Origin of the sequence: Streptococcus suis, from assembly GCF_029616525.1 — a bacterium.
GTDB classification, from domain to species: domain Bacteria; phylum Bacillota; class Bacilli; order Lactobacillales; family Streptococcaceae; genus Streptococcus; species Streptococcus suis_AF.
On record NZ_JANFME010000015.1, the window covers coordinates 1 to 46,608 of the forward strand.

The following is a 46,608-nucleotide window of genomic DNA, read 5'->3' on the forward strand; positions in this document are numbered from 1 at the left end:
CGATGACTAACATCAGTAACTCGTCAACCACAAAGCCCTCACTAAGATTATACACCTAGTGAGGGCTTTGTGTTCGTTTTCATTATTCTGTGGGTGAGGGCGGAGCCTTCATGGATGTCTTTCCCACTCCCTTTCATTTTCTTAGGTAGACGATAAGTAGTATAAAAAGAGTTTGTACTGGTAAACTGTACAAACTCTTTCTATATAAAACGGAAGTAAATCGCTGCTTATCGTCAATATCCTATCCTAGCAGGCTAACTACAATTGGAATGACGACTACAAAGAGGATGGTGGAAGTTGTGACTACATTTGTCGCATACTGTACGTCACCTTTACCTTCATTGGCCAAAATGGGTAAGACAGCCAGTCCAGGAACTGCAGCCTGTACCATGAAAGTATTGTATTCAATACGAGGCAACTGACTTCCCCACAAGGCTAAAATGAGATACATTAAAATAGGGGATAGGAGGAAACGTCCTATGAGTGCTAGTACTGTGTCTCTATCAAAGCGAATAGAGGATAGACCTGCTTTCGATAGGACGATACCGATATAAATAAGAGAAAGTGGGGTTACAATATTACCAATATAGCTGAGAGTACTGTCTACAAAGGTAGGGACAGGAATCTTAAAGAACAAAAAGAACAAGGAGATGAGAAAGCCAACAAGAGGAGCTGGCAGTAACTTTCTCCAATTGAAGTTTCCTTTTTGTTTATCTTCGGGATTTTTAGCATCTTGTGCGATTAACAAAGCACCAAATGCCCAAGTAGAAATGGTATTGGTAATATAATACACTAAGAAATAGGAAATCGAGTTGTCGCCAAAGAGGGCGATATTCAAAGGAAGTCCGATAAATATGGTGTTGGCATTGGCAAACATATTGAGCAGGACTCCCCGTCGTCCTGCAGGAACCTTAAAAATCTTGATGACAAGGTATCCAGCCAGATAGGCTAGAATAACTCCGCCAAATGTGAAGAGTAGACCTGGAGCTACTTCTATCAGCTTATCCAAGGTCAGATATTTTAAAACGGAGATAAAGATAGATGCTGGAAGTGCTACGTTCATGACGAGACGAGAAATATTTGCTCCAAATTCCTTACCGAACCACCCCTTTTCATTGAGATAGAAGCCAAGGGCTATGATAAAGATAATAGGGAAAATATTTTCAATTGAAGTGAGAATCTGTACCATTTTTACCCCTAGATTAATATTTTGGATACCATTTAAGATTTTGTACAGCTTCTTCCATATCTCCTTCGACTTGTGCTAAACCTTGTTCTTGAGCTTTTTTGGCAACAGCGTTTGCTACGTTGATAGAGAATTCAGTCAAGCGAGAAACAGGAGGAAGCACTGGAGCTCCGGGCTTGCCATTATCTACCAAACCACTGAGTGAGCGTGCTGCAGCGCCAATCATTTGGTCGGTCAATAGTTTTGCCTTAGAAGCCATGACACCAAGACCAAGACCTGGATAGATTAAAGCATTATTGGCTTGACCAATTTGATAGGTGACTCCATTGTAGTTGATGTCATCTGACGGGATACCGGTTGCCACAAAGGCCTTTCCGTCTGACCACTTAATTAAGTCCTCAGCAGTTGCCTCGGCCAGCTTAGTCGGATTGCTGAGAGGGAAAATAATAGGATGCTCGGTAAACTTACACATGTCCTCAACAATTTCTTGAGTAAAGGTATTTGGTTGTGTCGAAGTCCCTACTAAGATAGTTGGTTTGACAGTCTTGACAACAGCAGTGAGGTTTGTGAGTTCCTCACTATTTTCAAATTCAGAGCGTTTGCGAGCAAATGGTCGTTGCTCCGGAGTCAAATCATCCATGTCATCGAATAACAGACCTTGTTTATCAACCATATAGAAACGGTCGTAGGCCTCTTCTTCTGATAAACCTTCGTTGATCATTTCAAGGAGGACACGGTGGGCAATGCCAGCACCAGCAGTACCTCCACCAAAGCAGAGGTAACGTTGATCGGTTAATGATTCACCAGAAATATCAAGTGCTCCGTAGATACCTGCTAAGGTAATAATCCCTGTACCTTGAATATCGTCGTTAAACGTAGGGATTTTGTCTTTGTATTTATTTAAGATATTTGCTGCATTACCGCGACCGAAATCTTCCCAATGCAAATAGAGGTCAGGGAAGAGCTCCAAAGCAGTTTCAACAAATTGATCAATAAAGCTATAGTAGGCCTCTCCACGAATGCGCTCATGTCGATTGCCAAGATAGAATGGATGTTCCAAAAGCTCAGGGCGATTGGTACCAGCATCAATGACAACTGGAAGAACACTAGTAGGATCGATTCCTGCAGCAGCAGTATAAATCATCAATTTGCCGATGGCAATGTCAACACCTTGTGTGCCCCAATCGCCAATACCTAGAATTCCTTCTGCGTCAGTGACAACAATCAGACGGACTTTACGGTCTCCTGCAGCATTTTTTAAACTATCTCGAATATCATCAGGATGTTCAACAGACAAAAAGGCTGCATATTGAGGGTCTACAAAGAGATCACTGTATTGTTCGATGGACTCAGCAATGACAGGGTCATAAACCACTGGATTGAATTCTACAATGTGTTGGTTGAAAAGGTAGTAGAAAAGTGTTCGATTGGTATTGAAAATTTCCATCAAGAAATGTCTTTTCTCAATATTAGAATCTTTTCGTTGGTAGTGTGCATAAGCCTGTGCAGCTTGTTCTTCAATAGTTTGTACATGAGGAGGTAGTAGCCCGACTAGTCCAAGCTCCTTACGTTCTTCAAGAGAAAATGCGGTTCCTTTATTCAAAAAAGGGTCGTTTAAAATATGATGTCCGTCCATAGAGACCTCCAAATCAATAAGTTGTAGTCACTGAGTGACTGGTGAAAGTACAATCTAAGCCAATATGTATTAGCTCGATTTGCTCTCTATTATAGCATGAAACGGTATCGAAAACAATACTAAGTATCATTCAAGAGGTTACTCTGTATCATAAAAAACAGTATGATATAGGTACTATGACAGAAACAAATTATCTCCAAAAATACGTTGCTAAAAAAGTCAAACATCACAGGACCCAACAAGGATTGAGCCAAGAAAAATTGTCTGAGAAAGCTGGTTTGGGACTCAAGTATGTCAATAATATTGAAAATAAAAATTATAATCTCAGATTGAAGACTTTGGAAAAAGTGATTGAGGCTTTAGGGATGACCCCAGAGGAGTTTTTTGATTTCTCTAGCCTGGAGGGTAAAACTGAGCCAGATACAAAATTGAGTATCCGACGATTGACAATGAAGCTAAAACAATTACCGAAGGAAAAGCAGGAATCCTTTTTAATGGTTTTTGAAACGATTTTGGATAATTTGGATTAAATAGAATAGATAGTATAAAAGGAATTGAATTCTATATGAGGAGGATTCAATTTTTTTTGTTCCTTATTAGGAAATAGATGGTATACTTGTTTATCAAGATAGCACTCTATTTTAAAGAAGAGGGTAAAGATTATTTTGATATTGGTATGGCCCCTTTGTCGAATGTAGGAACTCGTGACCATTCATTTTGGCAAGAAAAAGTGGGGTACCTCATTTATCAGTTTACGAGTCGCTTTTATTCCTTTAGTGGCCTAAGGAAATATAAAGAAAAGTTTAGACCGGACTGGGAAGCGAAATACATTTCCTATCCACGGTCGACATGGTTAGTTTTTACTATGCTGGTGCTGTTACAGATTGATAATAGGAAGGTAAAGCCGAAGTAGGCTGAGAATGAAATGGTATAGTAGTAAGCCAACTCAATAGATTTCGGCTTCCTGTCACAAATGATTTACAGTTCAGATGGTAGGGGATTGGCTCTAACTCAGGAGTTAGGGCTTTTCTTTTGCCAAAAATGTGATATAATAAGTCAGTATGCTTATTCAAGCACAAAAGAGGAATCCTATGACAAAAGAACAAGAATTTTTAAAAGAATTTGAGGCTTGGGTCAACACTCAGGTCATGGTAAACGAGATGGCGGTTGAAGAAAGTCGTCGTGTCTTGGAAGAAGACAAGGATGAGCGTGCAGCGGATGCATATATTCGTTATGAGAGCAAGCTGGATGCCTATCGATTCATTCAAGGGAAATTTGCTAACTACCATGCTGGTAAAGGTTTTCATGATTTACCAGATGAGTTGTTTGGTCAAAGGCATTATTAATCAGACGGGAGAGATGAAAAATGGGAAAAAAGAAAGTAAATCGTAAAAAAGTTTTGAAAAAACAATTAGCAGACTTGAAACGTGCAGGCCGTGTAGGTCTTGAAAGAGCTGCAGAGGTAGTAGAGACAGTTGCTCACAAGGCTGAGGCTGTAGTAGAGCATGCTGTGGAACAAGTGAAAGAAGTTGTAGCAGAAGTGACTTTTTCAGCGACTTCATTGGAAGACTTTTTGGCGCTTCCTGAGTTGGAAGGCATTGCGGCAGCACGTTTGGAAACCTTCTACGAAGCAGGTATTCAATCTGTGTCTGATTTTGCAAACTATACCGAGAAAGAGCTATTGGCACTTAAAGGTATCGGGCCTGCAACTATCAAGCAGTTGAAAGAAAAAGGGATTGAGTTGAAAGCTTAAATCCCTTGCTTTTCAAGGTACAATTTGTTACAATAAAGCCATTCAGAGGTGTTTTGAGCCCCATTTGTCACAGGAAGCGGTGGTACTGAGAAATCCGCACAAATGTCAAAACTGGTTGCTGATGATGTGAATCGAATAAGCAAAGTGCAGATAATCTATCTGAACAAGGGTGGTACCGCGGAATAACTTCGTCCCTGTCTAGCAAGTCTAGGCGGGGATTTTCATTTGGAAAGGAGAAATATGCTACATCATGTTGAAATTTACGTTTCTGACTTGGAAACTTCGCGTGCATTTTACGACTTTCTCCTGACCAAGCTGGGCTACTCGCTCTATCAGGAGTGGGAGGAAGGGCTATCTTACAAAAAAGCAGAGCAGTACCTGGTCTTTGTCCAAACGCCACAGGATTTCCTAGAGGTAGGTTATCACCGTTGCCGCACTGGTCTCAATCATCTAGCCTTTCATGCGGGAACACCTGATGATGTTGACCAATGGCGGAAGGAATTTTTGACCAGACGAGTCAAACTTCTCTACGACGACCGCTATCCCCACGCAGGAGGACCAGACCACTATGCCCTCTATTTAGAAGATCCAGATGGGATTAAGATTGAGTTGGTGGGGGAGGGAGTATGAATCTAATTATTATTGGAGCACAAGCTTCTGGCAAGATGACCATTGGGCAGGAAGTTGCGAAATTGACAGGGATGACCCTTTTTCATAATCACGATTCGATTGATTTTAGCCTACGTTTTATTCCTGAATTTTCTGAGGATATGTTTGACCTCAATACACGTATTACATTTGCTGTTTATGATGTGTTTGCTAGGTCAGGCCGCCCACTAATTGGAACTGCCTTGATTAATTTTAAAAATCTCATAGAGGTTCAATTCCTTACAACTGTTCAGACGATTTTTCATCATCATGGTCAGGAAATTTTATTTGTTGAGTTGGAGACTGCTTTGGAAGAACGTCTGCGGCGTAATCGGACAGAAAATCGACTTACCCATAAACCTTTGAAACGACACATTGAAGTTTCAGAGGCTGAGATTCTCTCTACAGCTGGTACATGTCAATATACCTCATTAGGCATTCCAGAGGGCATTCAGCATTATCTCAAAATTAATAATACTCATCTTTCTGTCAATGACGTAGCTCAACTGATTATCCAAAAAATGGAGGAGCTTGGGGAAGAACAAACGAAATAGTCAGCCCAAAGGACTGACTATTTCTAGGAGATTATATGAAAAAGAATTGGGCTATTTCTAGCTTGAGGATAGTATAAGCCAATTTTCTTAAAAAATACTAAAGGAGAAAAATAAATGTCAAAAGAATTATCACCAAAATACAATCCAGTCGAGGTTGAGGCTGGTCGTTACCAAACTTGGTTGGACCAAGATGTCTTTAAGCCGTCAGGCGATACGGAAGCCAAGCCTTATTCTATCGTCATTCCGCCGCCAAACGTAACAGGTAAGTTGCACTTGGGACACGCTTGGGATACCACCCTTCAAGATATCATTATCCGTCAAAAACGCATGCAGGGCTTTGACACCCTCTGGCTTCCAGGTATGGACCACGCGGGGATTGCCACACAGGCTAAGGTTGAGGAACGCTTGCGGGAGCAAGGCGTGACCCGTTATGATCTCGGTCGTGAAAAATTCCTCGATAAAGTCTGGGAATGGAAGGATGAGTACGCAGCGACCATTCGTGAGCAATGGGGCAAGTTGGGTCTATCTTTGGACTACCAACGTGACCGCTTTACGCTGGACGAAGGCTTGTCAAAAGCTGTTCGCAAGGTCTTTGTAGAACTCTACAAAAAAGGCTGGATCTACCGTGGCGAATTTATCATCAACTGGGACCCAGCAGCTCGCACAGCCCTTTCTGACATCGAGGTTATTCACAAGGACGTCGAAGGTGCCTTCTACCACATGAATTATATGTTGGAAGATGGTTCACGTGCCCTTCAAGTTGCGACAACCCGTCCTGAAACCATGTTCGGTGACGTTGCGGTTGCGGTTAATCCAGAAGACCCACGTTACAAGGACTTGATTGGCAAAAACGTTATCCTGCCAATCGTGAACAAACCTATCCCAATCATTGCGGATGAACACGCAGACCCAGAATTTGGTACGGGGGTTGTGAAAATCACACCTGCCCACGATCCGAATGACTTCCTTGTCGGTCAACGCCACAATCTGCCACAAGTCAATGTTATGAACGACGACGGTACCATGAACGAGTTGGCAGGTGAATTTGCAGGTATGGACCGCTTTGAAGCTCGTAAGGCAACGGTTGCTAAGTTGCAAGAACTTGGAGCTCTTGTGGAAATCGAAAACCGTGTGCATTCCGTTGGACACTCTGAGCGTACAGGTGTGGTAGTCGAGCCACGTTTGTCAACTCAATGGTTTGTTAAAATGGACCAATTGGCTAAGAATGCCATTGCCAACCAAGACACAGCTGATAAGGTAGAATTTTACCCACCACGTTTCAACGATACCTTCCTACAATGGATGGAAAATGTACACGATTGGGTTATCTCGCGTCAGCTTTGGTGGGGTCATCAGATTCCAGCATGGTATAACGAATCTGGCGAAATGTACGTCGGAGAAGAGGCTCCAGCAGGTGACGGATGGGTACAGGATGAGGATGTCCTAGATACCTGGTTCAGCTCTGCCCTTTGGCCATTCTCAACCATGGGCTGGCCTGACGAAAACGCGGCGGACTTCCAGCGTTACTTCCCAACCTCAACCTTGGTAACGGGCTACGACATCATCTTTTTCTGGGTGTCACGCATGATTTTCCAATCGCTTGAGTTCACCGGCCGTCAGCCATTCAAGAACGTGCTGATCCACGGTTTGATCCGTGACGAAGAAGGGCGCAAGATGTCTAAGTCGCTCGGAAACGGGATTGACCCCATGGATGTCATCGAGAAATACGGTGCGGACGCTTTGCGTTGGTTCTTGTCAAACGGCTCTGCCCCTGGTCAGGATGTCCGCTTCTCTTATGAGAAGATGGACGCTTCTTGGAACTTCATCAACAAGATTTGGAACATTTCCCGCTACATCCTCATGAACAATGAAGGCTTGACCTTGGATGCGGCGCGTGAGAATGTAGCGAAAGTTGCAGCTAGCGAGGCTGGCAATGTGACGGACCGCTGGATTCTCCACAACCTCAACGAAACCATTGCCAAGGTCACTGAAAACTTCGACAAGTTCGAGTTTGGTGTGGCTGGTCACATCCTCTACAACTTCATCTGGGAAGAGTTCGCCAACTGGTATGTGGAGCTGACCAAGGAGGTGCTTTACAGCGACAATGAGGCCGAGAAAGTCATGACTCGCTCTGTCCTTCTCTACACGCTGGACCAAATCCTTCGCCTCCTCCACCCAATCATGCCGTTTGTGACGGAAGAAATCTTCGCCCAGTACGCAGAGGGCTCTATCGTGGTGGCGGCTTACCCTGTTGTCAACCCAGCCTTTGAAAACGCTGAAGCTCACAAGGGAGTGGAAAGCCTCAAGGACTTGATCCGTTCGGTGCGAAATAGCAGAGCAGAGGTCAATGTTGCGCCATCTAAGCCGATTACCATTTTGATTAAGACGGCAGATAGCGAGCTTGAAACCTTCTTCAAGGCAAATGAAAACTACATCCGCCGCTTTACCAATCCAGAACAGTTGGAAATCAGCTCAAGCATTGCTGCACCAGAACTAGCCATGTCAGCCGTTATCACCGGTGCTGAAATCTTCTTACCACTAGCCGACCTCCTCAACGTAGAAGAAGAGTTGGCTCGTCTAGACAAAGAGCTTGCCAAATGGCAAAAAGAACTAGACATGGTCGGCAAAAAACTCAGCAACGAACGCTTCATCGCCAACGCCAAACCAGAAGTCGTTGAAAAAGAAAAAGAAAAACAAGCCGACTACCAAGCAAAATACGATGCGACAGTAGGACGGATTGAAGAGATGAAGAAACTGGTCTAGTGGTCTAAAACCACTTGATACTTCGTCAACTCACCTTGCCGTACTCAAGTACTGTCTGCGGTGTCGTTTCCTAGTCTCAAGCTGATTTTAGCCACACTAGATTAAACAAATGCCCAGCCTTAAAAGGCTGGGTTTTGTGGTATAATAAGGCTAGAAATTCAAACAGGAGGAGTCTATGCAACCAACCTACAATATTGATAATCCCAATCTTTCCTACGAAGCCAAGCAAGAACTCTGGGAAACGGGTTTTGGTCTTCAAAAAGTGGATGGGCTGACTCCGTCTGTTTATATGGAGGAGTTGGCGGATAGGCAAGCTCGTGGAGAGTACACCTATGAGCAGGTGTATCAGGAAATTACGAAATACCACCAGTCAACTGACGCCAGTACGCAAGAGGCAGATATTGTCTCTCTCCGAATTGTTGAAATGCTCTCCCAAAATGGCTTTAGCTTGCGACCAACTATTCTCTTACATATCCACAAAGAGCTCTTTCAAGGTGTTTTTGGCAGCAGTATTCCAGTTGGTGAGTATCGAACGGTTAACATTACAAAAAATGAACCAGTCTTAAAGGGGGATACTGTGATTTATTCAGATTTTCCTTTGATTGTTGCCACTTTGGATTATGATTTTCAGCAAGAAAGAGATTTTTCTTATGCTGGATTAGATAAAAAAGCCATTGTTGCCCATATCCAATCCTTTATCTCAGGCATCTGGCAAATACATCCATTCCGAGAAGGAAACACGCGAACAATCACCGTATTTCTCATCAAATACCTTCGCTCACTTGGTTTCGATATTGATAACGAGCCTTTTCAAAAACATGCAAAATATTTCCGAGATGCCCTTGTGCTTGACAATGCTAAGTTAGTCAATAAACGGTCGGATTTTTTAACTGCCTTCTTTGAAAATCTCCTCTTGAATGGTCAGAATGATTTATCAAGTGAGAGGATGTATGAGGAGTTGGGAGTAAAAGTGGAATGATGTAATAAAGTATTTTCAGAAAGATTTATTTTCAAATTTCTAGAGATAGATTGACTACTGATAATTGAATTTTATACTGGTACTTTTGAAATCCCCAATTAGATTCAAGTTATTTATTGCAAAAAACGAACACAGGAAAATATCATGTCCAACAACAACTTATTCCAAGACCATCTTCTTCACTCTTTGCAATATGGTTTTATTGATAGAGAGATTTTTCAAGAAGGAGTCTATTCGCCTAAAATTTTAATTAATGATACAGAAACTCATCGTTATGTATTAAATGATATTCAAGAAGAGTTAAGTAAAGCTAAATCATTTGCTTTCAGTGTGGCTTTTATTACTCAGTCTGGACTCGCCCTAATTAAAAGTCAATTATCAGATTTGGCAGATGAGGGAGTTCAGGGGAGAATTTTGATTTCTCCCTATCTAGATTTTAACGATCCCATAGCGATGAAGGAATTGCTTAAACTGAAAAATGTCCAAGTACGGATAACACCAGTCAATTTGCAAATGCATGCAAAATTTTATCTGTTTGAGCAAAAAGATAAACAAGTTATCATTTCTGGTAGTTCCAATTTAACTCATACGGCTTTGAAAATTAACTATGAGTGGAATGTGAAATTGACTTCAACACATAACGGTGATTTTATCCAGAATGCAAAAGAAGAGTTTGAACGTATTTGGAAAAAATCAATCGTTTTAGATATAGAAGCAATCAATGCTTATTCGGCACGTCGAAAGACGGTGATACAAACAGCGACGATTCAGGACGAGTCAATAGCATCTTACCAAGAAACCATTCGTCCCAACAAGATGCAAGAGCAGGCTTTGGAAGGCCTCGCAACTGTTAGGGAAAATGGTGCTCACAAAGCTCTGGTCATTAGTGCAACCGGAACAGGTAAAACCTATCTTTCTGCCTTTGATGTCAAACAATATAATCCAGATAGAATGTTGTTTATTGTCCATCGAGAACAAATTCTTCAAAAATCATTAAAAGACTTTCAAAAGGTGTTAGGATTTGAGGATGATGAGGGCTGTATTTATAAGAGTGGGATGGATATATCACAGAAGAGGTATATCTTTGCGACCATTCAGACCATTTCGAGAGCAGATAACCTTCAAGCTTTTGAGCCAACTTTCTTTAACTATATTTTGATTGATGAGGTTCATAAAGCTGGTGCAGACTCCTATAAAAAAGTGATGAATTATTTTCAGCCAGATTTTTATTTAGGGATGACAGCAACACCTGAGCGAACAGATGGACAAAATATTTATGAGCTTTTTGACTATAATATTGCTTATGAAATTCGCTTGCAAGAGGCACTTGATAATGATATGCTCTGTCCATTTATATACTACGGTGTTTCAGACATTAAGATTGATGGCCAGTTAATTGATGAAAAAGCCACTTTTTCAAATTTAGTTTCTGAACAACGTGTCAATCATATTTTAGAAAAAATTGCTTACTACGGAGTAAGTGGTGAGGCGGTAAAAGGATTGATTTTCTGTTCGTCTGTTAAAGAGGCGAAGGAATTAGAAAGTCAATTTAATAATAGAGGACTCCGTACACGCGCTCTTTCAGGGGAACATAGCCAAGAGGAACGACAGAGAGTTGTTCAAGACTTAGAAAATGGCCACTTAGACTATATTCTGACGGTTGATATTTTTAATGAGGGAATTGATATTCCGAGTGTCAATCAGGTTGTCATGCTTCGCAATACCCAATCGAGTATCATTTTTATTCAACAATTAGGTCGAGGTTTGCGAAAGCACGATTCGAAAGAATATGTTACCATAATTGATTTTATTGGAAACTATCAAAACAACTATCTAATTCCAGTTGCACTCTTTGGCGATCAGTCTATGAACAAAGACAATTATCGTCGTGAAGTCAGAGAGCCAAATATTTTAAGAGGACTAACGACAATCAACTTTGAGAAGATTGCCAAAGAACAAATTTTTTCTTCCATCACAAATACGACACTCTCATCAATTAAAATTTTACGAGATGCTTTTAAAGACTTAGAGAATAAGTTGGGTAGAGTTCCGTATCTATCAGATTTCGTAAAATTCAATAGCATTGATCCACTTGTCTTTTTTGAAAATTCCAGTTTTCAAAATTATGGAGATGTCATCAATAAGTTTTCAGAAGAAACAATCCTTCTATCAGAAGTTGAAAAGCGATTTTTGAATTTTATTACATTTGAAATCTTGAATGGCAAACGAAAACATGAACTGTATTTGTTGAACTTGCTTGTCGAAAATGAGGGACTAGTTTCGTCAGATAAATGGTTTGAATGCATTATTAAGCATGATTTGGATTTTAGAACAGAAGTTTTAGAATCTGTTACAAGGGTATTAAATCTATCCTTTTTAAAAGCCCAGGAGCAAAAGAAATATGGTGACGAATCTCTCGTTTCTTTTGAAGGTGATGTATATAGTTTGAATAAAACAGTCTATCAATCGCTGATGAAAAACAATAAATTTGCTAGACTATTTTTTGATGTTATCGAAACTGGTATTTTAAAATCAAAAGAGTATCCTGAAATTTTCACACTGGGTCAGAAATACTCTCGACGTGACGTGCTTAAATTAATGAATGTCGCAAAAGATGAACCACCTTTAAATATTGGTGGATACAAAATTGATAAGGACACTAATTCTTGTCCGATTTTCATCACTTACCATAAAAGTGAAGACATTAGTGATACCATAAAGTACGAGGACGAACTTCTGAATGAGTCAACTTTGAAGTGGTTTTCAAAGAACAAACGTACATTAGATTCTAATGATGTATCGACTATTATTCATTCTAATAAAAATGGATTGAGGCTAGAACTTTTTGTCATTAAAGATGATTCAGAAGGTGGAGAATTTTATTATCTTGGTCCACTAAAATACGTTGAAAATAGTGCAAGTGAAGTAATGAAAAATGGAGATTCAGTTGTCCAAATGTTATTTAAGTTGGATTCACCAGTGGAGACAAACTTGTATAAGTACTTGACAGATAAATAAAAAATAGAGATTCGCTGGAATCTCTATTTTTGTTGCAAACATTTGACGGCAGGAATATCTACTGGAGCCCATTCTAATGTCTCTAAATCTTCGATGGGGAGCCATTTAGAATCTTGGTGTTCTAATAAAGTTAAATCACCCGTGACTAATTTTGAACGGTAAGTTTTCATTGTAACAATACCGAAGTCATATTCATAAGATGCTTCATTGAGAAAGGAGATTATTTCGATTTCAGAATCAAATTCCTCTTTAATTTCGCGAACTAAGGCTTCCTCTGGTGTCTCGCCTGCTTCAAGTTTTCCTCCTGGAAATTCCCAATAGCCCCCTAGGCTCTTTCCTTCAGGACGCTGGGCACAAAAGATTTTTCCATCTTTTTCGATTGCCGCTGCTACAACATTAATGATTTTTTTTGACAAGATTTGACCTCCACAATAAACTCTTTAACAGATTTTGTTATACTTTGTATATATATTACTTTAAAGGATTCAAAATGTCTAGACAAATTGCACACCTCCCCTCCCTCATCCCTTTCGGTTTCATCCTCTCCAACAATCGCTACACCTACCGTGAGGTCTTCATGGAGGGGCAGTTTGAGGCGGTGGTGGAAGTCGATGAGGCTGGTCAGCTGTCGTCCTATGTTTGGGATTGTGAGATGGAGGAGGTCTATACTGCCCATCTGGTGACTGCGCCAGCTGGGGCTTTTGTGGGGCAGGTGCGTGAGGCTTACCAGACCATTTTGGCTCGGATAGAGGAAGCCTGCTGTATCGTTCTGCCATTTACCAAAGACCAAAGCAACCGCCTAGCCCAGCTCATCAAGGAGCAGTGGGGGGACCTGCCTGACTATCCCTTTGCCAAGTTGCCGACCTATGGGGCTTTTCGCCATCCTTCTAATAATAAGTGGTATGCCCTGGTCAGTCAGATTCCGAGGGACAAGCTGGATGGGAGCGGTTCCCAAGAAGAGGTGGAGATTGTCAATCTCAAGGTTGACGGTCGGGAAATAGCAGAGCTGCTGAGTCAGTCAGGCATCTTCCCTGCCTACCATATGTCAAAGAAGAGCTGGGTATCAGTCTTACTCGATGATACGGTGGAGGACCAGACGGTGTTTGCCCTCCTTGAGAAAAGTCGTTATTTGGTGGGACCGAAATCCTACAAGGCAGAGCAAGGGCCTGATTACTGGGTTATTCCAGCCAATCCCAAGGTCTATGATATCGATAGCGAATTTGCGGAAAATAAGGTAGTCTATTGGCCACAAAAATCAACTATTCAAGCCGGGGACATCGTAGCCATCTATGTTACAGCGCCGGTACAGGCCATTCGTTATGTTTGTCGTGTCTTAGGAGCAAACTTGGAAAATCATGGAGAATCAGATATTCCGACAGAAAAGAAACTCATGCAGGTGGAATTGCTTGCTCAGTTTTTCGATGATGTTTTGCCGAGAGCGCGCATGATGGACTTGGGAGTCAAGGCGGTGCGTGGTCCTAGACGCTTGACAGAGGGCGTGATAGAAGTGCTATCAGCTGAAGTCAAACTCCTCTATTAAATTATCAGAATATTTAATAAAAAGACTTTACAAGTGGGTAAAAAAGAGTATAATAAGGTGTATAAATTTACGAGGAGGTAAGGTATGAAGAAAAGCTTCATTCATCAGCAAGAGGAGATTTCTTTCGTCAAAAATACATTCACTCAGTATTTGAAAGACAAGCTAGAAATCGTAGAAGTGCAAGGACCGATTTTGAGTCGTGTCGGGGATGGTATGCAGGATAATTTGTCCGGTGTGGAGAATGCGGTTACTGTTAATGTGAAGTTAATTCCAGATGCGACTTATGAAGTGGTTCACTCACTTGCTAAGTGGAAGCGCCATACCTTGGCTCGATTCGGTTTTAATGAGGGAGAAGGGCTCTTTGTTCACATGAAGGCTCTTCGTCCTGACGAGGATTCCTTGGATCCCATTCACTCGGTGTATGTGGATCAGTGGGATTGGGAAAAGGTCATCCCTGATGGTCGTCGGAATTTAGCTTACTTGAAAGAAACAGTGGAGCAGATTTACAAGGCTATCCGTCTGACCGAATTGGCAGTGGAGGCGCGTTATGATATTGAGTCTGTTTTGCCTAAGAAAATCACCTTTATCCACACGGAGGATTTGGTGAAGAACTTCCCAGACTTGACACCAAAAGAGCGTGAGAATGTGGTTGCCAAAGAATACGGTGCGGTCTTCCTAATTGGTATCGGCGGTGAACTGGCAGATGGTAAACCACATGACGGACGTGCACCAGACTATGATGACTGGACAAGCCCATCAGAAGCAGGCTACAAGGGTCTCAATGGGGACATCTTGGTTTGGAACGAAGCACTTGGTTCAGCCTTTGAGTTGTCCTCAATGGGGATTCGTGTGGATGAAGAAGCGCTTAAGCGCCAGGTTGCTATCACAGGCGACGAGGACCGTTTGGAATTTGATTGGCATCGTGCCCTTTTGAATGGTCTCTTCCCGCTTTCAATCGGTGGCGGTATCGGTCAATCCCGTTTGGCCATGTTCTTGCTTCGTAAGAAACATATCGGTGAAGTGCAATCTAGTGTTTGGCCACAAGAAGTGCGTGATAATTTTGAGAATATTTTATAAGAGATTGGTTTTCAATCTCTTTTCTACTGTTTTCAATCTGAGGTCTGAAAACATTTACAACAAGATTATCTGTGATTTTTGCGCCAATCTATGATATACTTTTTTAGTTAAATTAAAATATACAGAGGATATTATGACAAAACTTAGAGAAGACATCCGTAACGTTGCTATTATTGCCCACGTTGACCACGGAAAAACAACCCTCGTTGATGAATTATTGAAACAATCCCAAACCCTTGATGAGCGTACGCAATTGGATGAGCGTGCCATGGACTCAAATGACATCGAAAAAGAGCGTGGTATCACAATCCTGGCTAAAAACACTGCCGTAGCTTACAACGGTACACGTATCAACATCATGGACACACCGGGACACGCGGACTTCGGTGGTGAGGTTGAGCGTATCATGAAAATGGTTGACGGTGTTGTCCTTGTCGTAGATGCTTACGAAGGGACCATGCCACAGACTCGTTTCGTATTGAAAAAAGCCCTTGAACAAAACTTGACACCAATCGTCGTTGTCAACAAAATCGACAAGCCATCTGCTCGTCCAGAAGAAGTTGTTGATGAGGTGCTTGAACTCTTCATCGAACTCGGTGCAGATGATGACCAGTTGGAATTCCCTGTTGTTTACGCGTCAGCTATCAACGGTACTTCATCTTTGTCTGACAATCCAGCAGACCAAGAGGAAACAATGGCACCAATTTTCGATACCATTATCGAGCATATTCCAGCGCCAGTGGATAACTCAGATGAGCCTTTGCAGTTCCAAGTATCCCTTTTGGACTATAATGACTTTGTAGGTCGAATCGGTATCGGTCGTGTCTTCCGTGGAACTGTTAAAGTTGGTGACCAAGTTACCCTTTCTAAACTAGACGGTACAACGAAAAACTTCCGCGTTACAAAACTCTTCGGTTTCTTTGGACTTGAGCGTAAAGAAATCCAAGAAGCAAAAGCAGGTGACTTGATTGCTGTTTCTGGTATGGAAGACATCTTTGTTGGTGAAACTGTAACACCAACTGATGCGGTTGAGCCACTTCCAGTTCTTCGTATCGATGAGCCAACTCTTCAAATGACTTTCTTGGTCAACAACTCACCATTTGCAGGTCGTGAAGGTAAGTGGGTAACTTCTCGTAAAATCGAAGAGCGTCTTTTGGCAGAGTTGCAGACAGACGTTTCTCTCCGTGTAGAAGCTACAGACTCGCCAGACAAATGGACTGTTTCAGGTCGTGGTGAATTGCACTTGTCTATCTTGATTGAAACTATGCGTCGTGAAGGCTACGAGCTTCAAGTATCACGTCCAGAAGTTATCATCAAGGAAATCGACGGCGTGAAGATGGAGCCATTCGAGCGCGTGCAAATCGATACTCCAGAAGAATACCAAGGTTCTGTTATCCAATCTCTCTCAGAGCGTAAGGGTGACATGCTAGATATGGTTGCGACAGGTAATGGACAAACTCGTCTTGTTTTCCTTGTACCTGCGCGTGGTTTGATTGGATATTCAACAGAATTCCTTTCAATGACTCGTGGTTACGGTATCATGAACCATACCTTCGATCAGTATTTGCCAGTTGTTCAAGGTGAGATCGGTGGTCGTCACCGTGGTGCCCTTGTTTCTATCGACCAAGGTAAGGCAACTACTTACTCAATCATGCGTATCGAAGAGCGTGGTACAATCTTTGTCAACCCAGGTACTGAAGTGTACGAAGGAATGATTATCGGTGAAAACTCACGTGAAAATGACTTGACCGTTAACATCACGACTGCTAAACAAATGACCAACGTTCGTTCAGCTACCAAAGACCAAACGTCTGTAATTAAGACACCACGTATCTTGACTCTTGAAGAATCACTAGAATTCTTGAACGATGATGAATACATGGAAGTAACGCCAGAATCTATCCGTCTTCGTAAGCAAATCTTGAACAAGGCAGAGCGTGATAAGGCTGCGAAGAAGAAAAAATTAGCGACTGAGGAATAATTTCTAGGAGAAGAAGCATGTTTTATTTAATCCTCGCCATCATGTTAGTACTTTTTTATATTTTTATTGCACCTCGCAATATTAAGGGGACTATGAATTTGATTGCGGCAGTATTTTTACTGGTAGCATTAGCGATTGCCTTGGTACTTGGATTTTTAAGAATCATGCAATTTTCAAAGGAAATTTGGGTTGGTCTACTAATGATTCTGATTGGTTTTTGGGCGATGCGGGATATTTATTATCTCGATAAAGAACCGAAAGACAGGCAGAGGAGAACAGAGCAACCTGGTCCTTATAGATATAGATGAAATTAACCGACGCTTTGCGTCGGTTTTTCTGTCCTCTGGCTTGAAAAAGGTCTTCGTAAAGGGTAAAATAAGGTGTTAGAAAGTAAAGGTATTTGAGATGAAGATGATTGATATTGTAAAAAATAAGAAAGTGTTAGTGCTAGGTTTAGCTAAATCAGGGGAATCTGCAGCCCGTCTACTAGATAAATTGGGTGCTATCGTCACTGTTAACGATGGAAAGCCTTTTGAAGAAAATCCGACTGCTCAATCTTTGTTGGAAGATGGTATCCGTGTAATTTGCGGGAGCCATCCCTTGGAATTATTGGATGAAGATTTCGCTTTGATGGTAAAAAATCCAGGAATTCGCTATGATAATCCTATGGTTGAAAAAGCAATTGGCAAAGGAATTCCAGTATGGACAGAGGTTGAATTGGCCTACTTGGTATCAGATGCTCCAATCGTGGGGATTACAGGTTCGAACGGCAAGACAACGACAACGACCATGATTGCGGAAGTCTTGAATGCTGGAAATAAACCTGCAAAATTATGTGGAAATATTGGTTACCCAGCATCTTCGGTCGCTCAAACTGCGACTGCAGAGGATACCTTGGTCATGGAATTATCGTCTTTCCAGTTAATGGGAACAGAATCTTTCCGTCCGCATATCGCCGTTGTGACCAATCTCATTGCCAGTCATATTGATTATCATGGGACTTTTGAAGACTATGTAGCAGCCAAATGGATGATTCAGCGTCAGATGACGGCTGAGGATTTTGTGGTGCTCAACTTCAACCAGAAAGAAGCTAAGGAATTGGCTGGACAGACCAAGGCAACGGTTGTTCCATTTTCAACACAGGAAGTGGTTGATGGAGCTTACTTGGCAGATGGAAAACTCTATTTCAAGGGTGAATACATCATGGATGCTGACCAAATTGGTGTTCCAGGTTCACACAATGTTGAAAATGCCTTGGCAACAATTGTGGTTGCAAAATTGTTGGGAGTAGATCACCAAGCGATTCAGGAAAGTTTGTCTGCCTTTGGAGGTGTCAAACACCGCTTGCAATTTGTAGGTGAAATCAACGGTGTTTCCTTCTACAATGATAGTAAGTCTACCAATATCTTGGCGACTCAAAAAGCTCTTTCAGGGTTTGACAATAGCAAGGTCATTTTGATTGCAGGTGGCTTGGACCGTGGCAATGAATTTGATGAATTAGTCCCAGATTTGGTCGGACTAAAGAAAATGGTGATCCTTGGTCAATCAGCTCCCCGTGTTCAACGCGCAGCAGATAAGGCAGAAGTGGAAACGATAGAAGCTCTCGATATTGAGGATGCGACTAGAAAAGCCTTTGCCATTGCGGAAAAAGGAGATATTGTCCTTTTAAGTCCAGCCAATGCAAGCTGGGATATGTATGCCAATTTTGAAGTGCGTGGCGACGTCTTCTTACAGACCTTTGAGGAGTTGAAATGATCATGAAAAAAATTGTTTTTACAGGCGGAGGGACTGTTGGGCACGTGACGCTTAATCTCCTCTTGATTCCGCGATTTTTGGAAGAAGGCTGGGAAGTCCACTATATTGGTGATGGGAACGGTATTGAGCATGAGCAGGTTGTGAAATCAGGTTTAGATGTCCATTTTCATTCTATTTCGACTGGGAAATTGCGCCGTTATTTCTCTTTCCAAAATATGTTGGACGTGTTTAAAGTCGGTTTCGGTGTACTTCAATCCTTGGCCATTATTGCTAAAATTCGTCCGCAAGCTCTTTTTTCAAAAGGTGGGTTTGTATCGGTTCCGCCAGTTATTGCAGCTAAATTCTTGCGAGTTCCGGTCTTTATCCATGAATCAGACTTAACAATGGGACTGGCAAATAAAATAGCCTATAAATTTGCGACAACCATGTATAGTACTTTTGAGCAACCTGCCAGCTTGACTAAAGTAAAACATGTTGGTGCGGTTACAAAAGTGGGGCAAACGAATGACAAAGTTACACCAATCCAGTTGCCAGAAATTCTCAGTCACTTCGATAAAAGTCTACCGACCCTACTGTTTGTAGGTGGTTCGGGCGGTGCTAAGGTCTTTAATGATTTAATCAGTCAGAATAGTGCTGCTCTGACCGAACGATTCAATATTATCAACTTGACAGGGGATAGTAGTCTCAACCAATTAGATAAAAACCTATATAGAGTTGACTATGTGACAGAACTTTATCAACCGTTGATGGATTTAGCGGATGTCGTTATTACCCGTGGTGGTTCCAATACTCTGTTTGAGTTGATTGCCATGCAACAACTCCATTTGATTGTGCCTCTAGGACGACAGGCCAGTCGAGGGGATCAGATTGAAAATGCGCAATATGCAGAGAAAAAGGGATATTCTAAGCAGATTGATGAAAGTCAATTGACATTTGCCAGCTTGTTAGTAGAAGTCGATGAGCTATTGAAACATAAGGAATTTTATGTCCAAAACATGGCAAATTCTAATGAAATTCAGTCAGTAGATAGTTTTTACAATTTGCTTAGAGAAGATATGGGAAGGTAGGTTCTATGACGGAAAAAGATTCAAATGTAGAAGAATCAGTGCTAGAAGTGGAACAGGCATCCCAAGTAGAATTGGATTCAGAGCAAATTTCACCAGCAGAGAAAGAATCTGTAGTAGCCGAAGAAAAAGGACTTTCTACGGATGTAGACATACCTGATATGACTGCTCCGGATGATGAAAAAAGTGCCTTTTTCGAACAATGGAAAGCACGCCACCAAGCCTACCTTGCTCATAAAGATGACGCAGATATTCAGGCAGTTGACGAGGGGCAGACAGAACAGAAGATCCCAGAAGCTAAAAAGAGTAAAAGGGGCCTTTTTCAGGGAATAAACAGAAGACAAGAGAGTCTGGAATCCAAGAAAGAAACAGAGAAAAAGGTCCAGTCTTTAAAAGTTGATATTCCTTCCAAGGTAGTCTGGAAAGCTATTCCGGTTCTTGTGACGAGTTTGTTACTGGCAGCTCTAGCCTTGTATTTTATTTCTCCAACCAGCAAGAAAAAACAAATAGAGGTCGTTGGAAATGAGCGACTAACTGCTGAACAGGTGGAAAATTATAGCCTTATCTCTCCGGATGATTACAATGTAACTATAGCTTTGCACGCAGATGCTTACGCAAAGAATATTAAGAAGAATAGTTCGTCTGTAGAGACAGCAACAATCAAGTTCCAGTTTCCAGCTACCTTTACGATTCAAATTAAAGAATACGCTATCATAGGCTACATTCAGCAACAAAGTCAGTGGTATCCAGTACTGGCAAGTGGAGAGGTTGGTGGAGAGCCGATTTCACAAGATTCCATGCCAGAAGGCTACACAACGATAAATTTATCCGACAAGGAATTAATCAAGGAACTGGCCATTGAATTGGGTAAAATAGATACAGGAATTCGTTCTGCTATTCAGACAATAAATTTAACACCAAGTAAAGTGACCGCGGATTTGCTGACACTCAATATGGCAGATGGAAACACGGTTTTAGTTCCATTGAGTGAGATTAGCCAGAAGTTGCCTTACTATACAAAAATAGCGGCAGAAGTGACAGTTCCAACGACAATTGATATGGAAGTTGGTATTTATAGATATGCAAGCTGAAATAGATAATTTTGTAAAGAAAAAGTAATAAAAAAATCCTTTAAAAACACCATAATTCGATATAATATGGTATAATGAATGATGACTAATTATACTATTTTTCAAAATGGAAGATGATTTGTTAAAGTTGGAAGTAAGAGAGGACTGATAGAATGGCTAGAAACGGCTTTTTTACGGGATTAGATATTGGTACAAGCTCCGTTAAAGTCTTGGTTGCAGAATATATTGATAACGAAATGAATGTGATTGGGGTCAGCAATGTAAAAAGTGCTGGCGTCAAAGATGGAATCATTGTAAATATTGAGGTGGCTGCTGGAGCGATTAAAAAAGCGATCGAGCAGGCAGAAGAAAAGTCAGGTATCCGCATTGAAAAGGTAAATGTTGGATTACCTGCCAACCTTCTTCAGATTGAACCGACTCAAGGGATGATTCCTGTTACAACAGATTCACAAGAAATTACAGACTTAGATGTTGAGAATGTTGTAAAATCAGCATTGACAAAGAGTATGACTCCGGAACGCGAAGTGATTTCATTTATTCCAGAAGAGTTCACTGTCGATGGATTCCAAGGCATTAAGGACCCTCGTGGAATGATGGGAATTCGCTTGGAAATGCGTGGTATGCTGTACACAGGACCACGTACCATTCTTCACAATCTTCGTAAAACGGTGGAGCGTGCAGGTGTCCAAGTTGAAAATATTGTAATTTCTCCGTTGGCACTAACTCGCTCTGTATTGAATGAAGGTGAACGTGAGTTTGGTGCGACTGTCATTGATCTTGGTGGCGGTCAAACGACTGTGGCTGTTATGCGTGGCCAAGAGTTGCAATATACAAACATCTACCAAGAAGGTGGAGATTATATCACAAACGATATTTCAAAAGTATTGACAACTTCAAAGAGTATTGCTGAAAACTTGAAATACAACTACGGCATTGCCTATCCGCAAGATGCAAGTGATAAGGAAAAATTCACTGTCGAAGTGATTGGAGAAAACGCTCCAGTTGAAGTGACCGAGCGCTACCTTTCAGAAGTGATAGCGGCACGTCTGCGTCAGATTTTTGACCGTGTGAAACAAGATTTGGAGCGTACACGTGCTCTAGATTTACCAGGAGGCATTGTTCTTGTAGGTGGTGGTGCTATCTTACCAGGAATTACAGAATTGGCCCAAGAAGTGTTTGGTGTTAACACTAAACTTTTTGTTCCAAATCAAATTGGTATCCGCAATCCTGCATTTGCAAGTGTGATTAGCTTTGTGGAGTATGTTGGTGAGTTGGAAGATGTTGAAAATATTGCCCAACATGCAGTAAATGGTGAAACTACCTTGAGACATAAGCCAGTTGAAATTCCTGTTGCTCGTCCTCGGATTAGTCAGCCAATTCAAAGAGAAATCGTGAACGAATTGAACACAGTTGATCAGGTAGAGGAACAAGTTGCTCCTACTTACCATGATGAGGAAGAAGAAGTTCGTCCAGCTGCTAAGGGAAACATCACAGATCGCATTCGTGGTTTGTTTGGCAGCATGTTTGAATAAGAGAAAAGAAAAGGTGATTTAAACTATGGCATTTTCATTTGAAGCAGCAGCTAGTCATGGTGCTGTCATTAAAGTAATCGGTGTCGGCGGTGGTGGCGGGAACGCGATTAACCGTATGATTGAAGAAGGTGTTGCTGGGGTTGAGTTCATTGCAGCAAACACAGATGTACAAGCGCTAAGTAGCTCTAAAGCTGAAACAGTTATCCAACTAGGTCCTAAATTGACTCGTGGTTTGGGTGCTGGAGGTCAACCTGAGGTTGGTCGTAAAGCTGCTGAGGAAAGCGAAGAAGCATTGACTAATGTATTAACTGGTGCAGATATGGTCTTCATCACTGCTGGTATGGGCGGTGGCTCAGGGACTGGTGCGGCTCCTGTTATTGCACGTATTGCTAAAAACTTGGGTGCGTTGACTGTCGCAGTTGTGACTCGTCCGTTTGGTTTTGAAGGTAATAAACGTGGAAACTTTGCGATTGAGGGAATTGAAGGTCTTCGCGAACAAGTAGATACACTCTTAATTATTTCAAACAACAACCTTCTTGAAATTGTTGATAAGAAAACACCGCTTTTAGAAGCACTAAGCGAAGCTGATAATGTTCTTCGTCAAGGTGTTCAAGGAATTACAGACTTGATTACAAATCCTGGTTTGATTAACTTGGACTTTGCAGATGTGAAGACAGTTATGGAAAATAAAGGAAACGCCTTGATGGGTATCGGTATCGGTACTGGTGAGGACCGAGTGATTGAGGCGGCTCGTAAAGCGATTTATTCTCCTCTTCTTGAAACAACAATTGATGGTGCAGAGGATGTCATTGTCAATGTTACAGGTGGTTATGACATGACTCTGACAGAAGCAGAAGATGCTTCAGAAATCGTTAATCAGGCTGCGGGTCAAGGTGTTAACATTTGGTTGGGTACATCTATTGATGAAACAATGAAAGATGAGATTCGTGTGACTGTTGTGGCTACAGGTGTTCGTCAAGATACTGCTGATAAACCAGCCCGCCATCGCACGGAAGCTGTTTCACCACGCCCTTCTCAACGCTTTGATCATTCAGTAGCATCAGCACCAACTCGTGGAGCTGCACAACAAACTGAAGCGCCGAAAGCTTCTGCCTTCGGAGAGTGGGATTTGCGTCGTGAAAACTTGATTCGTCCAACTGACACAGAACCAACATCCACTGTTTCAGTCGAAAAATTTACAATGGATCAAGATGAGGATGAATTGGATACACCACCATTCTTCCGTAATCGCTAAACTAAAATGAATTTTCAAAAGAATAAGGATGCTATCTTTTCAGCAGTGGCAAAAGCTGCTGAAAAGGCAGGTCGTCCGAGTGAATCAGTAAAGGTAATAGCTGTCACCAAATATGTTGACAGCTCTATTGCTAATCAGCTAGTGAATACTGGGATTACCCATATTGGAGAAAATCGAGTCGATAAGTTCTTAGAAAAGTATAATGCCCTAGCAGACAAACAATTGACATGGCATTTGATAGGGACTTTACAGAGAAGAAAGGTCAAGGACATTATTCCATTTGTTGATTATTTCCACGCCCTAGACTCTGTCAAACTAGCTCAGGAAATAGATAAACGTGCGACTAAAATAGTCAAGTGTTTCCTCCAAGTCAACGTTTCCGGTGAGGAGAGTAAGCATGGCTTTGCAGTATCTGAGATTGATGCGGCACTTGCTGAAATTAGTTTATTGGAGAACATTGAACTTGTTGGATTGATGACGATGGCACCGATTGATGCTACAGATGATGAATTAGACGAGATTTTTTCTAAAATGCAGGAAATCCAAGAAGAACTAGCTACAAGGAACTTACCACGTATGCCCTTTACAGAGTTAAGTATGGGAATGAGTGGGGACTTTGAACGCGCCATTGCTCACGGAGCTACATATGTGAGAATTGGCTCAGCATTCTTTGAATAATGGAGAGGGGGAAAATATGGCATTAAAAGATACATTTAAGAACTTATTTAATTACTTTGAAGTTGACGAAGTCAATGAAGTTGAAGAACAGGCAGATGCCTATTCAATGCCTAATGATCGTCCTAAAATGCGTGTTGCCAATACTACAGCTGCACCTGTGCGCGAACAGCAGCCAAAAGTAGAGACGCGTCGGGAAGCACGTTCAGAAAGTCAACTTCAACGCCTACATGAAAGGCAGCAAGAATTGATGACTAATAGTAACGAAAAAGAGATTGTCAAAACTACAATTGATATTAAGTTTCCAAAACGTTATGAAGATGCACCAGAGATGGTAAATCTTTTATTAGATAATGCGAGTATTCTCATTGATTTTCAATATATGTCGGAGCAACAAGCTAGACGTTGCCTAGACTACTTGGATGGTGCTCGTTCAGTATTATCTGGAAATTTGAAAAAGGTCTCAAATACCATGTGGCTGTTAACTCCAGTAAATGTCACAGTCAATATTGAAGAATTGCGCAATGCTGGTACAAGTACTGGTGTGGCTGATTCAAATTTTGACTTTGATATAAAACGGTAACGCTATGCAAATTTTGATTTTTTTACTATTAAAAATTGTAGAAATTTATTCCTATCTCTTATTAGCATATGCTTTGCTAAGTTGGTTTCCTAGCCTATACACAAGCTCGATTGGACGTTTGATTCAATGGCTGGTAGCACCGATTTTAAAACCCTTTAGGCGATTTAATCTGCAATTTATGGGGTTGGATTGGACTGTAATGGCAGCCATGATTGCGCTTAATATGGGAACACGCTTCTTGGTTCAGTTATTGCTCCTGTTAGCATAGTTATGAAAAATGACAAAAACTTATTGCAACATTTTTCTAGGGAAGAAAGAGAGTTTGTAGAAAAAATAATGGATATGTGTCAGCAAGTTGAAGATACGTATTCATACAGATTAACTCAGTTTTTACATCCTAGACAAGATGAAATTGTATGCAAAATAGCTAACTACTACCAGTTACAAACATTTTCTAGTCGTGACCTTGTTTCGACAGAACATTCGCGGGTTATTATTGCGCCGGCTTATTATGAGTTGGACATCAAGGACTTTGAGTTAACCGCTCTTCATTTGTCCTATGCTAGAAAATTTCACACCTTATCCCATTCACAAGTTCTTGGAACTTTTCTCAATCAACTAGGGATTAAAAGGGAGTATTTGGGTGATATTTTGATTGATGATGAACGATTGATTGTCTTTATCGATCAGAAATTTGGGCAGATTGCCTTACAATCTATCACTAAAGTTGCTCGTGTCCCTGTTAAGGGAAAGGAAGAAGAATGGACGACTGTTCGACTACCGATTGGACAGGAATGGCGTTCAAAGGATGTGTTGGTTTCTAGTATGAGATTGGATAAATTAATTTCAGTCGCATTTAACCTTTCAAGGGCAACTGCAAATAAGTTGATTGAGGCTGGACATGTGAAGTTGGATTATGTTCTGACAGAACAAACTAGTAAATTAGTTGAAATAGGGCAATTAATTAGTGTTAGGAGATATGGTAGAGTTCGCCTAAATGAATTTTTAGGTTTTTCTAAGCAAGGGAAGATAAAATTAAAGTTAGACATTGTTAAAACTTAGGAGGAAAGATGGCACTTACAGCATTAGAATTAAAAGATAAAACCTTTGCTACAAAATTTAGAGGATACGACGCAGATGAAGTTGATGACTTTTTGGACATTGTAACACGTGATTATGAGGATTTAATTCGTAAAAATCATGACCAAGAGTTAGAATTGAAAAATTTGCGGGAACGTTTGGCTTATTTTGATGAGATGAAAGAATCATTGAGTAAATCAGTTCTTTTAGCTCAAGATACAGCTGAGAAAGTAAAGGTTGCGGCCGAAGATCAAGCGGCAAATATTATTAAACAAGCTGATTACGATGCGGCAACATTGTTACATGAAGCTAAAGATAAGGCAAATGAAATTCTTCGTAATGCGACTGACAACGCGAAAAAAGTTGTCATTGAGACTGAAGAATTAAAAAACAAGACACGTATTTTCCATCAGCGTCTGAAATCAACAGTGGAAAGCCAATTATCATTGGTTAATTCATCTGAATGGGAGGAAATCCTTCGCCCAACAGCAAGTTACATTCAAACAAGTGACGAAGCTTTCCGTGATATTCTTCATAAGGCTTTGGATGAAGAATTACCTGTTGAAGAAGAAAGTTTGGATTATACACGTCAATTGACACCAGAAGAAATTGCAGAATTAACTCGTCAGGCAGCGGCTTTTGAGAGTGGAGAGTCTGTAGAAATTTCAACAGAAGAATAATAAAGATCATAAGCAGAGACACGGTCGGTAGAAATATTTATAGCGAGTAGGAGATGGTGGAAGCCCTACAATCTCTTTCTATGGATCATCACTTTGTTTGATTTTTCCTGAAAATGGTAAGGAAAGACGCCCGTTCACGTTACGAACATAGAGGGATAGGGGAAACTCTATCTAAACTAAGGTGGTACCACGAACTTTCGTCCTTATTTGGCGGGAGTTTTTTATATTTTTTATGATACGATTAGAACTGGTAAACAAAGATAATTTTGATCAGGTGCTAGATCTTGAAGTGGCACCTAAAGATCAGCGCCGAGTGGCGTCAGTTGAATATTCATTAGCTCAGGCATGGCTGTATCGAGATAGTGAAGTCCTATTTCCATATGCTGTAAAATCTGGACAGCTAACAGTGGGGTTTCTTTTGTTGTCCTATCAGCCCATGGAAAACAGTTATTATATCTGGCGCTTGCTCATTGATCAGAAGTATCAAAATCAGGGCTTTGGCAAGGAGGTCATTCGGCAAGTGTTACGACGAGCAAGGGATGATCAGCAGTGTCATAAGGTTACCGTAAATTATGTGATCGGCAATCATAAAATGAGGTATATCTTAGAAAAATTTGGCTTTCAATCCAATGGTTTAGAAGGCCAAGAAATGAAAATGGAATTAATTATAAGATAAAGGAGTTATGATGAAACTAAAAGAAACACTCAATTTAGGTAAGACAGCATTTCCTATGCGTGCAGGCTTACCAACACGTGAGCCAGAATGGCAAAAGGCCTGGGATGAAGCAAACTTGTATGCTCGTCGCCAAGAACTCAATGAAGGCAAACCTGCCTTCCACCTCCACGATGGCCCTCCATACGCTAACGGGAATATCCACGTTGGGCATGCTTTGAACAAGATTTCTAAAGATATTATCGTTCGCTCTAAGTCAATGTCTGGTTTCCGTGCTCCATTTGTACCAGGTTGGGATACACACGGCCTTCCTATTGAGCAAGTCTTGGCAAAACAAGGTGTCAAACGCAAGGAAATGGACCTGGTTGAATATCTTGAAATGTGTCGTGATTATGCTCTCAGCCAAGTTGACAAGCAACGTGATGATTTTAAACGCTTGGGTGTTTCTGCAGACTGGGAAAATCCATATATCACTTTGACAAAAGACTACGAAGCAGCTCAGATCCGGGTCTTCGGTGCTATGGCAGACAAGGGCTATATCTACCGCGGTGCCAAGCCTGTTTACTGGTCATGGTCATCTGAATCTGCCCTTGCAGAAGCTGAAATCGAATACCATGACATTGACTCAACATCTCTTTACTATGCTAACAAGGTCAAAGATGGCAAGGGACTCTTGGATACAGATAGCTACATCGTTGTCTGGACAACGACTCCATTTACAGTAACGGCTTCTCGCGGTTTGACCATGGGAGCAGACATTGACTACGTCTTGGTCCAACCAGCTGGCTCTGATCGTAAGTATGTCTTGGCAGAAGCCTTGGTTGACAGCTTGGCAGCCAAATTCGGTTGGGAATCCTTTGAAGTGATTTCAAAACACAAGGGTGCTGAATTTGAATATATCGTGACCGAACACCCATGGGATAGAGAAGTGGATGAATTGGTCATCTTGGGTGACCATGTTACCACAGACTCTGGTACAGGTATCGTCCATACGGCTCCAGGCTTTGGTGAGGATGACTACAATGTTGGTGTCAAATATGACTTGGAAGTTGCGGTAACTGTCAACGAACGTGGCTTGATGAATGAAGCTGCGGGTCCTGATTTTGAAGGGCAATTCTATGATAAGGTTGTACCAACGGTTAAGGAAAAATTAGGCGACTTGCTCCTTGCTAGTGAAGTGATCAATCACTCCTACCCATTTGACTGGAGAACCAAGAAGCCAATCATCTGGCGTGCAGTGCCACAGTGGTTTGCCTCTGTTTCTAAATTCCGTCAGGAAATCTTGGACCAAATCGAAGCAACGACCTTTATTCCTGCTTGGGGTAAAACACGTCTTTACAACATGATCCGTGACCGTGGTGACTGGGTCATCTCTCGTCAACGTGCTTGGGGTGTGCCGCTTCCAATCTTCTATGCAGAAGATGGTACAGCCATCATGACCAAGGAAGTAACAGACCATGTAGCAGCTCTCTTTGAAGAACATGGTTCAATCATCTGGTGGAAATCAGAAGCAAAAGACCTCTTGCCTGCTGGTTTCACTCATCCAGGTTCACCAAATGGCGAATTTACCAAAGAAACAGACATCATGGACGTATGGTTTGACTCTGGTTCATCTTGGAATGGTGTCATGAATGCCCGTGAAAACCTTGCCTACCCAGCTGATCTCTACCTTGAAGGTTCAGACCAATACCGTGGTTGGTTTAACTCATCATTGATTACCTCTGTTGCTGTAAATGGTCATGCGCCATATAAGGCTGTCTTGTCACAAGGTTTTGTCCTTGATGGTAAGGGGATGAAGATGTCTAAATCATTGGGTAATACCATCCTTCCAAGTGATGTTGAGAAACAATTTGGTGCAGAAATCTTGCGTCTATGGGTGACATCCGTTGATACTTCAAACGATGTCCGTGTGTCTATGGATATTCTTGGACAGGTTTCTGAAACCTACCGTAAAATCCGTAATACTCTTCGCTTCTTGATTGCCAACACTTCTGATTTCAATCCTGCAAGTGATGCGGTGGCATACGAAGAGCTTCGTTCTGTTGACCAGTATCTCTTGGTGAAATTCAATAAATTGGTAGCTCAAATCCGTGATTCCTACGATAGCTTTGATTTCATGGCCATCTACAAGTCTGTGGTAAACTTTGTAACCCTTGATTTGTCAGCCTTCTACCTCGATTTTGCCAAAGATGTCGTCTACATTGATGGTGCTAAATCACTTTCTCGTCGTCAGATGCAAACTGTCTTCTATGACATCTTGGTGAAAATTACCAAGCTCTTGACTCCAATCTTGCCACACACAGCAGAAGAAATCTGGTCATACTTGGAACACGAAGCAGAAGAGTTTGTACAATTGGCGGAAATGCCAGAGGTGGAAACCTTTGCGAATGATGCGCAGTTGTTGGCTGACTGGGAAAACTTTATGAACTTCCGTACTCAGGCACAAAAAGCCTTGGAAGAAGCGCGTAATGAAAAAGTGATTGGTAAGTCACTTGAAGCTCATTTGACTGCCTATGTCTCAGCTGAAACCAAGTCCTTCTTGGAGAGCTTGAATGCAGACCTTGCTCAGTTGCTCATAGTTTCAAACTTGACAGTAACCACGGAAGCAGCTCCTGAAAGTGCTGTTCTGGTAGAAGAAGTTGCCTTTACTGTAGAGCGTGCAAGCGGTGAAGTATGTGACCGTTGCCGCCGTATTGATACTAGTGTTGCAGAGCGCAGCTATGGTGCGACAATCTGTGACCACTGTGCAAGCGTAGTGGAAGAAAACTTTGCTGAAGCAGTAGCTCAAGGTTTTGAAGCTTAAGTAATCACAAGACATTTGTTAAAGTCTATCTAGCGATAGGCTTTTTTGTAATACTCTTCGAAAATCAAAACTATCCGTGTCAAGAGCCTTGATGAACTCCAGTTCTATCTTCGGCTTCGTTTCCTAGGCTACTTTTGATTTTCATTGAGTATAAATAGAAAAAAAGAAGCCAATTGGCTTCTTACAGAACGTAGACAAACTCCTAAAAATATAAAAAAATTGAAGAGTTTTGCGAAAGATAGCAAGTTATTAAACCCTTAGAAACATTGATATTTCAGCGTTTCTGAGAGTTTTTTTATTTTCAACATAAAGAAAAAAGATTGAAGAAAATTGTCCAAAATGGACCTTTTCTTCAATCTGAAAGAAGCCATCTGGCTTCTTACACTTCTGCGATAATAGGAATAGACATTTCAATTAAACGGTCTGTGTGAATCGTTTGAATGGCAGCCTTGTTAATAGTTCGTTCATCAATTTTTCGATGAAGGAAGAAATCACGAATTTGCTCGATTTCATTTTGTTGTACTGCACGGTATTTATTACTAATCAAGAGTTCATAATGACGGGGTGCCTGTGTGAAAATAACGTCTGTATTACCTGCAGAATAAGTCTCTACTAGGAAAGCATCAGTGTTAGCCAACTGGCTTTGGACAAGATTGGGATGACTATTTGTCGTGTTAATGATTTTCATGTGGAACCTCCTCTATCTCTTTGGCTACATTATAGCACGATTAGAGTGTTTTTACTAGTTATTGAATGAATTTTCTTGCAATTTCCATTGTTCAATGCCCCATTTGTGACTACCACGTTTGAGTTTATCGATGGCTTCATTGACTGGGAACCAGGCAATATGGTTGAAATCTTCTAGTGGTTGTCCTATTTGATGGTAGCTAGTTACTTCATAGATGTAGGCTGGATTATAGAAATGGGTATCGCGGTGGCTAGAGTAGAAGTATTCGTCAGCCTGACCAAAGTATTTTCCGATTTCAGCGGTAAATCCAAGCTCTTCCATCAATTCGCGCTCCAAAGCAATGAGGTGATTTTCTCCCTTTTCAATTTCTCCACCAGGAAGAAACCAAGCTCCGTTTGGTGCTTGAACGAGTATAATCTGTTCTTTCTTTTCATCTGGGATAACTGCGTAAACACCAAAGCGACTCTGGTAGCTGACGCCAGCCTTCTTTTCTCCAAATACAGCAATTTTCTCCATAGGCAATTCTATCCTCTTTCATAATTGGAATGAGTTGTATACATTATACCACTTTTTTATTATTTTTCCTTGTGATAGGCTTTACAAAGTAAAGTTTTTTTATAGGATGGAGATGGGGAAGAATTTAGACAAATAGAGTATCAAAACAGTAAAATAGGCTACTCGTAGAGAGCAGCTCTATTTTCTTATTTTGTCTTTGTTTGTGCCTTGATTTGAATAGTACCTTTACTTGACATGACAGCACGTAGGTCTTTTTCTGCTGGATGTTCTAAGTAGAAGTCGGTGATAGCATCTTCAATCTGATCTTGGATGGTTCTGCGCAGTGGACGAGCTCCCATCTTTGGATCGTAGCCAAGGTCCACTAATTTCTCCTTAACTTTATCTGTTACATGGAGGCTGATGCCATTGTGAGAAAGGCGTTTGTTTACATCGTCTAGCATGAGGCTGACGATTTCAAGTAGGTTTTCCTTGCTCAGTGGTTGGAACTCAATAATGCCGTCAAATCGGTTCATAAATTCAGGTGTGAAGAAATTGCTAAGTTGGCCAAGGACTGATTGAGTCCGCCCTTCCATAGCCGCACCAAAACCGACACTTGCTTCAACTTTTCCAGTACCAGCATTTGATGTCATGATGATGATGGTATCTTTGAAGCTGACAGTCCGCCCTTGTCCATCTGTCAGACGCCCATCGTCTAAGACCTGAAGGAACATGTGCATGACATCAGGGTGGGCTTTTTCAACTTCGTCAAGGAGGATGAGTGAGTAAGGATTACGACGGACTTTTTCAGTCAATTGTCCAGCCTCCTCATAGCCTACATAGCCTGGAGGAGCTCCGACGAGTTTAGCGACAGCGTGTTTTTCCATGTATTCGGACATATCGAAGCGGATCATGCTGTCAGCCGAACCGAAGAGTTCGATAGCTAATTGCTTAGACAATTCGGTTTTACCGACACCTGTTGGTCCGACAAAGAGGAAGGATCCAATGGGACGATTTGGAGCACCGAGACCGACACGATTACGGCGGATGGCTTTAGCTATCTTGTCAACTGCTTCATCTTGTCCGATAACATGGGCTTTTAAGTCACTAGCGAGGTTCACAAGCTGGGACTGTTCCTTTTCTTTTAAATCACCAACTGGGATATTTGTTTTTTGCTCAACGATGGCCTCAATTTCTTTTTCAGTAATGAGTGGAATATCTTCTTCGCTGATAGTTGCCTTTTGCATCTCCTTGTACTTAGCAATTTGGTCACGGAAATAGGCCGCTTTTTCATAGTCCTCATCCCGTGTAGCTTGTGCTTTACGATTTTCGGCATCAATCAGGCGTTGGTCAATTTCCTTTGGATCAATAAAGTTGAGGGTCAAATTCATTTTTGAACCAGCTTCATCCAGAAGGTCAATAGCTTTGTCTGGGAGGAAACGGTCTTGAATGTAGCGGTTGGACAGTACTGCGGCAGCTTCGATAGCAGCATCAGAGTATTTAACATGATGGTAATCCTGGTATTTATTTTGGATACCTTTGAGGATGGTAATGGTTTCTTCGACACTTGGTTCTTCAACTTTTACAGGTTGCATACGGCGTTCCAGGGCGGCATCTTTTTCGATAATACGGTACTCGTTGAGCGTTGTTGCACCGACTAGTTGCATTTCACCACGTGCGAGGGCTGGTTTGAGGATATTGCCTGCATCCATGTTACCATCGCCTGCAGAGCCAGCACCGACAATTTCGTGAATCTCGTCAATAAAAAGAATAATTTCGCGACGCTTACGGATTTCTTCCATGAGTTTTTGCATGCGTTCTTCAAATTGTCCACGGATACCTGTTCCTTGTACGAGGCTGACAACATCCAGACGAATGACTTCCTTGTCGCGTAATTTCTGTGGGACATCGCCATCGACAATTTTTTGAGCCAAGCCTTCAACAACCGCTGTTTTACCTACACCAGGCTCACCGATAAGAACAGGGTTGTTTTTTGTACGACGGTTGAGAATTTCGATGACACGGGTAATTTCTTGATCGCGACCGATTACTGGATCAATATCCCCACGACGGGCAATTTCGGTAACGTTGATACCAAATTCTTCAAGGAGCCCATTTGGTTGTTGGGGTTGTTGCGGAGGAGGGGTCTGTCCACCACGTCCATTATGCCCACCGGCTTGAGTGGGAGGAGTCTGTTCGCGATTTTTTCCAGCAGGGGTATTGCCAGGATAGCCACCTAGGTGATTGAAAAATTCACTAAAGGGATCCATATTGTTAGGATTTGTTAAATCTCCCAACCCACGTAAGATGGCATTATTAGGGTCTGTTTTCATGATTTGGTAGCAGTTGTGACAGAGGTCTACCTGCTGCTGTTTACCGTTTAAGTTGGTGTAGAGATGGATCGTTGCGTCGTTGATATTACAATTTTTGCAGAGCATAATTCTACCTCTTTCTGTGAAAAAATGTGACCTATTGTTAAATAGTCAAAAAAGGTCAGTTCTAGCTTTATTATAACAAGATTCATAGAAAAATCAAGAAACTGCTACGCTTGGAAAAACTTTCTATGAAAAATAGGGCGATAGGAAGAAAATAGGGAAAAAATAAGACTTTTTTGGCAATATGTGGTAAAATATTCCTATAAAAAGGATTAGGAGAACGAATATGGAATCACATTTGGTGAGAATTATCAATCGTCTGGAAGCTATGGCTAATGACGGCGGTACGTTGAAACGTAATTTCGAACGTGATGGTATTGTTGTTGCAGAAGTGGCTTATAGCTATGACGAGGAAAATGGTTCAGTATTTACCTTGCGTGATGTTGCTGCTCGTGAAACGTACGCGTTTGACAGCATCGACTTGATTGCAATGGAAATCTATGAGCTATTGTACTAAGAAGAAGTGAGAGGCACCTAAGGGTGCTTTTTTCTTGGTGTAAATTGAATATTATAAACAAAAGTATTGCATAAATATTCAAAAAATGGTATAATAGACTCTAAATGACAGAATTGGAGTAAGATGAATGAATTTTTCTTTTTTGCCTGAGTATTGGGCTTATTTTAATTATGGGGCAATTGTTACCCTCATTATTGCATTTTTCTCAGTATTTTTTGGTAGTATTTTAGGTGTGTTGCTTGCCTTTGCTCAGCGTAGTAAGTATAAAGTTTTAGCTTGGACTGCCAATATCTATGTCTGGATTTTCCGTGGGACACCGATGATTGTCCAAATTATGATTGCTTTTGCGATGACACATTTTGTAGCACCAACTTTTCAGCTAGGAATTTTGACGGTTGATTTGACGCGCTTGATTCCAGGTATCATTGTTATTTCGATGAACTCGGGTGCCTATGTATCTGAAACTGTTCGTGCAGGTATTAATGCTGTACCAAAAGGACAGCTGGAAGCAGCTTATTCGCTTGGTATTAGACCAAAGCAGGCGATGCGTTACGTTATCATGCCACAGGCTATCAAGAATATTCTTCCAGCCTTGGGAAATGAATTTGTGACTATTGTTAAGGATAGTTCACTTTTGTCAACCATCGGTGTGATGGAATTATGGAACGGTGCTCAGACAGTTCAATCCACTTCTTATATTCCTTTAACACCACTTGTATTTGCAGCGAGCTATTATCTAATTATGACAACGGTGCTAACAGTGATTATTCAGTCGTTTGAGAAAAAGTTGAACAAGGGAGGGCAGTTCCATGTCTAATGCGATTATTTCTATCAAGGATTTACATAAGTACTTCGGAAAGAATGAGGTTCTAAAAGGAATTGATTTAGATATTCAACAAGGTCAGGTGGTCGTTATTATCGGTCCATCAGGGTCAGGGAAATCGACTTTCTTACGTACAATGAACCTCTTAGAAGTGCCAACCAAGGGAACTGTTACATTTGAAGGTGTTGATATTACTGACAAGTCAAATGATATTTTCAAGATGCGTGAAAAGATGGGAATGGTTTTTCAACAGTTCAATCTTTTTCCGAATATGACGGTATTAGATAATATTACTTTATCACCTATTAAGACAAAGGGAATTGCAAAGGATGAGGCTGAGAAGAAGGCTAAGGAATTACTTGAAAAGGTAGGATTGCCAGATAAGGCAAATGCCTATCCACAAAGTCTTTCAGGTGGTCAGCAACAACGGATCGCTATTGCACGTGGTCTGGCCATGGACCCAGATGTCCTACTTTTTGATGAACCGACCTCTGCACTAGACCCTGAAATGGTTGGTGAAGTTCTTGCTGTAATGCAGGATTTGGCCAAGTCAGGGATGACCATGGTTATCGTGACTCATGAGATGGGATTTGCGCGTGAGGTAGCTGACAGGGTTATCTTTATGGATGGCGGTGTCATCGTGGAGGATGGAACGCCTGAAGAAGTCTTTGAACATACCAAGGAAGAACGGACCAAGGATTTCTTGTCTAAGGTCTTGTAATAAATGAATAAATAAGTACGACTCCGACATTGTTCGGAGTTTTTTGCTATATGCTATAGTCTACTTTGGACAAGTATAGTCAGTCGGAGAATTTTAGGGTATAATAGAAAAAACAAAAGGAGTGTAGGTATGACAGTCATTGATGGGAAAGCACTAGGTGTAAAAATGCAGGCTGCCTTGGCGGAGAAAACTGCTCGATTAAAAGAAGAAAAGGGATTGGTACCAGGTCTTGTAGTTATTTTAGTTGGCGAAAATCCTGCTAGTCAGGTCTATGTACGGAATAAGGAGCGGTCAGCTCTAGCTGCTGGATTCAAGAGTGAGGTTGTTCGCGTTCCAGATACGATTTCTGAGTCAGACTTGTTGGATTTGATTGAGCGCTATAATCAGGATGATGAATGGCATGGTATTTTGGTGCAATTGCCCTTACCAGCCCACATCAGCGAGGAGAAGGTCTTGTTGGCCATTGACCCAGATAAGGATGTGGATGGTTTTCATCCGACTAATATGGGGAAATTCTGGTCAGGTCATCCTGTTATGATTCCATCTACCCCAGCAGGAATTATGGAAATGTTCAAGGAATATCAGATTGAGCTGGAAGGGAAGTCAGCTTTAGTTATTGGTCGTTCTAATATTGTTGGTAAACCGATGGCACAGCTGTTATTGGATGCCAATGCTACTGTAACGATTGCGCATTCTCGTACCAAAAACTTGCCAGAGCTTGCTCGTCAGGCCGATATTCTTGTTGTTGCCATTGGTCGTGGTCATTTTGTGACCAAGGAATTTGTTAAGCCAGGTGCCGTGGTGATTGATGTTGGTATGAATCGTGATGAAAATGGCAAGCTAATCGGTGATGTCAAATACGATGAGGTATCAGAAGTGGCAAGTTATATTACCCCAGTTCCAGGTGGTGTTGGTCCGATGACTATTACCATGTTGATGGAACAGACCTATGAAGCTTGTGTCAGAAGTGCAAAATAATTATCTGAAATATCAGCTATGTGGTGTAGCTGGTATTTTTTATTTTGGGAACGGGAAGACGAAATCAGAGAAGTGGTACTGGGCTTGAGCCCAGCTTCGTTTTGAGGCATATTCTTAGGAATGAGCATGGGCAGATTAGATAAAAAACAAACGAAACAAATACTATGTGAGATTGGTTTTCTATAATTAGAGTAGGCACTGTGTGTTGAGTATTAAATGATAGAAAACAAGGAGAAAAAATGAATAGACAGACTGAAATTTTTTCGTTGAGAAAGAGTAAGGTTGGATTAGCTTCTGTTATGATTGCACTTATGTGGTTTGGAACAGTTGTAAAAGTTGATGAAAGTAACTTATCGGTTAAAAGGAAAGATTTTAGATAGGTCACTGAAAAATATTTCACTAGTTGCAGTAATGAAAAATTTTGATCATCAGAATCATCTAGGTGTAAAAAATAGATTGGCAGTTAATCTTGGCAGTATGAATAGACTGTATTGATAAAAGCTCCTGCATTTTACAGGAGCTTTTATTGATAGCATCGAGGTTAAGGATTCTCTACGGAGAATGTATCGGCGTGAGCAAGGTCACCATAGGTATAACCGAGATTAAACCATTTTTTCCTTTGCTCAGAAGTGCCGTGGGTAAAACTGTCTGGAACAGTACGGCCGTAGGCTTCTTGTTGAAGAGTATCGTCACCAACTGCATGGGCAGCATTCATAGCTTCGTCAATATCACCAGCATCCAAGATGCCTTGTCCATCAACATATTTGGCCCAGGCTCCTGCATAATAGTCAGCTTGCAATTCTAAACGAACATTTAGCGCATTGCCTTCCTTATCGGATAGTTGAGCCCGTTTTTGATGGTAGGCCCCAAGAACCTCTAATTCATTTTGAACATGGTGACCAACTTCATGAGCGATGACATAGGCCATGGCAAAGTCACCAGCAGCCTTATACTTGCTAGATAATTCTTGATAGAAAGAAGTATCAATATAAATCTTGCGGTCAGCAGAGCAATAGAATGGACCGGCTTGGGCGGAGCCAACTCCACATCCGGTTTGGGTCTGGTTAGTATAGAAAACCATAGTCGGTGCATTGTAGGTTAAACCATTGGCTTTAAATTCTTGGACCCAAAAATCTTCTGTAGATCCTAAAACCTTACTCATGAATTCAGCATCTGCATCAGACACATCTGTACCAGTCGTTGTGACTTGACTCGATTGGTAAGGATTGGTCCCTGTTGATGGGGAAAGCAGCCCACCAAGGTTTGACATGCCTCCGAAGGCTAATAAAAGGACAAGAACAAGTAGTTTTCCTTTCCAACCAAGTCGTGAAAAGAGTAGTCCCAATAGAACATTTCCGCCAGATGAACCAGACGAGAAAGATGAGTTAGAACTGGATTGTCCCCTGCGGTCCTCAATGTTAGAACTTTTTCGTAAATCATCAATTTTCATATAAATCTCCTTAGAACCTATCAACAAGTTCTTATTTTCTCACAAACTATTATATAGCAAATTGTTGAAAAAAACACAGGAAAGCTATCGGAAATAATAGGCCTAGTTCTGTATAAAAGTGCAAAATTTGGTATAATAGTAGGGATACAATATAGAAGGAGTGGACATGGTTGAATATTTATCGGTTAGTCATCTAACTAAGTATTTAAAATTAAAGTTTGACCGCGATCCGTATTTGGAGAAGGTGTATTTGACAGGTCAAGTGTCCAACTTCCGTAAACGCCCTAGCCATCAATATTTTTCGCTCAAGGATGACAAGGCAGTCATCCAAGCGACCATGTGGGCAGGCGTCTATAAGAATCTGGGCTTTGAGCTTGAAGAGGGAATGAAAATCAATGTCATTGGGCGCATTCAGCTCTATGAACCAAATGGTTCTTATTCCATTGTCATTGAAAAAGCGGAGCAAGATGGTATTGGAGCCTTGGCAATCAAGTTTGAACAGCTCAAACAAGCTCTGACACAGGAAGGCTTATTTAAAGAAGAATTCAAGCAAGCCTTGCCACGGTTTACCAAGAAAATCGGTGTCATTACCAGTCCGAGTGGAGCTGTTATTCAGGATATTATTACAACCGTTAGCCGACGTTTTCCAGGCGTAGAGATTGTTCTCTATCCGACCAAGGTGCAAGGAGATGGTGCTGCTCAGGAGGTTGTTGCCAATATCCAAAGAGCCAATGAACGGGATGACTTGGATGTTTTGATTGTTGGTCGTGGCGGTGGTTCTATCGAAGACCTTTGGGCTTTCAATGAAGAAATTGTGGTTCGGGCTATTTTTAAATCCCGTATTCCAATCATTTCCAGCGTAGGTCATGAAACTGATACGACTCTGGCTGATTTTGTAGCAGATAAACGAGCTGCTACCCCAACAGCTGCCGCAGAATTAGCAACACCTGTGACCAAGGCAGACTTACTGGGCTACCTCAATCAGCAGGAAAATAGAGCCTATCAGGCCATGACCAATCGTTTGAAATTCCTAAGAGGTCAGCTTGAGAAAATTAGCCAGTCAGTCATGTTCCGCCAGCCTGAACGCTTGTATGATGGTTATTTACAAAAATTAGACCGCTTGACCAATCAATTGCAGACACGGATGAAAGAACTCTATAGCCAGCAGAAACAGGCTAGTCTCTTACTACAGCAACGATTACAAGGTGTGCACCCAGGTCGTAAAGTAGAGAGTTTCCAAGAGAGAATTATCCAGCAGGAACGACTCTTGAAGAGCAATATGGCTAATATCTATGACAATAAGATGGCCAAGGCGGACAAGCTGATTGAGGCCTTGACTATGCTGGATACCAGTCGCATCGTGGCCCGTGGCTACGCCATGATTCGTCAAGATGGTCGGGTGATTGATAGTGTAGAAAATGTACAAATGGGTGAAAACCTAACCATCCAGATGAAGGATGGTCAACTTGATGTGGAGGTAAAACATGTCCAAACAGACGAAAACATTTGAAGAAAACTTAGCTGAATTAGAAGGAATCGTAACCAAATTGGAGCGAGGCGATGTGGCTTTGGAAGAAGCACTTGCCGAGTTTCAAAAAGGAATGGTCCTATCGAAAGACCTACAAAAGACACTAGCAGAAGCAGAAAAGACCTTGGTCAAGGTCATGCAGGCGGATGGCAGTGAAGCGGAGATGGACTAATGGTTGCCAGTAAATTGCAGCGACTTGAGGAAGCCATGGCAGACTTTTACCAACCTCAGGTAGCTGAACGCCTCAACCAATCGGTTCTTTATTCGCTACAGGCTGGTGGTAAACGAATCCGCCCCTTGCTTTTATTGACCATCTTAGAGTCCTTTGGAATGGAATTAAAACAAGCTCATTACCAAGTGGCAGCATGTGTCGAGTTGATCCATACGGGAAGTTTGATTCACGATGACCTGCCTGCTATGGATAATGATGATTACCGTCGTGGTCGCTTGACCAACCACAAGGTTTACGATGAAGCAACGGCTATTTTAGCAGGGGACAGTCTCTTTCTAGATCCATTTGGTTTCCTAGCCCAAGTTGATTTACCAGCTGAGACCATCCTTGCTCTCGTGAGAGAGCTTTCCCAGGCATCTGGGACCTTTGGAATGGTTGCTGGTCAAGTCTTGGATATGGCTGGTGAAGGGCAGAATTTGACCTTAGAGCAATTACAAGCCATTCATGCCAATAAGACAGGGAAATTATTGACCTTTCCCTTTGTAGCAGCAGGTTTGATTGCAGGACAATCAGATGTGGTAATCAACCATTTGCGACAAGCGGGTCAATTAATTGGTCTAGCCTTTCAAGTTCGGGATGATATTTTGGATGTGACAGCCACTTTTGAGGAAATCGGAAAAACTCCCCAAAAAGATGTATTGGCTGAGAAGTCTACCTACCCTGCCCTAATGGGATTGGAAGCCTCAAAAGTCTTTCTAGAAGATAGCTTGAATCAAGCAATCAACGAGCTAGATCAAGTGGCTAAACAAGTCCCATTTTCAACAGAAAAAATCAAAGAAATCATAGGAAGTTTACGAATCAATGGCTAAGGAAAGAGTAGATGTACTAGCTTTTAAACAGGGGCTTTTCGAGACGCGGGAGCAGGCCAAACGCGGTGTTATGGCTGGCTTAGTTATATCCGTCATTAACGGGGAACGCTACGACAAACCAGGTGAGAAGATTGACGAGGGAATTGAACTCAAGCTCAAGGGGGAAAAACTCAAGTATGTCAGCCGTGGTGGTCTCAAATTGGAGAAAGCCTTGCAGGTTTTCCAATTATCAGTTGAGGGTCAAACAACGATTGATATTGGGGCTTCTACAGGCGGATTTACGGATGTTATGTTGCAGGCTGGTGCCAAGCAGGTCTATGCTGTGGATGTCGGGACCAACCAACTGGCTTGGAAATTACGTCAGGATGAGCGTGTGATCAGCATGGAACAGTACAATTTCCGCTATGCTGAGTTGGGAGATTTCGAACTTGGTCAACCAAGTTTTGCGTCCATTGACGTCAGCTTTATCTCATTGAGTCTGATTTTGCCAGCACTCCATCGTATTTTAGCGGAGGGCGGTCAGGTTGTTGCCCTTGTCAAACCCCAATTCGAGGCTGGACGTGAACAGATTGGGAAAAATGGCATTGTCAAGGATAAATCCGTTCACTTGAAAGTCTTGGAAGATGTGACAAAAATGGCCGTGGAAACAGGCTTCTCAGTCAAAGCCCTTAGTTTTTCCCCTGTTCAAGGCGGTCATGGCAATATCGAATTTTTAGCGCACTTAGAAAAATCAACACAACCAAACCAGATTGATAAAGAGGTCATAACAACTACAGTCTATCAAGCACATGAGGAATTTAAAAAGGATGAATAAACGAGAACGATTAGAAGTCATTAAAGATTTGGTAGTTCGATTTCCTATTGATACACAGGAAGAAATTGTTGAACGTCTAGAAGCAATGGGTGTCAATGCGACACAAGCAACGGTTTCACGTGATATCAAGGAACTTGGCATTATTAAGGTTCCATCAGCGGATAAGGGATATATTTATGGTTTACCAAAGGCAGGTCTTGTTAAGGTAAAATCGCAGAATGTTTTTGAAGTCTCAGTGATGGATAAAATGATTAATCTCCGTCTGGTACCTGGAAGCTCTGCTGTGGTCAAACGCCAGATTTTGGAACAATTTCAAGAACATGTTTTTTCAGTGATTGCTGATGATGATAGTATTCTGCTCATTGTTACAAACGAAGGTATTATTTCGCAAATCGAACAGACGGTTAGAGGGTGGTAGCCATGTTACTAGAAGTGTCCATTAAAAACTTCGCCATTATTGAGCAGGTATCACTGAATTTTGAAAACGGGATGACCATCCTATCTGGTGAAACAGGTGCAGGTAAGTCCATTATCATCGACGCCATGAACCTGATGCTAGGGGCGCGTGCGACGACAAATGTTATCAGACATGGGGCCGCCAAGGCTGAGATTGAAGGGCTCTTTTCCTTTGAAAATAGCAGAGCTCTCGAGCAAATTTTGCTTGAACAGGGGATTGAAGTAGCTGACGAGCTCATTATCCGTCGTGAAATCCTACAAAATGGCCGTTCGGTCAGCCGTATCAATGGACAAATGGTCAATTTATCTGTCTTGAAACAGATTGGGCAATATTTAGTAGATATTCATGGTCAACATGACCAGGAAGAATTGATGAAATCCCAGCACCATATCCGTCTTTTGGACAGTTTCGGAGAAGATGAATTTTGGAGTCTTAAAGACCGTTATCAGACAACCTTTGATGCCTATCGGAGTCTTCGCAAACGAGTTCTTGAAAAGCAAAAAAATGAGCAAGAACACAAGGCGCGGATTGAGATGCTAGAATACCAAATTGCTGAAATCGAAGCAGCGGCTTTGAAGTCTGGTGAAGATATTCAACTCAATCAGGAACGCGATAAACTGCTCAACCACAAACAAATTGCAGATACACTGACCAATGCCTATGCACTGTTAGACAATGAAGATTTTTCAAGCTTGAACAACCTACGCTCAGCTATGAGTGACTTGCAAAGTCTGGAAGAATTTGATCCAGACTACAAACAGCTCTCTTCTAGTCTGACAGAAGCTTATTATGTCGTTGAAGATGTGACCAAGCGTCTCAGCGATGTGGTGGACAATCTAGACTTTGACGGCAATCGTCTCTTGCAATTGGAAAGTCGTATGGATTTGCTCAATACCATTACGAAGAAATATGGTGGGACTGTCGATGATGTTTTGGACTATTTTAGTAAAATCAGTGAAGAATACAATCTATTGACAGGCAATGATTTATCTGGAGATGATTTGGAAGTTCAGCTTAAGAACTTAGAGAAAGAATTGGTTGAACGAGCAGGTCAGCTCAGCCAATCACGCCATGAATTGGCTGTTGTTTTAGAAGATATTATTCGCCAAGAATTGCAAGACTTGTATATGGAGAAAGCTCGTTTCCAAGTTCGATTTACTAAAGGAAAATTTAATCGAGAAGGAAATGAAACAGTAGAATTTTACATCTCCACCAATCCTGGCGAAGACTTCAAACCACTGGTTAAGGTAGCTTCTGGAGGAGAATTGTCTCGCTTGATGTTGGCCATTAAGTCAGCCTTTGCCCGTAAAGAAGGTAAAACTTCTATTGTCTTTGATGAGGTGGATACAGGGGTGTCTGGACGTGTGGCCCAGGCAATTGCCCAGAAAATTTATAAAATCGGACAATATGGTCAAGTATTGGCGATTTCTCATCTACCACAAGTCATTGCTATTGCAGATTATCAGTTCTTTATTGAGAAAATATCCGACGAACATTCGACTGTTTCTCGTGTCCGTCTCTTGACCAAAGAAGAGCGTATTGAGGAAATTGCCAAGATGTTAGCCGGTGACAAAATCACAGATGCAGCCCGTAATCAAGCAAAAGAATTAGTAGAAAAAGGTTAGGCGACTAGCCTTTTTGCTTATGTCCAAAGTTTATTTTTTAGTTAAAATTTGTTATAATAGATGGCAAAATTGAAGAGAATTGTAGGATGAAATATGTCAAAGATTAAGATTGTTACGGATTCAAGTACGACTATCGAACCCAGTTTGGTCGAAGAATTGAATATAACAGTTGTTCCATTATCTGTAATGGTTGACGGAGTCGTATACTCTGACAACGATTTAAAAGAAGGAGAATTCTTAGAGCTCATGCGTGAGTCGAAAAACTTGCCAAAAACAAGCCAGCCCCCAGTAGGACTCTTTGCGGAAACTTTTGCTGACTTGGCTAAAGATGGCAGTCAGATTATTGCCATTCTCTTGTCGCATGCCTTGTCAGGGACAGTAGAAGCTGCTAGACAAGGAGCAACCCTATCGGGTGCTGATGTGACAATACTTGATTCAAGCTTTACAGATCAGGCTGAAAAATTCCAAGTTGTAGAAGCAGCACGCATGGCACAAGCTGGTGCCAGCAAAGAAGAAATCCTTGCAGCTATTGAAACAGTCAAAGAAAAAACGGAATTATACATCGGTGTATCAACCCTAGAAAATTTAGTCAAAGGTGGCCGAATTGGGCGTGTTCAAGGGATGCTGAGTAGCCTACTCAATATCCGTGTCATCATGGAAATGAAAGACCATCAGCTGACTCCGATTGTCAAAGGACGAGGTAATAAGACCTTTAAAAAATGGCTGGAAGAGTTCACGGCAACTCTAGCAGATAAAAAAGTAGCCGAGATTGGTATTTCCTACTCAGGAACGGCTGATTTTGCAAATGAAATGAAGAGTCAATTACAAGAGTACGTCTCAAAAGAAATTTCTGTTTTAGAGACAGGTTCCATCATTCAAACTCATACTGGTGAGGATGCCTGGGCTATTTTGATTCGTTATGAATAACAGGAAGTTGATTCAAGGCTTTGTTTTCTTTTTTCTGGCAATTCTAGGGTCGATTTTTCTATTTCATCAACTCATTCCTGTTGCCTCATCTCGCATCTCCAGACAAGAGCTTACCGTATCAGAAAAAATCAGTTTTCGATATGTGGCACTTGGTGATTCTTTGACAGAAGGTGTTGGAGATACAACTGGACAGGGGGGCTTTGTTCCCTTGTTGGCTCAATCTCTAACTAACGATTATGGTTATGAAGTAGATTATAAAAATTTCGGAGTTTCTGGGAATACCAGTAATCAGATTCTTAAGCGAATGAAGGAAGATGGAGAGCTGATAAGTTACTTAAAAACAGCAGATCTGTTAACTCTGACAGTTGGTGGCAACGATTTGCGCAAGGCTATTATTAAAAACATTGCCAATCTCAAAGTTTCAACTTTTGATAAGCCCGCAAAAGATTACGGAAAACGATTGGATACAATTATTAAGACAGCACGTAAGAATAATCCAAATCTTCCCATCTATGTTGTCGGGATTTACAATCCACTCTACCTCAATTTTCCTGAATTGACAGAAATGCAGACAATTGTTGATAATTGGAATACGATGACAGAACAGATAACTGAAAAATATCAACATGTCTACTTTGTTCCGATCAATGATTTGCTCTATAAAGGATTGGAAGGGGAGGCTGGTATTAGTCAAAATGGTAGCCAAGTTACCAATAATTTACTGTATGAGGAAGACAGTTTCCATCCCAATAATACTGGATATGAGATTATGAAAAAAGCGATATTGGAGAGAATGAATGAGACCACGGAAAGCTGGGAACCTTAATATTTGGAAATGGCTATTTTTAGCCCAGTTGGCTTTATTGATTGGTTGCGGAATAGTCCTCTATACACGGATTCAAACAGATAGAGAGGATTTAACAAAGCTCGTTCAGACTAGTACAGAAGACACAAAGGTTGGGACCTTCTCCACTAATAGGGAACAGCTCAACCAAACCCTCACTAACTATCTAAAAGAGTATCAGACGGAAGAGTTTTCCTATCAATTATTCGTAACGAGTCAGCAAGTTGTTTTTGAAGGCAGCTATCAGATTTTTGGTGTGACTATCCCACTCTATATTTATTTTCAACCTAGCAAAATGGAAGATGGCAGTATTTTGTTACGGATAACAGAAATATCAGTTGGAAGTTTATCCTTGCCGAAAGCAGAGGTATTAGCTTATTTACAAAAAAATTATAAACTACCTGCCTTTGTAAAAATAGACTCAGAACAAGCGCAAGTACAGGTTCAACTGACAGAACTGAAGAACAAATTTGGTCTGTATGGAAAGGCGAATACGATTGATTTGTACAACGACCAATTCATTGTTGATATCTACAGAAAAAGACAGTGAAATAGCATTAAAAACTTGACCAAACGCCTAAAATTCGGTACTATATAGAAGTGAGTAATAACTCAGAAAATTATTGGAGGACTTAGCAAATGGCTAATAAACAAGATTTGATTGCAAAAGTTGCAGAAGCAACTTCATTGACTAAAAAAGACTCAGCAGCAGCTGTTGATGCAGTATTCGGAGCAGTAGCAGACTACCTTGCAGCTGGTGAAAAAGTACAATTGATCGGTTTCGGTAACTTTGAAGTTCGTGAGCGTTCAGCACGTACAGGCCGCAACCCTCAAACAGGTGCAGAAATCAAAATCGCAGCATCAAAAGTTCCAGCATTCAAAGCTGGTAAAGCTCTTAAGGATGCGGTAAAATAATTTAACGTGAAAAAGCCCGTCATATCAAGCTTTCTAGCTTGTCCGACGGGCTTTTTTCTTGTTTAAGGGGCAAATAAGGGGCAAAAC

46 protein-coding genes and 1 pseudogene are annotated in these 46,608 nt (G+C 41.4%); 40 read left to right on the plus strand and 7 right to left on the minus strand.

Annotated elements, in window-relative coordinates; genetic code table 11:
- Positions 1-241: 241 nt before the first annotated feature.
- Together NOL38_RS07005 and NOL38_RS07010 are read right to left on the minus strand one after the other, a co-directional pair.
- Positions 242-1,189, minus strand: a complete 948-nt coding sequence (locus NOL38_RS07005; protein ID WP_044688160.1) for an AEC family transporter — start codon at positions 1,187-1,189, stop codon at positions 242-244.
- A 13-nt stretch (positions 1,190-1,202) separates the two neighbouring features.
- Positions 1,203-2,822 carry a malolactic enzyme gene (locus NOL38_RS07010; RefSeq protein ID WP_277941774.1) on the minus strand — a complete coding sequence of 540 codons (1,620 nt, stop codon included), beginning with the start codon at positions 2,820-2,822 and terminating at the stop codon, positions 1,203-1,205.
- A gap of 176 nt (positions 2,823-2,998) precedes the next feature.
- Between NOL38_RS07010 and relB the strand changes: the two genes are divergently transcribed.
- From relB to NOL38_RS07055, 9 genes and pseudogenes are all read left to right on the plus strand, one after another.
- The gene (gene relB / locus NOL38_RS07015) at positions 2,999-3,352 is read left to right on the plus strand and encodes a type II toxin-antitoxin system RelB family anti-toxin (RefSeq protein WP_277941775.1); all 354 of its coding nucleotides are present in this window, start codon (positions 2,999-3,001) and stop codon (positions 3,350-3,352) included.
- A 77-nt stretch (positions 3,353-3,429) separates the two neighbouring features.
- Positions 3,430-3,735, plus strand: a pseudogene (locus NOL38_RS07020) (phosphatidylglycerol lysyltransferase domain-containing protein); the annotation flags it as partial.
- A gap of 178 nt (positions 3,736-3,913) precedes the next feature.
- A complete protein-coding gene (locus NOL38_RS07025) occupies positions 3,914-4,168 on the plus strand; it encodes a DUF1912 family protein (RefSeq protein WP_002943432.1) in 255 nt (84 codons plus the stop codon).
- A 20-nt stretch (positions 4,169-4,188) separates the two neighbouring features.
- Positions 4,189-4,575, plus strand: coding sequence for a helix-hairpin-helix domain-containing protein (locus NOL38_RS07030; RefSeq protein WP_277941777.1), 387 nt, complete (start codon positions 4,189-4,191; stop codon positions 4,573-4,575).
- Between the two features lie 240 nt (positions 4,576-4,815).
- On the plus strand, positions 4,816-5,205 hold the full coding sequence (locus NOL38_RS07035) for a VOC family protein (RefSeq protein WP_277941778.1): 390 nt from the start codon (positions 4,816-4,818) through the stop codon (positions 5,203-5,205).
- The gene (locus NOL38_RS07040; RefSeq protein ID WP_277941779.1) at positions 5,202-5,777 is read left to right on the plus strand and encodes a DEAD/DEAH box helicase family protein; all 576 of its coding nucleotides are present in this window, start codon (positions 5,202-5,204) and stop codon (positions 5,775-5,777) included. The genes NOL38_RS07035 and NOL38_RS07040 overlap by 4 nt, the downstream gene beginning before the upstream one ends.
- 114 nt (positions 5,778-5,891) lie before the next feature.
- A complete protein-coding gene (locus NOL38_RS07045; RefSeq protein WP_277941780.1) occupies positions 5,892-8,540 on the plus strand; it encodes a valine--tRNA ligase in 2,649 nt (882 codons plus the stop codon).
- Between the two features lie 175 nt (positions 8,541-8,715).
- On the plus strand, positions 8,716-9,519 hold the full coding sequence (locus NOL38_RS07050) for a Fic family protein (protein ID WP_277941781.1): 804 nt from the start codon (positions 8,716-8,718) through the stop codon (positions 9,517-9,519).
- Between the two features lie 144 nt (positions 9,520-9,663).
- Positions 9,664-12,537, plus strand: coding sequence for a DUF3427 domain-containing protein (locus NOL38_RS07055; RefSeq protein WP_277941782.1), 2,874 nt, complete (start codon positions 9,664-9,666; stop codon positions 12,535-12,537).
- A gap of 23 nt (positions 12,538-12,560) precedes the next feature.
- Here NOL38_RS07055 and NOL38_RS07060 read toward each other — a convergent pair whose 3' ends face one another.
- A complete protein-coding gene (locus tag NOL38_RS07060) occupies positions 12,561-12,953 on the minus strand; it encodes a (deoxy)nucleoside triphosphate pyrophosphohydrolase (RefSeq protein ID WP_172018481.1) in 393 nt (130 codons plus the stop codon).
- 74 nt (positions 12,954-13,027) lie between these two features.
- Here NOL38_RS07060 and NOL38_RS07065 point away from each other — a divergent pair, with 74 nt between their 5' ends.
- The 16 genes from NOL38_RS07065 (at position 13,028) to ileS (ending at position 30,326) form a co-directional block, all read left to right on the plus strand.
- A complete protein-coding gene (locus tag NOL38_RS07065; protein WP_277941783.1) occupies positions 13,028-14,077 on the plus strand; it encodes an MmcQ/YjbR family DNA-binding protein in 1,050 nt (349 codons plus the stop codon).
- 84 nt (positions 14,078-14,161) lie between these two features.
- Entirely contained in the window at positions 14,162-15,154 is a 993-nt protein-coding gene (asnA, locus tag NOL38_RS07070) for an aspartate--ammonia ligase (RefSeq protein ID WP_014637558.1), read from the plus strand.
- A gap of 133 nt (positions 15,155-15,287) precedes the next feature.
- Entirely contained in the window at positions 15,288-17,135 is a 1,848-nt protein-coding gene (typA, locus tag NOL38_RS07075; protein WP_024418625.1) for a translational GTPase TypA, read from the plus strand.
- Between the two features lie 17 nt (positions 17,136-17,152).
- Positions 17,153-17,443, plus strand: a complete 291-nt coding sequence (locus NOL38_RS07080; RefSeq protein WP_024389428.1) for a DUF3165 family protein — start codon at positions 17,153-17,155, stop codon at positions 17,441-17,443.
- A gap of 97 nt (positions 17,444-17,540) precedes the next feature.
- Complete coding sequence (gene murD / locus NOL38_RS07085; RefSeq protein ID WP_277941784.1) at positions 17,541-18,890, plus strand: UDP-N-acetylmuramoyl-L-alanine--D-glutamate ligase; 1,350 nt, start codon at positions 17,541-17,543, stop codon at positions 18,888-18,890.
- Between the two features lie 2 nt (positions 18,891-18,892).
- Positions 18,893-19,957 (plus strand): UDP-N-acetylglucosamine--N-acetylmuramyl-(pentapeptide) pyrophosphoryl-undecaprenol N-acetylglucosamine transferase, encoded by a 1,065-nt coding sequence (locus NOL38_RS07090; RefSeq protein WP_277941785.1) that lies wholly within the window; start codon positions 18,893-18,895, stop codon positions 19,955-19,957.
- A gap of 5 nt (positions 19,958-19,962) precedes the next feature.
- A complete protein-coding gene (locus NOL38_RS07095; RefSeq protein WP_277941786.1) occupies positions 19,963-21,045 on the plus strand; it encodes a cell division protein FtsQ/DivIB in 1,083 nt (360 codons plus the stop codon).
- 152 nt (positions 21,046-21,197) lie between these two features.
- Complete coding sequence (gene ftsA / locus NOL38_RS07100; RefSeq protein WP_024395232.1) at positions 21,198-22,577, plus strand: cell division protein FtsA; 1,380 nt, start codon at positions 21,198-21,200, stop codon at positions 22,575-22,577.
- A 25-nt stretch (positions 22,578-22,602) separates the two neighbouring features.
- Positions 22,603-23,832 carry a cell division protein FtsZ gene (gene ftsZ / locus NOL38_RS07105; RefSeq protein WP_002943037.1) on the plus strand — a complete coding sequence of 410 codons (1,230 nt, stop codon included), beginning with the start codon at positions 22,603-22,605 and terminating at the stop codon, positions 23,830-23,832.
- A gap of 6 nt (positions 23,833-23,838) precedes the next feature.
- Complete coding sequence (locus NOL38_RS07110; protein WP_032510578.1) at positions 23,839-24,510, plus strand: YggS family pyridoxal phosphate-dependent enzyme; 672 nt, start codon at positions 23,839-23,841, stop codon at positions 24,508-24,510.
- A gap of 16 nt (positions 24,511-24,526) precedes the next feature.
- Positions 24,527-25,090 (plus strand): cell division protein SepF, encoded by a 564-nt coding sequence (locus NOL38_RS07115; protein WP_277941787.1) that lies wholly within the window; start codon positions 24,527-24,529, stop codon positions 25,088-25,090.
- Between the two features lie 4 nt (positions 25,091-25,094).
- Positions 25,095-25,358 carry a YggT family protein gene (locus NOL38_RS07120; protein WP_002943042.1) on the plus strand — a complete coding sequence of 88 codons (264 nt, stop codon included), beginning with the start codon at positions 25,095-25,097 and terminating at the stop codon, positions 25,356-25,358.
- A 2-nt stretch (positions 25,359-25,360) separates the two neighbouring features.
- Entirely contained in the window at positions 25,361-26,152 is a 792-nt protein-coding gene (locus tag NOL38_RS07125; protein ID WP_029943269.1) for a YlmH family RNA-binding protein, read from the plus strand.
- An 8-nt stretch (positions 26,153-26,160) separates the two neighbouring features.
- Complete coding sequence (locus tag NOL38_RS07130; protein WP_277941788.1) at positions 26,161-26,850, plus strand: DivIVA domain-containing protein; 690 nt, start codon at positions 26,161-26,163, stop codon at positions 26,848-26,850.
- Positions 26,851-27,082: 232 nt separating this feature from the next.
- On the plus strand, positions 27,083-27,526 hold the full coding sequence (locus NOL38_RS07135; RefSeq protein ID WP_277941789.1) for a GNAT family N-acetyltransferase: 444 nt from the start codon (positions 27,083-27,085) through the stop codon (positions 27,524-27,526).
- A gap of 10 nt (positions 27,527-27,536) precedes the next feature.
- Positions 27,537-30,326, plus strand: a complete 2,790-nt coding sequence (gene ileS, locus NOL38_RS07140) for an isoleucine--tRNA ligase (protein WP_277941790.1) — start codon at positions 27,537-27,539, stop codon at positions 30,324-30,326.
- Positions 30,327-30,705: 379 nt separating this feature from the next.
- On the opposite strand, the gene NOL38_RS07145 is transcribed toward ileS, so the two are convergent.
- The 3 genes from NOL38_RS07145 to NOL38_RS07155 all read right to left on the minus strand — a co-directional run bounded on the left by NOL38_RS07145 (position 30,706) and on the right by NOL38_RS07155 (position 33,944).
- Entirely contained in the window at positions 30,706-31,014 is a 309-nt protein-coding gene (locus NOL38_RS07145; protein ID WP_002938710.1) for a DUF1827 family protein, read from the minus strand.
- Between the two features lie 54 nt (positions 31,015-31,068).
- Positions 31,069-31,530, minus strand: coding sequence for an NUDIX hydrolase (locus NOL38_RS07150; protein WP_002938708.1), 462 nt, complete (start codon positions 31,528-31,530; stop codon positions 31,069-31,071).
- Positions 31,531-31,715: 185 nt separating this feature from the next.
- Positions 31,716-33,944, minus strand: a complete 2,229-nt coding sequence (locus tag NOL38_RS07155) for an ATP-dependent Clp protease ATP-binding subunit (protein WP_277941791.1) — start codon at positions 33,942-33,944, stop codon at positions 31,716-31,718.
- 223 nt (positions 33,945-34,167) lie between these two features.
- On the opposite strand from NOL38_RS07155, the gene NOL38_RS07160 reads away from it, so the two are divergent.
- The 5 genes from NOL38_RS07160 to NOL38_RS07180 all read left to right on the plus strand — a co-directional run bounded on the left by NOL38_RS07160 (position 34,168) and on the right by NOL38_RS07180 (position 37,300).
- On the plus strand, positions 34,168-34,398 hold the full coding sequence (locus tag NOL38_RS07160; RefSeq protein ID WP_002938704.1) for a DUF1797 family protein: 231 nt from the start codon (positions 34,168-34,170) through the stop codon (positions 34,396-34,398).
- 127 nt (positions 34,399-34,525) lie between these two features.
- Positions 34,526-35,215: an amino acid ABC transporter permease gene (locus NOL38_RS07165; RefSeq protein ID WP_002938702.1), complete on the plus strand. Its 690-nt coding sequence runs from the start codon at positions 34,526-34,528 to the stop codon at positions 35,213-35,215.
- Positions 35,208-35,942, plus strand: a complete 735-nt coding sequence (locus tag NOL38_RS07170) for an amino acid ABC transporter ATP-binding protein (RefSeq protein WP_002943067.1) — start codon at positions 35,208-35,210, stop codon at positions 35,940-35,942. Before NOL38_RS07165 ends, NOL38_RS07170 begins: the two co-directional genes overlap by 8 nt.
- Positions 35,943-36,071: 129 nt before the next feature.
- Positions 36,072-36,920, plus strand: coding sequence for a bifunctional methylenetetrahydrofolate dehydrogenase/methenyltetrahydrofolate cyclohydrolase (locus NOL38_RS07175; RefSeq protein WP_015646548.1), 849 nt, complete (start codon positions 36,072-36,074; stop codon positions 36,918-36,920).
- A 239-nt stretch (positions 36,921-37,159) separates the two neighbouring features.
- On the plus strand, positions 37,160-37,300 hold the full coding sequence (locus NOL38_RS07180; protein WP_079267632.1) for a YSIRK-type signal peptide-containing protein: 141 nt from the start codon (positions 37,160-37,162) through the stop codon (positions 37,298-37,300).
- Positions 37,301-37,461: 161 nt separating this feature from the next.
- Here the strand turns inward: NOL38_RS07180 and ypfJ are convergent, their stop codons facing one another.
- Positions 37,462-38,370 carry a KPN_02809 family neutral zinc metallopeptidase gene (gene ypfJ, locus NOL38_RS07185; RefSeq protein ID WP_024413789.1) on the minus strand — a complete coding sequence of 303 codons (909 nt, stop codon included), beginning with the start codon at positions 38,368-38,370 and terminating at the stop codon, positions 37,462-37,464.
- A 166-nt stretch (positions 38,371-38,536) separates the two neighbouring features.
- On the opposite strand from ypfJ, the gene xseA reads away from it, so the two are divergent.
- The 10 genes from xseA (at position 38,537) to hbs (ending at position 46,521) form a co-directional block, all read left to right on the plus strand.
- Positions 38,537-39,880: an exodeoxyribonuclease VII large subunit gene (gene xseA / locus NOL38_RS07190; protein ID WP_277941792.1), complete on the plus strand. Its 1,344-nt coding sequence runs from the start codon at positions 38,537-38,539 to the stop codon at positions 39,878-39,880.
- Entirely contained in the window at positions 39,855-40,070 is a 216-nt protein-coding gene (locus NOL38_RS07195) for an exodeoxyribonuclease VII small subunit (RefSeq protein ID WP_002936269.1), read from the plus strand. The genes xseA and NOL38_RS07195 overlap by 26 nt, the downstream gene beginning before the upstream one ends.
- Positions 40,070-40,939, plus strand: coding sequence for a polyprenyl synthetase family protein (locus NOL38_RS07200; RefSeq protein ID WP_277941793.1), 870 nt, complete (start codon positions 40,070-40,072; stop codon positions 40,937-40,939). The genes NOL38_RS07195 and NOL38_RS07200 overlap by 1 nt, the downstream gene beginning before the upstream one ends.
- A complete protein-coding gene (locus NOL38_RS07205) occupies positions 40,932-41,753 on the plus strand; it encodes a TlyA family RNA methyltransferase (protein ID WP_024393822.1) in 822 nt (273 codons plus the stop codon). The genes NOL38_RS07200 and NOL38_RS07205 overlap by 8 nt, the downstream gene beginning before the upstream one ends.
- Positions 41,746-42,171: an arginine repressor gene (locus NOL38_RS07210; RefSeq protein ID WP_002936261.1), complete on the plus strand. Its 426-nt coding sequence runs from the start codon at positions 41,746-41,748 to the stop codon at positions 42,169-42,171. The genes NOL38_RS07205 and NOL38_RS07210 overlap by 8 nt, the downstream gene beginning before the upstream one ends.
- Positions 42,172-42,173: 2 nt before the next feature.
- Positions 42,174-43,835, plus strand: a complete 1,662-nt coding sequence (recN, locus tag NOL38_RS07215) for a DNA repair protein RecN (protein WP_277941794.1) — start codon at positions 42,174-42,176, stop codon at positions 43,833-43,835.
- Positions 43,836-43,928: 93 nt separating this feature from the next.
- Positions 43,929-44,762, plus strand: a complete 834-nt coding sequence (gene fakB, locus NOL38_RS07220) for a fatty acid kinase binding subunit FakB (RefSeq protein WP_277941795.1) — start codon at positions 43,929-43,931, stop codon at positions 44,760-44,762.
- Entirely contained in the window at positions 44,755-45,588 is an 834-nt protein-coding gene (locus NOL38_RS07225) for an SGNH/GDSL hydrolase family protein (RefSeq protein ID WP_002936251.1), read from the plus strand. Before fakB ends, NOL38_RS07225 begins: the two co-directional genes overlap by 8 nt.
- Complete coding sequence (locus NOL38_RS07230) at positions 45,560-46,156, plus strand: YpmS family protein (protein WP_002936249.1); 597 nt, start codon at positions 45,560-45,562, stop codon at positions 46,154-46,156. Before NOL38_RS07225 ends, NOL38_RS07230 begins: the two co-directional genes overlap by 29 nt.
- An 89-nt stretch (positions 46,157-46,245) precedes the next feature.
- Positions 46,246-46,521 (plus strand): non-specific DNA-binding protein Hbs, encoded by a 276-nt coding sequence (gene hbs / locus NOL38_RS07235; protein ID WP_002936247.1) that lies wholly within the window; start codon positions 46,246-46,248, stop codon positions 46,519-46,521.
- Positions 46,522-46,608 lie beyond the last annotated feature (87 nt).

Bases quoted from the DNA above. Each gene is read 5' to 3' on its own strand.
- NOL38_RS07010 (WP_277941774.1), bottom strand. From the start codon at position 2,822: ATGGACGGACATCATATTTTAAACGACCCTTTTTTGAATAAAGGAACC.
- NOL38_RS07120 (WP_002943042.1), top strand. From the start codon at position 25,095: ATGCAAATTTTGATTTTTTTACTATTAAAAATTGTAGAAATTTATTCC.
- NOL38_RS07230 (WP_002936249.1), top strand. From the start codon at position 45,560: ATGAGACCACGGAAAGCTGGGAACCTTAATATTTGGAAATGGCTATTT.
- xseA (WP_277941792.1), top strand. From the start codon at position 38,537: ATGGTTGAATATTTATCGGTTAGTCATCTAACTAAGTATTTAAAATTA.
- ypfJ (WP_024413789.1), bottom strand. From the start codon at position 38,370: ATGAAAATTGATGATTTACGAAAAAGTTCTAACATTGAGGACCGCAGG.
- NOL38_RS07200 (WP_277941793.1), top strand. From the start codon at position 40,070: ATGGTTGCCAGTAAATTGCAGCGACTTGAGGAAGCCATGGCAGACTTT.
- NOL38_RS07145 (WP_002938710.1), bottom strand. From the start codon at position 31,014: ATGAAAATCATTAACACGACAAATAGTCATCCCAATCTTGTCCAAAGC.
- NOL38_RS07125 (WP_029943269.1), top strand. From the start codon at position 25,361: ATGAAAAATGACAAAAACTTATTGCAACATTTTTCTAGGGAAGAAAGA.
- NOL38_RS07040 (WP_277941779.1), top strand. From the start codon at position 5,202: ATGAATCTAATTATTATTGGAGCACAAGCTTCTGGCAAGATGACCATT.
- NOL38_RS07225 (WP_002936251.1), top strand. From the start codon at position 44,755: ATGAATAACAGGAAGTTGATTCAAGGCTTTGTTTTCTTTTTTCTGGCA.
- NOL38_RS07210 (WP_002936261.1), top strand. From the start codon at position 41,746: ATGAATAAACGAGAACGATTAGAAGTCATTAAAGATTTGGTAGTTCGA.
- NOL38_RS07065 (WP_277941783.1), top strand. From the start codon at position 13,028: ATGTCTAGACAAATTGCACACCTCCCCTCCCTCATCCCTTTCGGTTTC.
- NOL38_RS07005 (WP_044688160.1), bottom strand. From the start codon at position 1,189: ATGGTACAGATTCTCACTTCAATTGAAAATATTTTCCCTATTATCTTT.
- NOL38_RS07035 (WP_277941778.1), top strand. From the start codon at position 4,816: ATGCTACATCATGTTGAAATTTACGTTTCTGACTTGGAAACTTCGCGT.
- NOL38_RS07110 (WP_032510578.1), top strand. From the start codon at position 23,839: ATGAATTTTCAAAAGAATAAGGATGCTATCTTTTCAGCAGTGGCAAAA.
- NOL38_RS07165 (WP_002938702.1), top strand. From the start codon at position 34,526: ATGAATTTTTCTTTTTTGCCTGAGTATTGGGCTTATTTTAATTATGGG.
- NOL38_RS07195 (WP_002936269.1), top strand. From the start codon at position 39,855: ATGTCCAAACAGACGAAAACATTTGAAGAAAACTTAGCTGAATTAGAA.
- NOL38_RS07170 (WP_002943067.1), top strand. From the start codon at position 35,208: ATGTCTAATGCGATTATTTCTATCAAGGATTTACATAAGTACTTCGGA.
- NOL38_RS07080 (WP_024389428.1), top strand. From the start codon at position 17,153: ATGTTTTATTTAATCCTCGCCATCATGTTAGTACTTTTTTATATTTTT.
- NOL38_RS07025 (WP_002943432.1), top strand. From the start codon at position 3,914: ATGACAAAAGAACAAGAATTTTTAAAAGAATTTGAGGCTTGGGTCAAC.
- NOL38_RS07055 (WP_277941782.1), top strand. From the start codon at position 9,664: ATGTCCAACAACAACTTATTCCAAGACCATCTTCTTCACTCTTTGCAA.
- NOL38_RS07180 (WP_079267632.1), top strand. From the start codon at position 37,160: ATGAATAGACAGACTGAAATTTTTTCGTTGAGAAAGAGTAAGGTTGGA.
- NOL38_RS07205 (WP_024393822.1), top strand. From the start codon at position 40,932: ATGGCTAAGGAAAGAGTAGATGTACTAGCTTTTAAACAGGGGCTTTTC.
- NOL38_RS07030 (WP_277941777.1), top strand. From the start codon at position 4,189: ATGGGAAAAAAGAAAGTAAATCGTAAAAAAGTTTTGAAAAAACAATTA.
- recN (WP_277941794.1), top strand. From the start codon at position 42,174: ATGTTACTAGAAGTGTCCATTAAAAACTTCGCCATTATTGAGCAGGTA.
- NOL38_RS07175 (WP_015646548.1), top strand. From the start codon at position 36,072: ATGACAGTCATTGATGGGAAAGCACTAGGTGTAAAAATGCAGGCTGCC.
- murD (WP_277941784.1), top strand. From the start codon at position 17,541: ATGAAGATGATTGATATTGTAAAAAATAAGAAAGTGTTAGTGCTAGGT.
- ileS (WP_277941790.1), top strand. From the start codon at position 27,537: ATGAAACTAAAAGAAACACTCAATTTAGGTAAGACAGCATTTCCTATG.
- ftsZ (WP_002943037.1), top strand. From the start codon at position 22,603: ATGGCATTTTCATTTGAAGCAGCAGCTAGTCATGGTGCTGTCATTAAA.
- NOL38_RS07045 (WP_277941780.1), top strand. From the start codon at position 5,892: ATGTCAAAAGAATTATCACCAAAATACAATCCAGTCGAGGTTGAGGCT.
- NOL38_RS07090 (WP_277941785.1), top strand. From the start codon at position 18,893: ATGAAAAAAATTGTTTTTACAGGCGGAGGGACTGTTGGGCACGTGACG.
- NOL38_RS07155 (WP_277941791.1), bottom strand. From the start codon at position 33,944: ATGCTCTGCAAAAATTGTAATATCAACGACGCAACGATCCATCTCTAC.
- NOL38_RS07135 (WP_277941789.1), top strand. From the start codon at position 27,083: ATGATACGATTAGAACTGGTAAACAAAGATAATTTTGATCAGGTGCTA.
- NOL38_RS07150 (WP_002938708.1), bottom strand. From the start codon at position 31,530: ATGGAGAAAATTGCTGTATTTGGAGAAAAGAAGGCTGGCGTCAGCTAC.
- NOL38_RS07130 (WP_277941788.1), top strand. From the start codon at position 26,161: ATGGCACTTACAGCATTAGAATTAAAAGATAAAACCTTTGCTACAAAA.
- ftsA (WP_024395232.1), top strand. From the start codon at position 21,198: ATGGCTAGAAACGGCTTTTTTACGGGATTAGATATTGGTACAAGCTCC.
- NOL38_RS07160 (WP_002938704.1), top strand. From the start codon at position 34,168: ATGGAATCACATTTGGTGAGAATTATCAATCGTCTGGAAGCTATGGCT.
- NOL38_RS07095 (WP_277941786.1), top strand. From the start codon at position 19,963: ATGACGGAAAAAGATTCAAATGTAGAAGAATCAGTGCTAGAAGTGGAA.
- asnA (WP_014637558.1), top strand. From the start codon at position 14,162: ATGAAGAAAAGCTTCATTCATCAGCAAGAGGAGATTTCTTTCGTCAAA.
- typA (WP_024418625.1), top strand. From the start codon at position 15,288: ATGACAAAACTTAGAGAAGACATCCGTAACGTTGCTATTATTGCCCAC.
- relB (WP_277941775.1), top strand. From the start codon at position 2,999: ATGACAGAAACAAATTATCTCCAAAAATACGTTGCTAAAAAAGTCAAA.
- fakB (WP_277941795.1), top strand. From the start codon at position 43,929: ATGTCAAAGATTAAGATTGTTACGGATTCAAGTACGACTATCGAACCC.
- NOL38_RS07050 (WP_277941781.1), top strand. From the start codon at position 8,716: ATGCAACCAACCTACAATATTGATAATCCCAATCTTTCCTACGAAGCC.
- NOL38_RS07115 (WP_277941787.1), top strand. From the start codon at position 24,527: ATGGCATTAAAAGATACATTTAAGAACTTATTTAATTACTTTGAAGTT.
- hbs (WP_002936247.1), top strand. From the start codon at position 46,246: ATGGCTAATAAACAAGATTTGATTGCAAAAGTTGCAGAAGCAACTTCA.